Source organism: Hymenobacter crusticola, from assembly GCF_002154225.1.
GTDB classification, from domain to species: Bacteria; Bacteroidota; Bacteroidia; order Cytophagales; family Hymenobacteraceae; genus Hymenobacter; species Hymenobacter crusticola.
The window spans coordinates 57,672-115,342 of the sequence record NZ_MTSE01000015.1 but is presented as its reverse complement, the minus strand read 5'-3'; the positions used below and the strand labels follow the sequence as shown (position 1 = coordinate 115,342).

Here is a 57,671-nt window from a genome sequence, read left to right as displayed (position 1 = left end):
ATAATCCAAATGGTGGCATAGAGGCGTTGAGCCCTAGTAAGGGGCCACCCTTAGTAGACACGAACGCCGGAACACTATCCCAGCCCTCGCGGAGTGGTACCGCTCACTCAAGGGTGGGTGTTGCCTCGCTGGTCTATGACTAAGGTGGGGCTACTCAGCTTTCTCGCAATGCCCAAAAAGAACAGCGCAAAACGGCTTGCGCGAATACTATCATACCTAGGTCAGTAAAAGCAGTATTCCGAATCGGAGAAAAAGCTGTATTCTCCTTCTAATCAGCTTTTCAGGCGCGCGGAAAGAAATTTTTTGGCCGGTTTGTGGTGTTATGTAGGCAGCTTAATACTCAAAAACCACCCGCTTTTGTTCTTCACTAAGTCCAACTTCCCGCTGCGGCATCTAACCTGGTTGCTGTGGCTTACCCTGCTAGTAGCACCCGCGCTTAGTTGCACGAAAGATGCTGCCCAGCCTACGGAGGAACCTACCGTAACTACGCCAACGCCGGCCGCTCCGCAAACTGGCCAATTGCTCAGCAGCACCCTCATCGGCGAGTACACGCCCGCCGACCTCGCGGGGCGCGTATCGGACGTGCCGTTGGTAGGAACTCTGACGAAATATTCCATCAAAGCGTACCGGCTCACCTACACCACCCTCAATACGGATGGCAAAACCATCACGGCCTCGGGGGCGTTGCTGGTGCCCGTCACGCCGCAGCCTTTGGCCGTACTGAGCTACCAGCACGGTACCATCCGTCCCGCCGATGAAGATCGGGCCCCTTCGCACTATAACTCCAACAGCGAGGTGTGGTCGGCCGTGTCGGTGCTGGCTTCCACGGGCTACATCGTGTCGGCGCCCGACTACATTGGCTATGGGGCTTCCAAAGCGTATCCGCACCCGTATGAGCACGCCGCCTCGCTAGCTTCGGCGTCCGCAGACATGTTGCGGGCTGCTTATGCGTTTTGTGGCAAGGAAAACGTGCAAGTGAGCAAAAAGAACTTCCTGCTAGGCTACTCGGAAGGAGGCTTCGCCACGCTCGCGCTGCACAAATTGCTGGAAGAAAAATACGCAAATGAGTTTGCCGTAACAGCCTGCGCGCCGGGCGCAGGTGCGTACCACAAGTCGGCCTTCGCCGACTATATCCTCGGGTCCGATAAGCCTTTGAGCTTTCTGAGCACGTACGTGTGGGTGCTCGATACCTACAATCGTGTGTATGGTATCAATCGGCCGTTGTCTTATTACTTCAAAGCACCATATGCGGAGCAGTTGAAAGCCAACGTGTTTGGCGACGTGCCCGACTATCCTAGCCAACTCTTCACTGATGCCTTCCGAACGAGCATCCTGCAAAAAACGGATGCCCAGATGCTTGCTGCCTTCCGCGACAACGACATCTACGATTGGAAGCCCACGGCGCCCCTCGCTCTCTTCCACGGCACCGCCGACGATTACGTGCCCTACTTTAACTCGCAGGATGCCTACAACGCTATGCAGGCGCGCGGCGCAAAGCAGGTGCAGCTCCGTCCTATCCAAGGCGGCAACCATTTCACCTCGGTCGCTACCTACACGCTGGCTGCTTACGCTTTCATCTCGCAGTATAATACGGAGTTGAAGTAATCTGTTGTCGAGTAAGGAATCACTAAAAAAGCCCACTCCATATGGAGCGGGCTTTTTTAGTGATTCGAAAGACGTTGGCGCGTCGAGATGCTGTTGAGGCTAAGGAATGCTTCGCTACTACGTAGGTTAACTAGCTGTTGTGGAAAGCAATGAGCTAGCCATGCCGGCTGCCGCTTTGGGGGGCTTGGCCCTCGTCGGTGGGGGTAGTCATGCCCGTGCCGCTTTCCAGGTTGCCGGCTACTTGATCCTTTAGGTTTTCGTCGGTGGCGATGTGCGGCTGGCTGGCCTGACCCGACAAGCCACTCCGCACGGAACGGTCGTGGTCCGTAGAGCCGGCGTGTTGTGCCTTCTCCGATGACTGATTGCTGATTTTCTCGCTATTGGCATTTGGCCCAGCGTTGGGGTCGTGTTGGCTGCGTTTTCCAGATTGCTTCGACATAATCGCAAAAGTTAGGATGGTGGGAAGGAAGCTAGGTCGTGCAGGCGTTGCCGCCACAACCTGTGTTAGCGTACGCCAGCCAGCAGCGGCTGTTTCGCCAGACACGGAAAGGATTGTGGCATTTCGCTGAGCAGCAGCAGTACCCTAGGTAACCTGTGGCCTACTTGCTTCAGAAAAATGGTTAGTTGCTATGCCTGCCTAGGGAGCAAGGTTAGCTGAGGGTACCTCTTCCGGTCTGGCTAGCAGTGTTTTGAAACGCCTGCCGAAACCAGCAGCCCGCCAGCGCCGCCATGCCCCCAAGCAATCCGCCCACGACGGCCGTGAGTAGTACCAAGGCCCAGCTACTGCCACCAAGCGGGAGCAATTGAGCTACGCGGTGGGCCAGCAAACCGTTGTTGCCACTAGTCAGCCATGCCGCCGCCACGGCCCAACCTAGGCCCACACCCGCAAACCCAGCCCAAAAGCTGCGCCCGCCCGTGCGCCCTAGCCCGGCAGCTAGGAGAAACGAGATAGGGGCCACAATCCACCAAGGGAGGAATAACTGCGCTATTGCGGCAAGTACTAAGATCAGAAGAAAGAGAAGCATAGGTAGATAAAAGTTATTCCTCACTGTTCGGGAATGCCAGACAAATCTTCCACATTCTTCGGAAGCTTGTAAGGCTCTCGGCTAAAGGTGACTGGCAGTGTCATGGACACTGCCACCGGCACCTCCTTTTCACGACCGGGTAGCCAGTTGGGCAAGCTTTGGATGACGCGTAAAGCTTCGGCGTTAGTGGCGGGGGAAAGTCCTTTTTGAACCCTAGGCGCCTGAACCTGGCCCTTTTCACTCACCACAAATTCTACGAAAACCAAGCCGTCAACTCGGCCTGTTTTCACTTCTTCCGGCAGCCGTACGTGCTGAGCTAGGTAGAGAAGCGCGCCGCGTTTGCCGCCCTTTGGGTAAGTAGGCATATGCTGTACCCAGGCATACACCACGGGCTTCTGACCAGTCGCTTTGGCCGACGTACCACGCTGGGCTACAACAGTAAAGGGCAGCAACGAAAGGCAACAAGCTAGGTAGTACGGCATGGGAGCGAAGTAGAAGCCTAGGGTGCTTTAGCGCGTTAACTCCCACGCGGCTTTCACCCGCGGGTTCTTTTCGTCGGGGCTGCGCAAGAACACTAAGGGGTGCAGTTGGCCTTTGCTCCAGGGCTCGATCATGTCGTCGTAGAAGGGCGAGCCGGGGTTGCCGGACTCGCCGCCGGGAAACAGGCCATACGCCTGCACCTGCGGACCTAGGGCCACCACCATGCGCCACGACGGGCCGTTGCGCTCGGAAGTAGCATTCACGATGCCGGTGCCGCCGCCCACGTCGAGGTCCATGTGGCCGAAGCCGGGGAGTTGGGCTAGGTGCAGAATGTCGGTGCTTTTCTGGTTGGCCCAGGCCCACTTCGGACCGAGCGGCCCAAACTTGCGCGTGAGTGAATCGGTGGCAAACTGAAACGACTTGCGGGCTAGCTCAGTCAACGTTTCCTTGGCCGGCGTGCGGGTATCGTCGATCCAGCGGGAGTTAGGCTCTTGCAGGATGAGGGTGTTGGTCCGGTCGCGGGTCGGAAAGCGCATTTCCAAACCAGTAGCCTTGCCGAAGTCATCATCCCAAATGCGCTTCACTAAATTGGTGTACCACAGCTCGAACATCGTGGGGCCGGTGGCATGCGCGTCGTAGAAGTAGTTCCAGCGACCTAGCTCTTGGTAAGCTTGCTGCTGGGCCGCCGACAGCTGCGTAGGCTGCACTAGCGCCAGCAACCTAGGCAGCATAAGTTGGGCATTCAACCCTAGGTTATCGTTCTGTAGCACGCGTAGGCTGTCGGGCGTGACGTGGTTCATGTGGGCCAGGCGCTCGTTGATGCGGTGCCCCCGCTCGTAGTCGCCATAGTTCCAGTTGAGATAATACGGGTAGTCCTTGGGGTTAGCCGAGAACTGGTTGGCCGACGACACAAAGCCCCGCGGCGGATTTTTCACGTGCGGGTTTTGCGCCGACGGAATCCAGCCCTGCCAGTCGTAGGCGGGGTTGGTGCCATCCAGCACAAACTTGCCCTGCTCTTTCCACTTCAGCGGCAGCAAGCCGTTGGGCCAAATGGCAATATCCTGTTGGCTATCCGCGAAGATGAAGTTCTGGGCTGGGGCGCCGTACGTGGCAAGAGCCGCGGTGTAATCTTGGTAATTGCGGGTGCGGTTGAGGCGGTAAAAGGTCAGAAATTCGTTAGCGGCATCGTGCGCCACCCAGCGCATGGCGTGCAGAATGGGCGTCTGCGGCAGAAAGGGCTTTTCCTGCCGGTCGTACACAATGGGGCCGTGGTGGGTATACAGCACCGTGTCGAGGCGGTCGGGCTGGCCGCGCACCTTGATGCGCTCCACCACGCGGCGCACTGGCTTCCAGCGGCCATCGTGCCAGTACTCGCGGCGCGTGTTGTCCTTGAACTTCAGTTGGTACCAATCGAGCACGTCGGCGTAAGTGTTGGTCACGCCCCAGGCTACTTGCTCATTAAACCCAATAATGATGAACGGCACCCCCGGAATAGAAACGCCGCACACGTTCACGCCCGGCGCGGCCAGCTGCGCTTGGTACCAGATGCTCGGCAAGTTGAGCTGCAAGTGCGGGTCGTTGGCGAGGATGGGAAACCCAGTGGCCGACTTACTCCCGCTCACAGCAAAGTTGTTGGAACCTAGCTCCGGGTCGGGCTGGTTCTGCGGCACCAAGGGCGAGTAGTCGGCCTCGAATCCAGCAGGCGCGGCGGGTACCGGCACGGGCTTAAAATCGAGCGGCGTGCCTTCTGGAATCACGGGGTCTTCGCGTAGCGGGTAGTCGGGGAACAAGTCGCGCACCACCTCGCGGCCATACTTACCTAGGGCGTTGCTTAGGCGCAAATCGTCGGAGCGGCCCGTGAGGTCGAAGGCCATGTACTTCAGAATGAGCGCGCACTTCAGCGGCTCCCACGGCTCCGGCGCATAATCGAGCAGCTTGTACTCGAAAGGGTAAGTACTCGGCGTGAGAGAGTTGATGTAGGCATTAATACCATCGGAGTACGACGTCAGCACGGTGCGGACGGTGGGGTCGGCCATGGCCGCGTCCAGCGACTTGCGGGCGCCGTACACCATGCCCATGCGCCGGAAGAAACGGTCCGTCTCCAGCCGGTCTTTGCCCACAATTTCGGACAAGCGCCCCGCCGCTACATGCGTAACGAAGTCCATTTCCCAGAGTCGGTCGCGGGCCGTGAGGTAGCCTTGAGCGTAGTACAGGTCGTGGTCGTTTTGGGCAAAGATGTGCGGCACGCGTTGGTCGTCGAAGCGCACTTGCACAGGCTGCTGCAAGCCGGGTAGCGTGAGGGTTTGCTGCTTCGGAAAGTCGGCCGCCGTCTCACCGTTGCGCCAAAAGCCTCGGAACGGGCTCAGGAACTTGCCGAACGGCGGCACGGAACCAAAGCGGGTGTTCAGCGCCCACGTCAGCGCCACCGTTACAAGTAAAGCCAGGATTGCCTTGAGCCAACGTATCATAGGTGGCAAGTAACAACCTAGCTTTTAATAAACATAGGCTGCTCCAACAAGGACGTCATCTCGCGTGCGGAAGGTGCAATGGTAAGCCTGTCGGTTGCAGTTACCACTACCCGCTATATGGCATCCATTGGCCAATAAGAGGAGCTGGCTGAACAGGCCAGTAGTATAACGTAATAATAGGTTCTCTTACGGCACAACCGATGGTCTGCCACTCGCTTAAAAAGCACCAGGCCCCGGTTTCATAACCGGAGCCTGGCAAGGAGAGAGGAGAAGTAACGGTGCTTACTTAACGGCTACTTGCTCAGAAGCTGCCGTAGTAGCTACAGGTACGCGGCGCACGAGGCCGTTGATACCGTGTTGCTTGAGCTGGCGACGCGCTTTCTCGGCATCGCTCCAGGTGGCAAATTGACCTACCAATACGCGATTCAGGGCTTTAGCGGCTGTCGTTTCAGCTTCCACTGAAGTGGGCAGCTGCGCGTTGATCTTCTGAATTTTGGCTAGCTGGCTCTGAGCGTTGTTCGCGTCAGAGAAAGTACCGGCTTGCACCACAAAAGCTAGCTTAGTAGCTACGGCTGGGGCAACTTCGGGCACTGCTACTTCCACGGGGGTTACCGCTAGCGTTTGGGTGGTATCCGTAGCATCGAGCAAAGCCTCCAGATCGGCGGGAGCATCGGTGGGACCTAGAGGGGTAGTTTCGGCTACCACTTCGGCCACGACGTCAGCCGTACCATTTTGCACGATAGACAAAGGGCGGGCGGCTACTTCAGAGAGGTCGAGCACGCGTTGGTGGCGAAAGGGGCCGCGGTCGGTGACGCGCACCACCACGGATTTGCCGTTATCGGGATTTGTAACTCGTAAGCGGGTGCCGAAAGGTAGGCTACGGTGAGCGCAAGTGTACTTAAAACGGTTGAACCGTTCGCCACTGCTGGTAGCCTGACCTTGGTGTTCGCGGCCGTACCAAGAGGCGCGGCCACGGATTACGGCTGCCTTGGCAGCGCTAGTATTTTCATCCTCTCCTGAGGCAGCGCAAGCCACCTGCAAACCGAAAACAAACAGGAAAAAAGAGAAAGCTAGCAGCAAGCCGAAAGAGTGCAGTCGAATACGCAACGTCATTCTGTCAATAATTGGTGAACGGGACAAAACTAGAAGGGCTTTCTAGAACCGACCAGGTTTGGCCGTGCGCAAGCCCTGCCCCGAAACCATGCCAATTATCCTTTTCAAAGAAAATTTGCATTTAAGTTATTTGCTCGATTCCCTCAAAATCTGCGATTGTGTTTAGTTAAGCTGGGTTTTGCACTATAGAGGGAGTTCGCAAACAGTCGTGTTAAATAAGACTATCAGCTGCCGAAAAAAATTTGGGGCTGGCCTCTGTGTAGGGCCTAAAGCTAGGTTGCAAAAGTCTTGGAAATTTGCTATGAAGTAAGGGTCGCGTACCGAAGCGTTTTGCCGTACTTTGCTCCATGGATTTTGGCCGCCTTTCCGACCTCCGCTACGTCGACTTTCGTTTGCCCCCCGACCACCCCGAAACGGCCGCCGTGCTGGCCCGCGCCCAAGCCGTGGAGCAGACGCCCCGCGTATTTGTGGGCTGTCCCATCTGGACGAACAAAGCGTGGCTAGGTTCTTACTTTCCGGCCGGTATCAAGGACACGGATTACCTACATCACTACGCCCGGCAATTCAACAGCATCGAGCTAAATACCACGCACTACCGCATCCCCGACGCGCCCACCGTGCGCAAGTGGCGCGATGCTACGCCTGCGGGGTTCCAGTTCTGCCCCAAGCTCCCGCAAAGCATCAGCCACGACCGGGAGCTGTACAACGCCGACGACCTCACGACTACCTTCTGTCGCGCCATCAGCGGCCTAGACGACCGGCTTGGGTGGACGTTCCTGCAATTACCGCCCACTTTCGGTCCTGAGCACCTGCCCCGTTTGGAGCGCTACCTGCTCGACTTTCCCGACTACGTACCGCTGGCCGTCGAGCTACGCCACCCCGCTTGGTTCTCTGACCCTGGTTTGCGCGAGTCGGTGTTTGCCATGCTCGAAGCCTTGGGCAAAACGCTCGTTATTAGCGACGTGGCGGGGCGCCGCGACGTGATGCACATGCGCCTGACCACGCCCGTCGCCTTCATCCGCTTCAACGGGCACGGCCTAATCCCCAGCGACTATGCCCGCGCCGACGCGTGGGCCGAGCGCCTAGCTGCCTGGCTAGGGGCGGGCTTACAAACCGCGTACTTCTTTGTGCACCAAAAAGATATTATGCACTCGCCCCTCTGGACACAATACTTCCTGGAAAAACTTAATGCGCGGACGGGGCTGAACGTAGCTCCGCCGCGCATCATTCCGCAGCCGGTACAAGGAAGCCTATTTTAACAATTGCTAGTGCACCAAGCTGAAGCGTACATTTAGCTCCGGGCGAAGCTTAGGTTTGCGCTTGTATGAAGGCCCCCCGTTCACAGAATCGAAGCCATTGAAGGAGGAAGGATTGGAGACTCCCAAGCCAGCATTCACATCGTAGAGTAAAAAACGGCCTAGTCGACGTTGCATACCCCACAGAGCAGAAAGAGTGGAGTAACTATAACGGAGATTAGACTTTTGGTAGGAATAGGGTAAAGAATAGGGTACGAAGTCGGAGCTAGCTTGTAAGGCCAAATAGTTGCCAACAAAAGGTCCTGCCGCTTTGCCTTCTTGTACTCGTCTCTGCTGATTGTAGTAGTAACGGCCACCGAGCAGCCCAACTACCCGGTTGACAAATGGGGTATAATAGTCCTGGTTACTTGTCACTCGAAAGCTGCCATTCACACCACCATACACTGAAAACCTCTCGTTCAGCTGGTGCTCTAACTCGAGACTAAGTGGCACATAAAAACGATCATTGAAGCCGTTGAAAGCGTAGCCTCTACCTACAACACCTAGCCCTAGCTTGATGAGCGTTTTACGAGTCGAAGCCAAGGGTACTGTGGTTTGGCTCTCAGGAGCAGCTGTTTGTGCTAGAGCAGATAGGCTCAACGTTGTAGCAAACAACGTTGTAACAAGCGATAAGGAAGTATTCATAGAATAACAGCTTTGATGAGAAGGGTAAACGATTACTTACTCAAGAGTTTTCGCCCTATGCTAAGGTTGCATCGGAGAAAAATAAGGGTACAAGAAGCGATAGTTTTCTGCCGATGTGTAACAAGTAAAGCGATAGCCGCTAACGAGCGAAGCTCAGTTGCAGATTAACGGCTGGGCCAACCGCTAAGCGTCGATTGCTATAAGAGTAACCTGTGTAAACACCGCTGCTATTATAGTGGTAGTGGATGTCTCGTCGGCTGTTGAACGCACCTAGGCCTGCACTCAAGTCGTACACCAACAGACTGCCTAGCCGGCGCTGCATGCCCCACAGCGCCGTAAGACCTGAGAACTGGTAGACGATATGGGTATTGTCGAACGCATTTTGCACCCGCATGGGCGAGTACTCTGTGCTGGCTTGCAGGGCTAGGTAGTTGCCGACGAAAGGCCCGGCCGCTCGGCCGCGTGCTAGGCGCTTTGCTTGGTTGTAGTAATAGCGCCCGCCAAGTTCCGCCCCCACGCGGTGAATAAAAGTACGCCTCGGATAGTAGCGCTGAAAGGCCAACGGGCGGAGGTTGAACAACACATTGCCATACACCGAAAACTTGTTACCTAGCCTGCGCTCCAGGCCAAGGGTAACGGGCGCAAATAGCCCATCCAAATCTCGTGTTTCAAAGCCGCGATTTACCCGCAAGCCTAATCGCAGCATGGTTTTGCGGGAGGCAGGAGGCACCACCGGAGTAGCAGTGGCAGTGGGCGCCGTTTGCGCGTGGCTAGGTGTAGTTAAGACTAGAACCGCAAACGAAGCTGCGTATAATAGAGGCAGTTGCATATAAAGCGAGGCGATAACGGTTGATAATTACCTAGCGTGCTAAGCTTACGTGCAAGTTGAGCTCAGGCAGTAGTTGGAGCGGGCGATAAGACGAAAATGTGTAATCTATCTGGTTGAACCTGCGCCTTAACTGGTTCATGAGGCCAATGCCTGCACTAAAATCACAAAGCAGTGCGTTCCCCAAACGCCGTTGCATACCCCATAAAGCAGAGACGGCAGAGTAGTCATATAGAAGGTAGGTTCGAGCATCGTAAATGCCTCGGTAGGGGACAAGATCAGTGCTAGCTTGCAGCGCTAAGTAGTTGCCAATAAAAGGTCCGACCGGCCTGTTATGCTGCATTCGCCCCGCTTGGTTATAGTAATATCGACCCCCGAGTTTCACGACACCACGTCTGATAAACGTTTCGTAGCGAGAAGCACGACCATGTACTAGTTGTAGCGCAGAAGTAACGTTCGCGTACGCAGTAAATTTGTCCGTTAGTCTATGCTCTGCGCCCAAGACAATCGGTAAGCCGAAACCGTCATATCTGTCTAAGGCAAAACCGCGGCCTATACCTAGCCCTGCCTTGAGCATCGTTTTGCGGGACGAAACCGAACCTGTAGTCGACGTACTTGATGGTGGCGTACGGAGTTGCGCGTGGCTACATACTGGGAAAGCTAGGTTCGCGAACAGGGCCGCGAGTGGTACATACAATTTCATAGGGAAGAGGATAATTAAAGTGTAATTGAGGCAAATAATGTAAGCAGGCGGGCTTCTAATAATAAAGAAAACGTAAGCCGAAAAGCAGCACTGCTCGCCTCCAAACGTTGTATCTTGTTTGCCTATTTTCCGCCCGCCCGTTTTATATATGAAGATTTTAACAATTGGTCAGTTGAGTCTGGGGTTTGTCTTGATTTTCAATGCGCTATCGAAGGCACAAACACCTGCTCCACCGACGGAGATCCACTGCTCGATGGTGCCGATGGACCCAGCCGAGCGGGCGCAGAAAGCTAGCTTGGTGGTGGAGGGCGAGGTACTCGACGCGCGCAGCTTTTGGGACAGCGCGCACCGCCGCATCTACACGGCCCACCGGGTACGTGTCTACAAGTCTTTCAAAGGCAATGCACCCGTCGAACTTACCGTGCTGACCGAGGGCGGGCAAGTAGACCTCGACCTGGAGCAAAGCACCAACACGCTCCGGTTAGCACCCACCGAGCAAGGCATATTGTTTCTGTTCCCAGCCTCGTTTGCCGGTGTGGAGTCGGCTGGTGCAGTCTGGACGGCGTACGGGAGCGAGCAAGGCTTCATTCGCTACGACCTAGCCTCCGCTACGGCCACCGAGCCATTTCGCGAGTATCCGCTCGTCGATGCTAACTTTTATAATACTTTGAGCAACGCAACTGGGCAAGCCGTGCGGGAAATAGCGCCTAATGCCAGGCTAAGCACGGCCGTGGCCCAACGGGCAGCGCCGCCTGTTGCTCACCGCGGTACGACGGCCCTCATCAGCAGCCTAAGCCCGACCAGCCTTTCTGCCGGCACGGGGGCTGTGCTGACCATCACGGGCTCCGGGTTTGGGGCGGCGCGAGGAACGGGGTTTGTCGAGTTTCGGAACGCTGACGATGGCGGCCGGACCTACATCAAGCCCTTGGATGCGGACTATGTGAGCTGGACGGATACGCAGATCCGGGTACGGGTGCCCTCCTACAGCAGCACGGGTAAGCCGGCCGGCACCGGTGTGGTACGCGTAACAGCTAGCGACGCGACGCAGGCTGTGAGTACCACGGCCGTTACTATTCTGTATGCCCTCACCAACGTGCAAGCCGACCAAGATAACCAGCTGTATCGGCCGGGGCACATCAATGCCAACAACGCGGGCGGCTACACCTTTCAGTTTGACCCAGGCTTTTCGGCCAACACGGCCGCCAACACAGCGTGGCAGCGTGCCCTGGCAACGTGGCGTTGTCAAACGGGTGTGAACTGGGTAGTAGGTGCCGCCCGCACAAAAACGGACGTGGCCAACGACGGCGAAAACACAGTGGGTTTCGACAGTGGGGCCGAGTTGCCCGCTGACGTGCTAGGGCGCACCACCAGCTACTACAGCGGCTGCCGCACCGCTGATGGTTCGGTGGTCTTCTGGGTGAAGGAAATCGACACGCAGTTTGATGATGGCCGCACTTGGCAGTTTGGGCCCACTCGCGCGAACGTGCTGCAATTCGACTTTGAGTCGGTGGCCGTGCACGAGCTAGGGCACGCGCAGCAGCTGAGTCACCTGATTTTGCCTACCGCCGTGATGCACTACGCCATTGCCTCGGGCACCAACAGCCGCGCGATCAGTACCAATAGCGACATTGCGGGCGGCCGGTTGATGCTGCGTACGCGCAGCTTTGTGAGGCCCGTTTGTAACCCCGTGCCCATGCTGCCTGCGCCCTTGACTACCGCCACAGCCACCGGGCTAGGTGGGGCAGGCGTGCAGCTTACCTGGAACACCCGCGATGAATGCTTCTTGCAAACTGCGCAAGCTTTCGTGGTGCAGCGCTCCGCCGATACTACTTCCTGGCAAACGCTCACGACGCTGCCGGCCGGCGCTACCACCAGTGCCTATACCTACCGCGATGCGCAACCCCTGCCCGGCCTAAGCTACTACCGCCTAGCCCTGCGCCGCCCCGATGGCAGCCTCGACTACGTAGCTCCCCTAGCTGTCAGCGATGATGCTAGCCTAGCTACCGACTTGCAGCTGTATCCGAACCCGCTCACTGAAGAAACCTTACGCTTGTGGTACACGGGCACCGGCACGGGTAATCTTACCTTGTATTTCTACGACACTATTGGGCGCTACCACAACGGGTATGCGTTGCCTTATGGCGCCGGGCTCAACCAGCTTTCTGTAGCCCTCAATAACTTACGGGCCGGGCTGTACCTCGTGCGTTGGCGCGACAGCAATGGCCGCGCAGGTACCACGCGCTTCGTGAAGCTGAACGAATAGCCTTCATACTGCACCCAGCACTTTGCAATTAACATTGAATCGGGTAATGGAAAAGCTAGGCTGTAGACCATTGTAAGCACAACGCTTCGGTCGGCTAATACGATAATACTGCCACCATGAGGTTGCTTCGGATGGAGTCGTGGTGCTCGTGAAAACTATTTGGCCCCATCCATACAGAGGGTGACTACGCTGATTACCTACCAGCTATTCAGGTGGAGCATATGAGGGATGTAGCACCGACGAATACCCTTCTTTTGAAGTAGGCGTAGAAGTAGCAGATCCCGGTTTAATAAAATCCGTAAAGGCTGGTTCTAAAAAGTACCACCTCGCTCGTACAAAGGACCAAAATTCTTTGACGCGGTTTTGTTTCCACGTTGTTACTTGCGTAGCATTGTCTGTCTACTCAAGATTTTAGCCGCTTAGCTATTTTTCTTTCTTTTTTCACTAGTTCTGCGCTTGCCATGCTCACCTACCAACAGATTTTCGAGAATAACCGACGTTGGGTGGCCGAAAAGGCTGCCATTGGACCTGAGTTCTTGAACCAACTCGCTGCCGACCAAGCTCCCGATTACCTCTACATCGGCTGTAGCGACAGCCGCGTGACGGCCGAGGAGTTGATGGGGGTGGCTCCGGGCCAGGTGTTTGTGCACCGCAACATCGCCAACTTAGTGGTCAACAACGATCTGAATGCCCTCTCCGTGCTCGAGTATGCTGTGGGCCACTTGCAGGTCAAGCACATCGTCGTGTGTGGGCACTATGGTTGTGGCGGCGTCAAGGCTGCTATGCAGGCCAAGGATCTAGGTTTGCTGAATCCCTGGCTACGCAACATTCGTGATGTGTACCGCTTGCACCACCTAGAACTGGATGCCATTGCCGACTCGAGCGCCCGCTACGACCGCCTGGTGGAGCTCAACGTGCAGGAGCAGTGTGTCAACGTGATCAAGTCTGCGGTGGTGCAACAGCAATACCTGCGCCGTCAACTACCCGTTGTGCACGGCTGGGTATTCGACCTGAAAACCGGCTTGCTCAAGGACTTAGAACTTGATTTTGAGCACATTCTGCGTGACATTCAGCAGATTTATGACCTCAGCGACGAGGTATCTGCACCGGGGAAAGAGACGCCTGCTGAGGCCATTAGCCAAGCGCCGAAAGGCCCTGCGTTGTAATAGTAGCCTGCTGAAGAAAGAGGAAGACGGTTCGGCTTCCTCTCTAGTATGTACTTCCATTTCCTCAACGCCGGTCTGATATAGAGCTAGGTATCCTAGCTGATTTCCGGCGCTGGCTTTGCTGCTGGATGGGGCAGCAGACTCGCTACACCATCGTCTTACCCTGTATAGAACGTCAGAAGGCCAGCCTAACCGAAGTTAGGCTGGCCTTCTGACTTAAGCATTAGTCGAGTTGAGACAGCCTGGTAAAGGCTGTCTCATCAGTAGTTTATCGGAAGTAAGGCTCAGCTAATTCGGGTACTTCACGCAGGAGGGTAGGTCGCAACAGAAGTCAGTGAGTGACTTTGGTTTCTTACCGCTCCAGCAGCATGGCCCCATAGGAGTAGCCGCCCCCGAAAACGGTAATAACTACGTGGTTGCCAGGCTGAAGCTGGTGCCACGTGTCGGCTAGGCCAATGGCAGCCCCAGCGCAGCCGGTGTTACCTAGGTAGTCGATGTTAGAGACGGCCCGTTCTTCGGGTAAACCTAGCTGCTGCACCACGTTTTTCGTGATTCGTAGGTTAGCCTGGTGAGGAATTAGGTAAGTCACGTCATCTACGCCGAGCTGATTGCGCTCTAGGATTTCCTTCGTAACGCGGGCCATATACTGGCAGGCGTGAATGAAAACGTCCTTGCCGAAGGGCATCACAATGCCGCGCTCGACGGGCTTCAGCGTAACAGCCGTATTTGCCTTGCCCACTGGTGCCGCGCCGCCCGTTAGGAGGTCAACCATACGCAAATCGGTGGGCGCGAGTCGCTCTTTCGTGATCAGCAGCGCTGCGGCGCCATCACCCCACAAGTGGCCCGCTACCGTATCGCCTTCGTTGTTGTAAGCAGTATTGTGCTCTGATACAACAACCAACGCGTTGCGCGCCTTGCCTAGGGCAAAGTAGCCTTCCACAATCTCGATGGCATTTAGCAGCGATGAGCAAGCCGACGACACGCTCACCACCGGAATATCCGTCACGCCCACTGCGTGCTGCACGGCATGCGCCATCGTGAAGATGGTGTCGTGCGGAGTGTAGGTACCGCCCACAATGAGGTCGATATCGGTGGCGGCTAGGTCGGTCGCGGCTGCTAGCACCCGCGTGGTGGCCTCCACTGCCATCGTGTTGGTATTTTCGCCAGGGGCGGCTTTACGCCGTTCCCGAATGCCGGTACGCTCGATGATCCACTCGTGGGACAAGCCATTGAGGCGGGTGAAGTGTTCGTTAGTAACGACGGCGGCGGGCAAGTAGGCCGCCACTTGGTGGATATACACAGAGCAGAAAAGTGAATCAGCGAAAAAAAGCGGCTGCAAGGTACGCTGTTGTTACCGCAAAAGCCGCAATATCGGGGCTATGCTCGTACTTTGCGCAACTATTTTACGTTGAAACGTGGCCCGTATGGTGGAGTTCGTTTCGTTGGTTACAAGATTATGATGTTTCGATTACCGTCTGCTCGGTTGGTTGTGGTAAGTGCCCTAATGGGTGTGCTGAGCCTAGGTGCTCAACATGCTGAGGCTCAAAAATACATCACGGCCGCCGGGGTGCGCCTTGGCAAAGACAACTTTGGCGTCACGGTGCAGCAGCGGATTTATTCCAAAGGGACGCTCGAAGGCATTGGCATTATCCGCAACCGCGAGGCTAGCATCACGGTGCTCGCCGAACACCATTTCGGGCTGCTCGGGCGTAGCCTCAACTACTACGCTGGCGCCGGCGGCCACCTAGGCACGGAGAAAAACCACGGCGGCTTTGGCGGCCTCGACGGCATCCTCGGTTTGGAATACAAAGTAGCGTTCCTGCCTATCGACCTATCCCTCGATGTGAAGCCCAGCGTTGAAATTGGGCACAGCGAAGACTGGTTCCGGGTGCCCACGGCTTTCTCAATCCGTTACGTGCTTATCAAAGAAAAAAATACCGGCCTGTTCGACCGGGTTTTCGGCGACGACAAGAAGAGCAAGCGGAAAAAGAAAGACAAGAATTCTTCCCGCAAAGGCTTGTTTGACTTTTAAATAGAACGCCCTACGCAGTCATCTGCGTAGGGCATTTATTACATTAAAGAGCTTGAGTACCAGTGCCTAGCTACGGTGCACTCGGCCGCTGCCGGCGATGGAGCTGTTGATCTGGGGGTTACCGGTCACGTAGATGCTGCCTGAACCGGCAATGCGCGCGTCGAGGGTTTTGGTGGCATTCACCTGGCAGTTGCCGGAGCCGCTAATGGATACTTTGCTAGCCTCTGCGCGCAAATCGGCCGACTGCACGTTGCCCGAGCCGCTGATCCGTACGTCGTGGCGCGGAGCCGCACCTACCACCGTGATAGAGCCCGAACCCGATACTGCCGACGAAACAGCAGTGCTTTGCAATTGTGCTAGGCTTAGGTTGCCCGAGCCGCTCACCGCGAGGTCCAGCGTAGTTGCCTTAATGGCTTCCGCCGCCTTGATGCTGCCCGAGCCGCTCACGCTCAGGGCCTTGATTTCGGGCATGGTTACGTAGACGGTAATGGGGCCTATGTTCACGTTATTGGAGCTGTTCAGTACCCGGCTGAGCAAACCGCCATCGGAATCGCTGCTGCCGTGGCCGTCGTTGTTTTTGATGCCAATGCGCAGTTGACCGTTGCTGACGTTGGTTTCCACGCGAGCTAGGTCGGCGGGGTCGCCCTCTAGTTCCACTTTCTGCGGACTTCCTTGGCGCAGTATCACTTTGGGCGAACCCGCGAGTTTGAGCTCCGTGAAAGCACTGACCTGTCGGACCTCGCGCGATGCAAGTCGGCCAGAACGGAAGGAGGGAAGCAGCAGCAGCGCTGGCAAGAGAGCGAGAAGCAGGAGGCGTAGTGTTTTCATAATCAGGTTAAAACGAGTTAAAGTGCGATGTTGAGCCTAAGATGCAGCAGAAGGTACAACCGTTGCCTGGGTTTTTTATTTAGCAGCTACTAATTAACATAGACGGCAAAGCGGCCGGACCTAGCCCCACGGGTCGGTACCGCTCGTCCAATAAGGAGTGCCGCCCTGCGGGAGCTAGGCCGCGTTACACCACCACTTACATTAGTTATCATTTGGCGGCTTTGCCCGTAGGCAAAAAAGACACTACCACTGCTTACATATGCCGCTTCCGCTGTTACTCTTGCTCAACTTCGCTTTGGCCGCGTACCTCACGGGCGTTATCTGGACGGTGCAATTGGTGCACTACCCGGGCTTTGGGCTAGTCGCGCCACAAGCATTCGACGCGTATCACAAAGCACACCTAGCGCGCATGGGTTGGGTGGTGATGGCGCCCATGATCGCCGAAGCCTTGCTGGCTTGCCTGCTGGTATGGGCGGGGCGGGCACTTGGCAGCAGCGCGTGGTGGAGCCTGGGGCTGGTGGTATTTATCTGGAGCGTCACCTTTCTGGTTTCGGTGCCTTTTCACAACCGCTTGGTGGCTAGTGGCTTCAACTACATTGCCATCGATGGCCTCACGCGCACGAATTGGCTGCGGACCCTCGCCTGGACGGCACGTATGGTGTTGCTCGGCTGGTTACTATTCATTTCTATGCGCTAACGCGCGTCCGGGTAGGCCTGCTGCTGCGTATCTTCAACCATTATTTGCTTGTTAGTTTCCCTCCTGCATGCTGCCATCTGCGTCTACTTTCCTGCCCGAACTGCAATTCCAAACGGCCCGCAGCAGTGGCCCTGGCGGACAGAACGTCAATAAAGTGGAGTCGAAAGTAGAGCTGCGCTTCCACGTAGCTAGCTCACAGCTACTCACGGAGGAGCAAAAGGAAATTTTGCTGACCAAGCTAGCCAAACAGCTTACGGGTGAAGGCTATTTGCTCGTGACTGCCCAAGAAGACCGCAGCCAGTTGCGCAACAAGGAAGCCGCCGTAGAGAAATTTCATCTGCTGCTGAAGCGCACTCTGCATAAGCCGAAGGCCCGCAAAGCCACCAAACCTAGCCCAGGAGCCGTGCGCGAGCGGCTACAATCCAAGAAAAAGCACAGCGAGAAGAAAGCGAATCGTCGTTTGGATTTCTAGGCGGTAGCGCAACTCGAAGACGCTTCTTCTCAGTTCAAATCCAGACTGAAGAGTAAACCTAGCCAAGGTCGGTGCTGGTAAATCCAGTAGCGCCGATCGGGACCAATGAGGTGGTCGAAGCCTGCGGCCAGCCCGACGTTGAAAATGTGCGCATCGTAGAGCGTAGCTAGGCCTGCGTGCAAGACGAGACCTTCGTACTCAGGGCCAGCTTGTTGGCGAGTTACGTCGCCGGTGATGAGCGTAGAGCCTAGCCCCAAGAAGCCACCGTAGCCGATGCCCGTTGCCCGGATGCGAGGCGCCTGCTGCCACGGCGTAATATTCTGCCGGCTGAGATAGTAGAAGTTGAGGCGCCGACCTAGGTATAGCGCCGCGTTGAAGTTGCTGTTCAGCTGAACGGGTACGCCGGCGCGGGGTGGCCGTACTTTCACCGGAATCGTGAATACGTCGAGGTCAAGCCGACGGTCGAGGAGCAGGACGTGATGGTCGGGCTGCAGCTGATAGCGAATAGAAGTAGGCGCTGGCTGCGTGGAGTACGGCGTAAAGACCAGCGAATCAGATGGCTGCCGCACGTACACGCGCTGATTGCGCAGGCGCGCTTCCAGCGTGTCGTTGCCACCTAGGTGCATCACGTCGTACCAGCCGTCGTTGAGTTGGGTAACGTTGCCCACCACGGCGCAGCTAACCAGTGCCCATCCACCCCCAAGTAATAGCCCTATGCGGCTTATCCAAGTCTTGCTGCTCATACTACACGAGGAAAGTCACAAAGTACATCCATGCCTTGATTTGCGTGGATCAGCAAGGGAAAAATAGATGATTGCAAAAGGGTAATAAGTGTTGAGCTTACGGCAGTAGAAGTAAGCTCGGCTATTAACCTTCTCATTATGACGTCGTTATAACCAGGGCGCTTGCACGTTTATTTCCTGCGTTTGGTAGAAAGACGCGCGCAAAGATGTCTTACCTAACTACAAACACCTACTTATGGATCAACTACACGAAGCTACGCCACGGCGGGCATTTCTGACAAATTCGGTGAAGGGGAGCCTGGCGCTCGGCGTAGGTCTATCGACCTTAGCTTCGCTTCTACAATCATTCACCTTCAAGGAAGACGAAAACGGCCTGCTTGTGCAGGGTGCCGCCAGCATTACTACCGAAGCCCAATTCCGGGCTGCCGTTGCCCCGCTCGCGCAAATGTCGCTGATGAGCAGCCAGGTCGCGACTACACAAGCCACCAATAAGTACGCGAAGCAATTCGCCGGCTTCGAGCTAGCTGAGATGACGGGCATGATGAGCATCCTGAAAGACATGGGCACCACGCCACCTGCTATGGATGCCAAATCGCAGGCTATGCTCGACCAGCTCAAAGCCGCCAAAGGCACCGCCTTCGACAAAGCGTACATTGCCGCCCAAATCCAAACGCACCAACAGCTGAATACGCTCACTAGTGGCTACCTAGCTAGCGCCGCGCCCAGCGCCAGCAATATGATGGAGAAACATGGCCGCCACATTGCCACGTTGGCTTCGGTCGCCATCAAAGAACACATTGCCATCACCCAGCAAATAGCAAGCGTGCTAGGTGCTTAGCCACGAAAGCTAGCCGAAGAGCAGCAGTTCTCTGAAGAGCTGCTGCTCTTCGGTAAAGCCTTATAACAAAGTGCCTTTCAAGAAGATAGTTGCTACTGAAAAGTAAATGATCAGCCCCGTGACATCAACTAGCGTAGCTACAAAGGGCGCGGAGGAAGTAGCTGGGTCGAAGCCTAGCTTTTTGAGGAACAGGGGCAACATAGAACCTGACAGAGAACCCCATAACACAATCCCTACCAGCGACAAGCCGACGGTGAAGCCTACCAGCAGCCAGTGCGGGCCATAATCGTAGAAGCCAGCTTGTTGCCACGCCAAGATACGCAGGAAGCCAACCAAGCCTAGGATGCCGCCCAGCGACAAACCCGATAGCAGCTCGCGGCGCATAACCTTCCACCACTCGCCCACGGTCAGCTCCCCCAGCGACATGGCCCGAATGATCAGGGAAGTAGCCTGGGAGCCCGCATTGCCGCCGCTGGAAATGATGAGGGGCACAAACAAGGCTAGCACTACGGCCTTCTCAATCTCGCCCTCAAAGAACCCCATTGCTGTAGCCGTCAGCATCTCCCCCAAAAACAGGATAACCAACCAGCCCGCCCGCTTCTGAATCATTCTGAGCAGCGAAATGGTAAGGTACGGCTCATCTAAGGCTTCCGAACCTCCTAGCTTCTGGATGTCTTCGGTGTCTTCTTCCTCCCGAATATCCAAGATGTCGTCGATGGTGACGATGCCAAACAGTACACCTTCGCTACCGACCACGGGCAACGCCACACGGTTGTTGCGGCGAAACACTTCAATAGCTTCTTCTTGGTCTTGCATGGTTTGCAGGTACACGTAGCGGCGGTCCATTAGCTCACTTACGTAGCTCTGAGGGTCGGCCAGCAAGATCTCCCGGATACCTAGGTCGTCGACGAGGGCGCCGCGCTCATCCGTAACGTAAAGCACGTTGAGCGTTTCGGACTGCCCGCCGTGGCGCCGAATGTAATCGAGCACCTGCTGCACGGTCCAGTTTTCACGAATGGCAATGTAGTCGGGCGTCATCAGGCGGCCCACGCTCGACTCGGGGTAGCCCAGCAGCTCTAGCGTTACCTTGCGCTCCGGCTCGGAAAGCGTTTGAATTAGCTCTTTGACGAAATCCTCGGGTAGAAATTCGAGTAGTGCCGTCCGGTCGTCGGGCGACATCTCGTTGAGGATGTCTGTTATCTTGTCCTGCGACAAGTTGTTGATAAACAACCGCTGTGTGTCCAGGCTCAGGTACTCGAACACCTCGGTCGCAAAGTGCAGGGGCAGCAGCCGGAAAATAATGAGCTGTTCGCGCTCATCTTCCTCCTCAATCAGCGCAACTAGCTCAGCCGGTTCAAATTCTTTGAGAATGTCTTTGAGCTTAAAAAACTCGCCCTCCTGAATCAGGGACGTGATGTGTTCGGTAGTCGGTTGCTGATTCATGAAAGAGCCGAAGATTTTTTCTCGCTAGGCAGGAAGATTGGTGAATAAAAGGCCCGCAAAAGTAGGGCTTACTAGCGGGGAAACAGGAATTCTGAAGTATTAATTCTGAATTACGCTTGTGCTTGGAAAGGCAAGGCAAAGCTGAACGATGCTTATAACTAAAAATCAGCCAGAACGATGAAGGATCAGTTTTTTAACAACGGCCGTGTAGCTGAGGTAAGTGCCTGTTGGGCTACACGATACAGAAAGTAGGCTAGCCTGATTGGTTACTTGTGAGTCGTCAAGGCAGCGTAATTCGGCCAGCATAACGTACAACTCAAAAAACGGCATGTACTTTTGCCCCCCTTCTATTTAGTTGCGTATGGCTCACTCGTCTACTCTTGCGCGCGGAACGCTTGTTGCCCTCGGGGGCGGCGACGATGATGAAATGCTGGCGATGCTAGCCGATATGGTGCCCAACCCCGCCACAACTCGCGTTGAGATTGTGACAACGGCGGCCCCCGAACCAGGCCGCTCGGGCAAAGCTTACGTCAATGCTTTTCGCGAGCTAGGCTGCGAGCAAGTGCACCACTTGCGCATTGATGAGCGCCACCCCGCCGATACACCCGCGCACCTAGAGCGGCTCCAGCAGGCTGGCCTCGTCTTCTTCACCGGCGGCGACCAAGAGCGCATCACCGAGTTTTGGGACAAAACCCAAGTCCAAGCCATTCTGCTTGAACGCTACCGCCAAGACGAAAACTTTGTTGTGGCGGGTACCAGCGCCGGGGCGGCCGTGATACCGAGCTGCATGATAGTGGAAGGCCACGGGGCCCGTTCTCTGACTAAAGGAGGACTGCGCACTACCAACGGCCTCGGGCTACTACCGGAAATGTACATTGATCAGCACTTTGCGGAGCGCGGCCGCTTTAATCGGTTGGCGCACGCCGTGTTGCAGCACCCCATCCGCCTGGGGCTAGGCCTAGGTCAGGAAACCGGCGTGATCATTCGGCAGGGGCATGAAGTGGAGGTGTTCGGCGACGGCGTGGTGATAGTGGTTGATGGGAGCCACCTGCGGGAAAGTAACCTTGGACGCATTGGGCGCGGCGAGCCGGTTTCGGGCCAAGATTTGCGCGTGCACCTGCTGGTGAGCGGCCAGCGGTTCGATTTGCGCAGTCGGCAGGTGCACAACCCTGCGCAGTAGCCCGGCGCGAACCAAGCAAAAACAGGTTGTTAGAACCGGATGGTGTGCCAGTGCTTTGCTGCGTAGGAAAGTGTTAGGCACGCCTACTACTTTCGCCGTTTTTTTCTTACATTTCGCTCATATCCCTCTCTACAAATTCCCACTTTTTTACCCTTCTATGAATCTCAAATCTTTACTCCTAGCAGGTAGCACGCTGCTCGTAAGTACAGCGGCTTCTGCGGGCGGCTTTCAGGTAACGCTGGCTGGCCAAAAGAACAACGGTATGGGCGGCGTGGGTGTTGGCCTGTCGCTCGATCAGGCAGCCATGTTCTACAACCCCGGCGCGCTGGCCATGGTCCGCGAGCGGGGCGTACAAGTAGGCATAAATGCCACGATGGCGCGGTCGGCGTTTCGGGCCGAGTACGGCGGATCGCAGCGCGAACTACGCAACAGCACCGTCACACCCTTCAATCTATACGCGGGCCTAGGTCCGTCGGAGGGTAAGTTTCGGGCGGGTATTGCCGTGTACACGCCTTTCGGCAGCAAACTCCAATACGCGGATGGCTGGGAAGGCCGCTACTCGCTCACGGACATCACCCTGGAGTCAGTGTTTGTGCAGCCTACCGTGAGCTACGCTATTACCGACAAGCTCAGCATTGGGGCGGGGCTGGTGATTTTGGCGTACGGCTCAGTGAACTTGCAGCGCGATGTGCCGGTGCAGGATCAGCAGGGCAACACCGGGCACGTGGAGCTGGATGGTACTGCCGACCACAAGATTGGCTACAACGCCGGTATCTACTACAAGCCTTCCGACAAGCTCAGCATTGGGGCTAGCTACCGCTCGCAGATCGACGCGCACGTGAAGAGTAGCAACGGCGATGTATCGTTCTCCAATATTCCGGCTTCGCTTAGCTCCCGCTTCACGGCCAAGCATTTCGACGTTACGCTGCCGCTCCCAGCCACCGCGAGCTTAGGTATTGGTGTGACGCCTACGGAGAAGTTGACCATCGGCTTAGATGCCAACTACGTATTCTGGAGCAAGTACAAGTCGTTGAACTTCACCTTCGACGGTCCGGTAGGGGGCGCCACGACGAGCAACTCCCGCCGCGAGTACAAAGATGCCGTGACGCTGCGCCTTGGTGGGCAGTACCAACTCACCAGCGGCCTAACGGTGCGCGCCGGTGGTTCCTTCGACTTCTCGCCGGTGAAAGATGGCTTTGTGACGCCCGAAACGCCAGATGCTGACCGCCTTGGACTTAACCTAGGAGCGTCCTACAAGTTTGGGGAGCATTTCGGCATCGACATCTCCGGCCAGTTTATCAATCTGAAAAAGCGCACGCAGACCCAGGCCGAACTTGCCTCCAACGGCACAACCGACCGCGTAGCCGGCACCTACAAAACCAGGATTGTTATTCCTGGTGTCGGCCTGAACTACACTTTCTAACCACCCGCCTTCTTCCCACTCATGAATACGTTACTCAAAAGAAGCTCGGCGGCGCTTGGACTGCTCGGGCTTGCGCTAACTGGCTGTCAACCCGATCTTGATGCCCCGCAGGCCGACAAAGGCACGGCGGATTTTTCTAATTACGTAGCTGTCGGTAACTCGCTCACGGCTGGTTATCAGAGCGGCGGCCTTTTCAACGAAGGAATTCAGAACTCGTATCCGAACATTCTGTCCAAGCAATTTGCCAAGGCTGGCGGCGGCGCTTTCGTGCAGCCATTGTTTGCCGATAATCAGAAAGACGGTTCGGGCTACCTGAATTTTCAGGGTTTCACAGCCACTGGCTCACCTATCTTGTTGTCGCCGGGGCAGAATGGAAACACCCGTACGTATCAGCTAGCTTATACTGGGCAAACACTGATCAGTGGCGAAAGGCAGCTGGCGGCCTACGCCGGCGCGCAACCCAATAACCTAGGTATTCCGGGCATTTCGGTGCTGTCGAGCGTGGCCGCTCTGACGGGCGGCTTGGCGCCTTACGGTTTGCTGAACCCTTACTTGAACCGCTTGCTCCCAGCTGCCGAGCGGCCCACTGTCGATTATCTGACCTATATCGGGCGGGCTACGCCTAGCTTCTTCACGTGTTGGCTGGGTAGCAACGACGTGCTGACGTACGCCACTGCTGGCGGTGTGGCGTCGCCCAGCAATCCGTTCAGCGGCCTCACCGATACCACGCGCTTTGGGCAGGGCTACCGTACCATCGTGCGTACCATCACCAAAAACGGCACCGTTAAAGGTGTTATCGCCAATATTCCGAGCGTGACGGATGTACCGTATTTCACGGCCGTACCCGTCGCAACAGCTATTGCTAGCATCAAAGGCAATACGGCGTTGCCTAACGCAGCGCAGGCTAGCCTGTACATCCGTACGGGCGCCGGCGCAGTACGCGAGGCCACGGCCAACGACTTGCTGACGCTAACTGCCTCTTCCGTCATTGGCACTGCTACGCCGGGTGTACCGCTGCCGGTGGGCGTGGGGTATTCCGCTACTCAGGCGAACCCGCTGCCGAGCCAGTACGTGCTCGACGCCGACGAGCTAGCTGCCGTACGGACCCGCACCACGGAGCTAAACAAGATTATCGACAAAACGGCTCGCCAGTATAACGTGCCGCTGTTTGACGTAAACGCGTTCTTCTCCACTGTTGCTAAAGATGGGTTTGCCATCAATGGCACCGCAAACAGCACGAGCTTTATTTCCGGCAATCTGTTCTCGCTAGACGGGATACACCTTTCCTCGCGCGGTTACGCCGTCATTGCCAATGAGTACATCCGGGTGATCAACGAGAAGTATAAGTCGTCGATTCCCTTCGCGAATCCGGACGAGTACCAAGCGGTGCTGTTCCCGTAACAAACCTAGCTTACTAAAACAAGAAGCCCCTGCTGAGCGTCAGCAGGGGCTTCTTGTTTTAGTAAGCTAGGATGGCACGGCTGGTGTTGCTACACTTAGCTGCACCGGTTGCAGTACTTCCGGTAGCGCTGGGGCCGGCTGGCCAGCGAGATGAGCCGCAATAACCTGCGCGTGGTAGCGGCCATTCTCGATAAACCAGCGGCTCGTATTCAGGCCACCGCACACGGTGCCCGCCAAATACACGCCAGCGCGGTTAGTTTCCAGCGTTTCGGCGTCGTGGGTGGGCGTTTGGGCTAGGTCGGTTTGGCAGGTGATACCGAGGGCCGCCAAAAAAGAGAAGTCGGGGTGGTAGCCGGTAAGCGCATACACGTGCGTAGCCGGAATGGAAAGCGGGCCCTCTGGCGTGCTTACCTCCACCGCCTCAGGCGTGATGCGCTCAATGGTCGTATTGAAGTAGGCCTTAATGCGACCCTCTTTGATACGGTTGAGCAAGTCGGGCCGAATCCAGTACTTCACAGAGTTACTGATTTCCTCTCCGCGCACAATCATCGTGACCCTAGCACCCGTGCGTAGGAGCTGCAAAGCGGCCTTCGCCGACGAATTTTTGGCTCCTACTACCACCACGTCTTGGTGGGCGTGGGCGTAGGGTTCTTTGTAGTAGTGCGTTACGTGCGGCAGCTCTTCACCGGGCACGTGCAAATAATTAGGTATGTCGTAGAAACCCGTGGCCACTACCACGTAGCGGCAACTGATCTGGCCCTTCTCCGTGATGACTTCGTAATGACCTAGGTCGCCTTCTAGCCCCGTCACCCGCTCATAAAGGCGCAGATTGAGCTTTTCGGCGCGAGCTACGCGATGGTAATAATCGATACCGTCTTCGCGTAGGGGTTTATAGTGAGCCGTTGGGAACGGATGGTCCCCAATTTCGAGTAGCTCCGGCGTCGAGAAAAACTCCATGTTGGTGGGATAACCAATGATGGAGTTTACCAGTGCGCCTTTGTCGACCACTACGGCGGTAAGGCCTTGCCGCTGCACCTCCAAGGCGCAAGCTAGCCCCACCGGTCCCGCACCGATTACCACTACATCGAAGGAAGAATCTGTCGTCATATACTGTAATACCAATTTGGAAGCTAGGAGTTTGCCGCCGGCACAATTGCTGTGCTCGGCGGGCTAAGCTAGCTTCTCTTAGAAACAGCTACAAGATGTGATTCGTGCCTTCGGGGCGCTTGGTACGCAAGCTTTTCAGGGCTCCCGTAGACCACAAGGCCCAGCCCATCAACACTGGCTGAAAGAAGAGTCTGCCCAGCCGTTTGGCGTCGGTGTCGAGGTTGAATGCGGAAATATGGTGCGTGTATTGGTGCAAGTTGCCGGGGAATACCAAGGCGTAGAACGCCGCCAATCCTAGGCCCATCTCAACGCGGCGCGATTTCCAGAAGAGCAAAGCTAGCCCCAAACCCACCTCAACCACCCCCGATTGCAGCACAACGGTATCCTTATCCAGTGGAATCCAATCAGGAACCTGAGCCTGAAACTCCTGCCGGACAAACGTCAGGTGGCCCGTACCGGCTACGACCATAAAGGTGCCCATTATCCCGCGGGCCACATTCTGCAAAGTCGTGGTATGTGTGTGGTGTTGCATGGCATTCTGTTGTAGGGTGAAGCCGTGCTATACGGTCTGTTCGCAGTGAAGATGCCTAAAAAAGTAGCGCGGAAGTTTGTTCTGCGACGAGCAACGCGAGTTCCGACGTACGAATACTCGCGTTGCTCGTCGCGGAACGAACTTCCGCGCTACCTAGCCTGACGGCATACGCTGTTAGTGTGCCTGTAGCCAGTTGCTGCCGGTACCGGCCTCTACTTCCATGGGTACACTGAGTGGTAAGGCGTTGATCATCAGCTCCCGAATGCGCGGAATAACTAAGTCAACTTCTTCTTTCGGCACATCGAACACCAGTTCGTCGTGCACTTGCAGGATCATCTTGGTGCCTAGCTTTTCCTTTTCCAGCCAATCGTGGATGCGGATCATGGCAATCTTGATGATGTCGGCGGCGGTGCCTTGAATGGGCGCGTTGATGGCGTTGCGCTCGGTGAAGCCGCGCAGCGTAGCATTGCGTGAGTTGATGTCGCGCAGGTAGCGGCGCCGACCTAGCAGTGTTTCGGCGTATTCTAGCTCGCGGGCTCGGTTGATGCTCTCATCCATGAACTTCTTCACGGCCGAAAACTCCTGGAAGTAGGCGTCGATAATTTCGGTAGCTTCCTTGCGGGAGATACCTAGGCGCTGGGCCAAACCAAAGCTGCTGATGCCGTAAATGATACCGAAATTCACCGTTTTGGCTTTGCGGCGCATCTCGCCGTCCACTTTGTCGAGCGGCACATGAAAGACCTTGCTGGCGGTGCTGCTGTGAATGTCGATGCCCTGGCGGAAGGACTCAATCATGGTCGCATCCTTGGAGAAGTCGGCCATGATGCGCAATTCGATTTGGGAGTAGTCGGCGGCGATGAGCACGTGGTCAGCGTCGCGCGGCACGAAGGCTTTGCGAATTTCCCGGCCTTTCTCCGTCCGAATGGGAATGTTCTGGAGGTTGGGGTTGGTGCTGCTCAGGCGGCCCGTGGCCGTTACGGCCTGGTTGAACGACGTGTGTACCCGTCCGTCTAGGGCGCATACCAGCTGGGGCAATGCTTCCACGTAGGTGCTGCGCAGCTTGGTGAGCTGGCGGTGCTCCAAAATGAGACCCGCAATGGGGTTGTCGGCGGCTAGCACACTCAGTACTTCCTCGCCGGTAGCGTACTGGCCGGTTTTGGTTTTCTTGATCTTGCCACCACCTAGGCCTAGCTTATCAAACAGCACTTCGCCGAGTTGTTTGGGCGAACCAATGTTGAACTCCTGGCCCGCCGCCGTGAAGATTTGCTGCTCCAGTTCCGTAATGTAGCCTTGTAGCTCCGCCGAGTATTCGCCCATAGCGCCTGAGTCGATGCGCACGCCTTCGTACTCTACATCAGCCAGCACGGGCACCAAAGGGTTTTCGACTTCGTTCAGCAGCTTCAGCAAACCTAGCTCTTGCAACCGAGGCTCGAATACATGTTTAAGCTGTAAGGTCACGTCGGCATCTTCGCAAGCGTAATCAGAAACCTCAGCCGGCGGAATGTCGGCCATGGTCTTTTGGTTTTTGCCTTTCGGCCCAATTAGCTCCGTAATGGAAACTGGGGTGTAATGCAAGTAGGTTTCGGCCAGCACATCCATGTTATGGCGCATGTCGGGCTCCAGCAGGTAGTGGGCTAGCATGGTGTCAAATAGCGGCCCGGCCACCCGCACGTTGTAGTGCTTCAGGATAGTGAGGTCGTATTTGATGTTCTGGCCCACTTTCACAACGCCTTCCTTTTCGAGGAAAGGCCGGAACTCATCTACCAACGCCTGGGCGGCTTCTTGGTCGTCGTGCGGTACGGGTACGTAGTAGCCCTCGCCGGGAAGCCAGCAGAAGCTTAGTCCAACGAGCCGCGAGGTCATGGTATCTAGCCCCGTGGTTTCGGTATCGAAGCTAACTTCCTTCTGTTGTAGTAAGTAGTCAAGCAATGACTTGCGCAGGGCGGGTGTGTCTACCAAGTGGTACTGGTGCGGCACATCAGCCAGTGTGCGGCGTGGGCCAGCCGGAGCGCCCTCGTGGCCCGTCTCGCCGTTCTCGGAGGCAATAGCCACGGCATCCGGCGCGTCGAACAAAGAGCCTTGCGAAGGCACGTTCGGCCGACGAGCCCCCCGGCCCACTGGCGCAGCAGAGGAAGCCGCTGGCGCGCCGCCGCTGAGGACACGCGCTGCTAACTGGCGGAATTCTAGCTCGTCGAACAACGACCGCAGCAGCTCCTCGTCGGGTTTGCTCAGGGTGAGGTTCTCCTCGTGAAACTCGATCGGGACGTTGACGTGGATAGTAGCTAGCTCCTTGCTCAGCAAACCCTGCTCGGCAAAGTTGCGCACGTTTTCCTGCTGCTTGCCCTTGAGCTCGTCTACATTGGCAATGAGGTTTTCTACCGACCCATACTTCTGGATCAACGTCTTAGCGGTTTTCTCGCCAATACCCGGAATGCCTGGGATGTTATCGACGGCGTCGCCTTGCAGACCTAGGATGTCAATCACCTGCTCCACGCGCTCCACCTCGAAGCGTTGCAGCACGTGCTCTTTGTCCAGTACCTCGGCCGCATTACCCATAAACGCCGGCCGGTAGATTTTGATCTTGTCCGTTACGAGCTGGCAATAGTCTTTGTCCGGCGTCATCATAAACACGTCGAATCCTTCGGCTTCGGCACGCTGAGCTAGGGTGCCAATGACGTCGTCGGCCTCGAAGCCATCCACCATCAGAATCGGGATGTGAAACGCTTCGATGATGCGCTTGATATACGGAATAGCCGTGCCGATATCCTCAGGCATGGCTTGGCGCTGGGCCTTATACTCAGCAAAACTGTCGTGGCGGAAGGTTTTCTTTTGAGCGTCAAAAGCTACCCCAATGTGGGTCGGCTTTTCCTTTTGCAGCACCTCCACGAGCGTGTTGGTGAAGCCAAGCACGGCGCCCGTGTTCATGCCCTTAGAGTTGACGCGCGGGTTCTTGCTAAAGGCAAAGTGGGCACGGTAAATCAGGGCAAAGGCGTCGAGGAGAAAGAGCTTTTTAGCGGGTTGGGCGGTATCGGTCATAGGAAGGCGAAAGTACGGATTGAGCTACTGCTGCACGGCAGGAAAATTGCGTTGGGTATTATGAATCAGCTAAAAAAATCAACGAGTATGAAAAAACTAATACCCTTGAGTTTCTTATTAGTAGTGAGCTTATCAGGAATAAAACAAGTATACGCGCAAACAGTTGACCCGACGTTTGCACCTATCGAGTTGATGCAATCAGGTCTGATCTATAATGCTATACAGCAGCCTGATGGAAAGTACTTAGTGGCAGGAGGTTTTACCCAAGTAAACGGCAGTCCAGCTACAGGATTAGCACGCTTAAACGCCGATGGTACCCTAGACGAAGCATTTACTACTACAGTAGCCTGTAAAGGGAGTGTTGTTAGGATGCGGGTGCTAACCGATGGACAGATATTACTACAAAATCAGTGGGGAATTTCGGTAGGTGGCCGCACCTTTAGCTCACTTGCTAAGCTAAATGCTGATGGTACGTTGGCAGCAGATTTCACTCCAGGTAGTGGACCAATGCAAGCAGGCTACGCAGGTCCGGTAGCCGCTATGACAGTACAACCTGACGGCAAGATTCTGTTGGGTGGACTTTTTTCAAGCTACGATGGAGTTGCGGCGAATAGCTTGGTACGCCTTAATGCAAATGGCAGCGTCGACCAGACTTTTACCACAGCATTAAATAAAGGATTTGTAGATTCATACGGAAGAGCTGCTGACGTGCAAGGAGTTGTCATACAGCCAGATGGGAAAGTTCTGGTTTGTGGCACTTTTGAGAATTATAATAATACAGGCCGTAGCGGACTAGTGCGATTAAACTCGGATGGATCCTTAGATGTCAGTTTTAACCCTGCATCAATTGGTAAGAGAGTCCAAGCTGTGGCTCTTGATTCACGCACAAATGCTGTAGTCATTCATACAAGTGATGGTACCCAACAGATTGTACGCCTGACTAGTACAGGCCAAGTAGATAATTCATTTAATCCTTTTGGCGGCTCCAACTGCTTTTATCTGGATTACCAGAATGATGAAGAGCTTGCAGTGGACGCGAGCGGTAGAGTAATTTTGAGTGGTTGCTTTGCGGATTTTGGTGGAACAAGCGGCAACAGCTACGTTACGCGTTTGCTGCCGGATGGGCAGCTTGATGCTCAGTTTGCTATTGGTAAGCAGCTAAATGGCAGGGTGCACTCTGTAAAGATTTTAGCTAATGGCGAAATTCTGCTTGGTGGTCACTTTAGCCGTTATGGTAGTCTTCGCAATGTGAACTTGGTGCGGGTAAACGACAAGGCTGAATTGATTAGCACATTTCATCCGGCTATCATGCAGCCAGGGCAGCTGGATGAGGTAGTTCAGCAGGCAGATGGAAAAATAATAGTTGGTGGTCAATTCTGGAAAATCAACGGACAAGATGCTGGCAACCTAGCTCGCCTTAATACAGATGGTACGCTAGACCAATCCTTTCAACTAGCAGGGGTTAATGGGGAGGTACGGCGAATTGCTCTTTCTTCAGATGGCCGCATCATGGTAGGAGGAGAATTCACGAGTGCCGGTACTCATGCATCACCTTTAGTTGCGCGCTTGCTAACGAACGGTAGCGCCGATGCCTCTTTTACTGTGCTAACAAGTGCTATTACTTCTACTGACAGGGAGAACGTGAGTGCGTTAGCTTTACAATCAGATGGTAGTATTCTGGTTGGTGGTTCTTCTAAGAACATAGGAGGCTATACCAGCGCCTTGCACCACTTGCTCGCTAATGGTAGCGTTGATGCTGCTTATGCCAATGAATTGGAGAATAAGGTGAGGCTTGATATTAAGCATATCGTAGCGTTACCTAATAATCAGTATATAATCAATAGAACCGATAATCCTACTGTAGACATAGGTTTGACACGCCTCAATGCAGATGGAAGTTTTGATAACAGCTATGTTGTAGACCCTACTGTTTATGGACCTCTTTATCTGGATAAGCTGCTACTGCTACCTGATGGTAAGTTGTTGGTTAGTGGTGATTTTAGGAAAGCGAATAGTGGTGAGAACTTCAGCCTAGTGCGGCTAAATTCGGATGGATCTGTAGATAACAGCTATGCACTACCCAAAATAGAAGGATTAATATCGCAGTTAGCACGTTATCCAAACGGTCAGGTGCTAGTTGCAGGCACTTTTGGTTATGTGATGGTAGATGGTAAGGACCGTGGCTCGTTGATACGTTTGAACGCGGATGGCTCTTATGATGCCTCTTTCGCTGATGTACTGGTTGGTTCTGCTACGGGCCTAGCTTTGCAGCCAGATGGCGCTATTCTATTAGGTGGTTATTCGTTCAAAATCAATGGACAGAATCGAGGCCCATTGGTTCGCTTGGTTTCTTCCAGCGTGCTAGCTGTTAGCAGCCATCGAGCCATAGATCATACGCAAGCTTGGCCCAATCCGGCTCACGAGAGTTTGCAAGTGAGCCTAGATGCCGCCGCAAAACCCACACACCTAGCACTATTAGACGGGCTAGGTAAGACTATTATCAGCCATGCCGTCACGAAAACCGACCTAGCTTTGCCTGTGCAAAATCTGCCTGCCGGCGTGTACCTGCTCCGCGTCGACTACGCCGATGGTCCCGTGACGCGCCGGGTCGTAGTGCAGTAACAACCCACGCTTTAAAACAGTAGCGCCAGCAAGTTGCATCAACCTGCTGGCGCTACTGTTTAGATATGGTAATAAGTTCTACACTACAACGCCGATTTCACCTCAAACGTGAAGCTAGCACTACCAGACAGTCCGTTAGAAGCTAGGCCTTGCAGTACTACTATGTAACGGCCAGCTTGGTCGCCGGTGTAGAAGTCTAGCTTAGTCGGCGCGGTGCTGGTTGTGATAGCCGGATTCCAGTACAGCAGATTGCGCAAGTCGGGCAGGCGACTTTGCTGGGCTTGGGGTGTATCGTAGCGCGGTGCGTAAAACTCGCGCTGGCCCTGCAACCCTTCGTATTGCTGCACCAGTACCCGCGGGTCAAGTTTGAAGCCTTCTAGGTCGCCTTTGTAGGTGGTGTAGCTCACCAGGCCACTGTACACGGCAGACCCGTGGAAATAGCGACTGGCCATCACTTCTAGCTTCTGGATCTTCAACGGATCCATGGCCATGATCTTGTTGATGTTAAAGACGGGAACCCCGTCGAGCAACACCATTGGATTGTCTTCGAAGATGGCCTTGTTGGGTCGGTCGATAACCAAGAAGTGGAAGCCGTCTTTGCGAATGCGAACCATCACGCCCGGTACGTATTCGCGCATGACTTCTTCCATCACCTTGAAGCGCGTGTACTTATCCAAAAAATAGGTTTCATCGGCCTTCCCATAAAACGATGTGCTATCGGCTGGCGGCTCGGTGTAGCGGTTTTTGGCTTTGTCAGCAAAGGCGTTTTGTACTTGATTTTGAAAGTGCCGCTTGGCGTAATCTGCCTTGAAGCGAAGCTGCGGCGCGAAAGGTTCACCTAGGGTAGTCGCAAACTGCGACGAGAATGGGTTAAAAACTTCAATGCGGCATGTGCTGTCCTGTTGCGGATTGGTTTGCACCATAATCTCTCGAGAGCCATACAGGTTGCCTAGCTCGAACTGCACGAGACCATCGGCATTGCTCACCGCATTTTGCAGCCGAATAATGCGGCTCGGCGACGACAAATACGTTAGAATGCCTTTCAGTGGCTTGTTAGTGCCGGCTTGCGTCAAGCGGGCTCGCACCAGCGGGCCATTGAACTCGGGTAGATTGGGGAAAGCAACGGGCGTAGTTGCTAGCACCTGTTCCCACCGAAACCGACTCCAGCCCTGCGTTAGCATCAGGTTGTCGGCAACCGTGGTTGCGTCCGGTTCGTTGGCCGTGAAGTAATATTCTGGATGTTCAATGATGCCCTTCAGGTCGGATGCTAGCCACAAGTAGCTGTTGATGTCGGCAGTGGAGGCTGTGCTGAGCGAATCGAGCCGGTACACTGCCATCGACAGGTTCGCTTCGAGATGTTGACTTGCCGAAGCGGTAGTAGCTAGGTCCACGCTTACTTTCTCCCGGTTGGCATATTGGCTTTTATCTGAGCGAGCCGTAATAGCTAGCTTGTCGTGCGGAGGCTGGAAATACAACCGTTCGCAGACCGGCTTTTGTTCGGCATTAAATAAGGTGAAATGCGAAACGCCATCGAGTAGCTGCTTTTTCTCAAGGGTGAAAGTTGCGCGACCATTCGCGAGCAAGGCCTTTGTAGCTACGGCTACTTGCTGCCGCGAGTGCCCGAGCAAGAATACCTCCTCTGGCTGCCCGGCCGTAGCACTGATACTTAGGGTAAGTGAAGTAGGGGTGCTGTTCTCGAGGTGCATCACGTAGCCTTGCTCGTACGCCCGGGGCAGTTTTCGTCTAATTACCTGACGGTTGCCTAGCGTGAGGATGGCTGTGTACGTAGCGCTTGGCGCAGGCGTAAATGTGAAGCTACCCATGCCGAAACGCAAGGTCTGGAAGCTAGCTACTGTGGTGCCATTCTGATCAAGTAGCTTGCCCGTAGCAGCTGCCCCAGTGCCCGACTTCGCTGTTATCTTAAACGCCACTTTGCTGCTGAGGCCTTGCACCAGATTGCCGCCCTCTGGGAAGAATTGTACGTCGTAGCCTGCTGTATCTCGGGTAGCTACGCTGCCCGAAGCAGCTGTAGTATTCACAACTGTGACGGAGCGGTGGTAATAGTACTCAGGTCCGAAGTTTTGCATCCAGCTAGTGTAGGCGCGCACCGTGTACACGCCTGAGGCAAGGGAGCTAGGTAGCAAGAAGGACCCATGCCCGGTGGCTTGCTTCAATGGAATTTTACCTTGTACTACGGGATGGTTCTGTTTATCAAGCACCTCTACATAGGCAACCGAGCTCAAGGGTAACGGCTTACCAGAAGTACCGTCTACTGCATACGCCTTCAACCACATGGTCTCGCCACTCAAATACAGGGGCCGGTCGAGGTGCAGGAATAGCTTCTCCGAAAGCGCCGCTTGTTGGTAGCGGTTGAGCTTGCGAGCCAGACTATCCGCAGATGCCCCTTGCCCATAAGCGGCTCTATCCGCTAATAGCCATAATGCTAGTAACAACAAAAGCTTATGGCTCATACCGGTGATGGGTAACTTGAGATAGGCAATCATATAATGCAACGGGTTGACTAGGTTCGGGAAGCTATTACCAATAAGCCGGCTTTACCGTGGTGCCACGCAGCCGACAATCTACACACTCGACTGATGTTCCAAGAGCCCCTACCGAGATTACGGCCACCGGTATGTTGCCAGCAAAGCCAAAGACACCGGGTATGTCTCTCGAAACAACCGTATCGGCGATGCAGTCGTCATAGCCTGTGGATACCGGTAGGCTAAGCGGGAGCTGAGCGCGGGTGATGAAAATGCGTGTCTCCTCTACCGAGTGCGCGCCGATGTACCCGAAAGCAAGCTCAGAATCATCGCTGAGGCAATGAACGTTGCCGGTAATTTGGGCGGGGAGTGGGTCAAATAACGTCCCGATGTTCTCGGTGTTTTTCTTCAGCAGATTCCAGTAGTTGTACTCCTCTTGGGTTTGGGCATGTTGCCTAACCAGAATGCTATACTTGTGCCGGAAGCGGGCGTTGGTAGAAGTATAGGAACGCAGCAGATAGTCAGAAACAACATCTTGGCTTAAGCTCGCTGTACTACCTAGCTTAATGTCCGTGGATATTTCATTGCCCCAACAGACAGTCGGATAAGGGATTAGCCTGTTCTGCAGTTTGTTGTTGACGTACTCTATGCCCGAAGTTATTACTGGTCGAGTTTCCCAAGTCTCTTCACATTCCCACCGGTAATAGCGTGTGGCGTTAGTAGGATCATGCGTATTGACAAAAATGTTGATGCCCTTCGTGTCTAATTGCCACTTTACATCATCAATTTTGGGCGTGAGCTGAGCCGTTACGAAATCAGAAGCATACTCCTTGCTAGGGGTAATAATCAGGTGGATACGATACCGCTTGGCCGAGTTTAGGCGTAAGTTATCGGAGGTGTACGTGCCGGTAGTTTTTTCTTGTAGCCGGTAGCGGCTCCCTGCTTCTTCCTCAAGGTACACCGTGGCTTTGGTTTCAGCCGGAGAAATGCCAGGCTCATTGATGGCAGAAGTGCGCGATAGTTTTAGCGTGGTAACCCCATTGCAGTTGATAAAGCCATCGACCACCAAATAGCTCTTGGGGGAGCTGATAACGTCGGGCATGTAGGGCTCAACGCAGCTAGGCAGGAGCAGCGTTAGGCACCAGAGTAGTGTAATCCGAACAAGCGGCAGAAGAATACGCATTTCACGGAAGGGGTTATTGCCAGAAGCTAGGTCGTACGGACGAGCCACGTTTACGACAGTCCACGCAGTCGATGGTCGCGATGGTGTAGCCTCTGAGGGGGCCTCCTAGTTTGAAAAAAACAGGCACTACCGGTACGATCACGGGGTTGGCGAATGTGCTGGGCACGTTTTTTAATTCTACCGTATCCGGCGGGAAGCAGCTTTCGTAGCCAGTGCTCAAGCGCCACGCCGGTGGTACCTGCGTGCGGCTGATAAAAATGCGCTTTTCCTGCACGCTGCCCGCGCCTACGTAGCCCAGAGCTAGCTCGGTGTCGTCGTTGAGGCAGCGCACATTGCCGGTGAACTGCGCGGGCAACGGGTCGAACAAGCTTCCAATACTTTCGGTGTTCTTCTTCAGTAAGCTCCAGTATTCGTATTCCTCTCGGCTCTGCGCATATTGCTTCACCAGCATGCTGTACTTAATGAAAAGCCGATCAGTACTGGTCGGTAAGGAGCGGAGTAGTTGATCTGACACCACATCTTGGGCTAGGCTGGTCGTGTTACCTAAAATGATGGTTGACGATTTTTCCGTTGCCCAGCACACGGGTGGGTAGGGGGGCTGTAATTCTTGCACACGCCGATTGACGTACTCAACGCTAGCAATGAGCGTCGGCCGGATTTCCCATGTCTCCTCGAAAGCCCAACGGTAATAGCGGGTAGCATTGGTCTCGTCGTGGCTGTTAACGTAGATAGTCAACCCCGAATCGGTGGTGCGCCAGCTAACGTTATCGATGGGCGGAGCGCTCCTCGGGGTCACGTAGTTGGAGGCGTATTCTTTGCCTCCCGTTGTGCGGATGTGTAATCGGTAGTTCTTCGTTGGGCTCAGCGTTAAGCTAGCTGAGGTGTAGGTGCCTTTGGTCGTACTTTCTGGCAAAGGGTAGCGTGCACCACCTTCTTCTTCTATGTACACGGTGGCGGCCACTTCTACCGGCGGCAGACCCTTGGCGCTGATATCATAGGTGCGCGACAGGTTAATGGTTGTGACGCCCTGGCTGTTAATAGAACCGTCGACCACCAGATAATGCTTCGTAGCACTAATGACGTCGGGCATGTATGCGTCGATGCAGCCAGGCAGTAACAGCGTGATGCACCAGAGCAAAGAGACCCGAACGAGCGAAAGAATAGTGCGCATCTCACCGAAAGATCTATTGCCAGAAGCTAGGACGCACAGCCGTGCCGCGCTTGCGGCAATCCACGCATTCGACGCTCGAACGCGTGTAGCCTTGTAGGGAGCCCATTGGGCTAAATGTCGGCGTCACGGGTATAACAACCGGGTTGGAAAAGGTGTTGTCTACATTCGATAGCTTCACCGTGTCGGGCGGAACGCAGCTTTCGTAGCCAGTTAGCAAACGCCAGGCGGGCGGTAGCTGCCCACGGCTGATGAAAATGCGCTTTTCCTGCACGCTACTTGCGCCTACATAGCCCAGAGCTAGCTCGGTATCGTCGTTGAGGCAGTGTATGTTGCCGGTAAGCTGCGCGGGCAACGGGTCAAAAAGCGTCCCGATGTTCTCGGTGTTTTTCTTCAATAAGCTCCAGTACTCGTATTCCTCCTTGGTTTGGGCATACTGCCGGACCAAGATGGTGTACTTAGTATAAAGCCGGTCTGAGGTAGTACTGAAAGAGCGTAGCAGTTGATCGGAAACTACATCACGACCTAGGCTAGTGGTATTACCTAGGATAATGTTCGCAGACTTCTCCGTAATCCAGCAGGATTGAGGATAAGGTACGCGTATGTCCTGCATTTTGCGGTTAAGGTACTCCACGCTAGGAACGAGCAGCGGACGGATTTCCCACGTTTCCTCGTACGACCAACGATAGTAATGCGTGTCGTTGGCGTCGTCGTGGCTATTCACGTAAATGTTTAAGCCAGAGGTGGCTGCCTGCCAGCCGATATTATCAATTGGCGGCGTGTTCTTGACGGCTACATAGTCGGAGGCGTATTCCTTGCCTCCGATAGTGCGAATGTGGAGTCGGTATTTCTTGGCTGGACTTAAGGTTAGGCTAGCCGATGTGTAAGTGCCTTTGGTAGTGCTTTCTCGCAGCGTATAGCGTGCCGCTGCTTCGTCCTCCACGTACAGGGTCGCGCCCGTTTCCACGGGCGGAGCCGTTTTGGCGGCAATATCGTAAGTGCGCGACAGCACTATGGTAGTGACACCCTGGCTGTTGATGATGCCGTCGACGACCAGATAACTCTTGGTAGAGTCAATAACATCGGGCATGTAAGGATCGATGCAACCGGGCAGCGCCACAGCCAAGCACCAAAGCAGCACAGCCCGCATAGGGTAGGAGAGAAGGCGCATCTAAAACTTGAAGTTGTAGGTGATGGTCGGGATTGGCTGACCAAAAATGGAGAGCTTGTAGCCTCTGATCTGCCCATTTTCGGCTTTGAAATAGACCGAGTAAGGATTTCTGCGCCCCGTCAGATTATACACACCTAGGGTCCAGGAGCTGTGAGCTAGCTTTTTCACCTTGTGGTTGCCTTCGATGTTCAACCCAAAATCGACGCGGTAGTAATCGGGTACGCGGTAGGCGTTGCGATCAGAGTAATACACGCGCAAGGAGTTGGCAACGTAGTACTTGGCTAGTGGCAGTGTGATGGGGCGACCGGTGCTGTACGTGAAGTTCAGCGAAGAGCTGAAGCGCCGACTGAAGCGGTAGTTTCCGATCATGGTCACGTCGTGGGGCTTGTCGAAGTTGCTCGGGTAGTACCGGCCCCCGTTGATCATGTCGGAGGTGGTGCCTGCGTTTACCCGGACCAGCGAGCGAGAGTAGGTGTAGCTAATCCAGCCATTGATCTTGCCCGTAAGCTTCTTCACCAGCACCTCCACGCCGTAGGCCTTGCCTTCGGCGTTCACGATATCCGTCTCAATGTGGTGGTTCAGGATGAGCGTGGCGCCGCTTTTATAGTCGACAAAGTCGTGGAGCTTTTTATAATAAGCCTCCACAGACGTTTCAATGGTATTCGCCCGGAAGTTGTGGTAGTAACCAATCGAATATTGGTCGCCGACCTGCGGGCGAATGTTGGCGTCGCTGAGCTTCCAGATGTCGGCCGGCGACACCGAAGCCGTGTTGGAAAGCTGGTGGATGTACTGGCGAGTGCGGTTGTAGCTCGCCTTCACCGACGAGTTATCCGTTAGCCCGTAGCGCAACGACGCGCGATACTCGGGACCATGGTAGGTAGCTAGCACCTTGCCCGAGTTGTAGCGCAACGTGTCCGTGATGGAGGTTTCGGTGCGCGATTCGCCCGGCGCGTATTGGTACACATCGCGCGGACCTAAGGCATTGAAGAGAGAGTAGCGCAGACCCAACGACAGCGAGAGGCGCTGCGAAAGGTCAATCCGGTCGGAAGCATAAATAGCGCTTTCCACCGCTTGCTCGCGGGCTAGCACGTTGGTGCTGATGAGCGACTCGCCGCCTAGGGGCGTCAGGCTGCCCGGTGTGATGTGGTACAGCAGCGAGCTAACCCCAAAATCAATCGTATGCTTAGAATTGGGAAAGTAACTAAAATCGGCTTGCAGGTTGGTCTGCTTGATGCCATACTTCAACCGCGAGGCATTCACCGGGTTCTTCTCGCTGGTGATGTCGTAGGCGTAGTGGCTGTAAGCGCCCGTAAGCACTCCGTAGAGCTTATTGTTGAAGTTGTGCTGCCACTTTAAGCTAGCATTTTGATTACGGTAGTGATAGGTAGTATCGCTGGCTAGCCGGAACCGGTCGGAGCTAATATACCCCGTGGCGTACAGCGAGTTCTTGTCGTTTAGCTGGTGGCTCACGTGCGCGCTGATGTCGTAGAAAGACGCCGAGCTTTGCCGGAATGAGCTGTTGGACAGGCGGCGCAAGATCCAGTCGGAGTAGCTGGTGCGGCCGCTGATGATGAAGGCGCTTTTATCCTTTACAATAGGACCTTCGAGCGTGAAGCGGCTGGTGAGGGGGCCAATACCACCCGAGCCGGAAAGCTTCTTCTTGTTGCCTTCTCGCGTTTTTATTTCCAGCACCGACGACAGGCGCCCGCCGTATTTGGCCGGAATGGCGCTCTTGTACAGTTCCACCGATTGCAAAATGTCGGGGTTGAAAGCCGAGAAGAAACCGAACAAGTGCGACGGGTTGTAGATGGTAGTGCCGTTGAACAAAATCAAATTTTGGTCGGTGGCGCCGCCGCGTACGTTGAGGCCCGTGCTGCCTTCGCCCACCGATTTCACGCCCGGCAGCGTGAGCACCACTCGCAAAATATCAGTTTCGCCAAACGCCGTGGGCACCTGGCGCAAGGTTTTGATATCTAGCTTTTCCAAGCCCATTTGCATGCCCGACACGTTCTTGTCTTTCTCGGCCTCAATCACGACTTCTTTCAGCGGCGTGATATCCTCTTCTACCTCAATTTCAAGCTTGCCATCACCACCTAGCACCACTTGACGACGGGTATTCTTGATGCCGATGCCCCTTACTTTCAAATCGTAGCGGCCAGCAGGCATGGTCAGGGAGTAGTAGCCAAATTGGTCAGTGCTAGTGCCGATAGCCGGCGCCTCGGAGTAAATAGTCGCGCCCACCACTGGCTCCCCCGATTTTAGGTCACGTACGTGGCCAGCCAGCGTCACCTTACCGCCGCGCGGCATGCCGTTGCCGAACTCATAAATCTTGGCTTCGGCTTCCCGAATGTAGCGCGACCGGCTTGGGGCATTGGCTGGCACGGCCGCATCACGGCGCGGTGTGTTCGCTAGGTCGTTGGGTTTCTCGGTACTAAAGAAGCTATCGGCAAGCGTCGGCTCCAGCGTTATACCCGAGGTGATGAAAACTCGGTTTTCATCGTCGATAGCGAAGTGAAAGCGCGTGTTCTGGAAGGCTCGCTCTAATGCAGTGCTGACGGGCACATCCTGCACTTGCAGCGTGATGAAAAGGCTATCAACTGCTGCCGGATTGAAGTAGAAGTGCAACTTGGTTTGTGCCTCCAGCTGTGTCGCAAATTGCTCGAACAGCACATGCTGAAAATTGCCCGTCACGGTTTTTTCAGCTTGCTGCTGCGCCTGGGCAGTGAAACGGAATAGCGTAAGAAATAAAACAACAAGCAGCAGATATCGGTGCTTCATAGAGGTAGCTAGCACATCCAAAAAAATAAACCTGGGGGTGAAGAGCAGCTAAAAAAAGCTAGGGTGCCAGCAAGCCAGCGTAATAGCGTGTAAGCAGCACAATGTCCGTTTCCCGTTGTGCTTTCTTAAACCGTAACTTATGGTCTTGGATATACTTCTGCACTTCCTTGCTGTGGTCGGCAAACAACTGGGTCACGGAGCGTTTTTTATTGACGAGGTAGTACACCCCAGCTTTGCGAACGAAAAGCTTGTCGATAGGCCGAAATTCCGCCTGGATTTCTCCCTGAGCGATTTTTTCTTCTAGCTGCTTGGCACGCTTGGCCAGCAGCTGCACCGTGCTGCTATCAACCAATACTTCGTAAAAACCAGTTGGAAGGCTAGCGGCCGAGCTATCGGCTACTAGGCGCGTGAAGCGGTGCCCATCAATAGTAAACTGCCAAAGATTTTCGTTAATAAGCTTTAGCGTGAAGGGGCTTGTAGCGTGTTGAATCAACAACTGGCTAAGTACCACGTCGTAGCGTAGCTGAAGCCCAGCGAAATAGTGATTATTGTAGTAAACGCTGCCGCTGTGTTTATCCGGGGACAGGAAAAACTGGTGCCCGACAGTTGTTGTGTAGCGCTTGGCGTAGTCAACATACTCAGGGCCGTTGTAAAGTTGGGGGTTAACGGCAAGGCTGCTGTTGTACTGCTGCTGAAGCGCATCGAGCGAAGCTGCTAACGGGATGTCAGTGGTCTGGCTCCATGCCGGATACCCTAGCCCTAGCACGCTGAATAGAACAAAAAGCTGGATAACGGTAATGCGAATTTTCATACCGACAAATAGGAGGGCCTAAAACCAACGAACTAAAGGATCTTATCAAATCAAAAGGTAATTGCCTGCTACCGAGAAATAGTAAGATGTAGGCAGGCGAATAGAAGTAGTGCACAATAAGAGGCAGTATCCACTGCTGCTAAATGTAAGCATGCTGGTAAAATATATAACGATGTGTTTACCAGAATCTGCTATTGCCGTCAACGCCACCTAGCTTGGCCGCGTACAGGAGCAGGGTATGCGCTACATCTCCCTCGACCTCGAAATGACCGGCGGCAACCCGGAGCGGCACCAGATTATTGAATTAGCGGCTGTGGTAGAAGACACCAAGCACCTGCAGCCGCTGCCAGAGCTACCTAGCTTTCGGCGCCTCGTGCGTCACCCCGAGTACATTGGGACGGCGGGTGCCCTAGCCCTAAATGCGCGCTTACTGGAGGAGCTAGCGCAAAAAGGACCAAACCCAGAATGCTGCACCGCCGAGGAGTTGTTGCCACAGCTACGCGAATTCCTGTTAGCTCAAGGCTTTAAACCCGACAAAAAGGACTGCGTGAGCGTGACCATGGCAGGCAAAAACATAGCTTCTTTCGACTTGCTGTTTTTGCGCCAACTGCCTGGCTGGGGCACACTTGTACGGGCCGAGCCCGCGATGCTCGATCCAGCGGCTTTTTACCTGAATTGGAAGAAAGACAACCGCTTGCCCACCATGACGATCTGTAAAGCACGCGCGCACTTTGCCGACCAAACGGTAGCTCACCAAGCCTTAGCTGATGCCTTGGATGTTATTCAGCTGCTGCGCCCCTTTTACGAATTGCCGCTCTACCAGCAAGTGCCTGCTGCTCCGGCAACCGAAGGGGAATAAGTAAGTCCTGGATTGGAGGGAGGTCATCGTCGCTTGGCACAAGATCGAGCGAAACCAAGTGAAGTATCGTTTGTGTGAATCAGGGCTGAGCTAGCCTTTTTTTACCAAGCGCAAAAAGTCTGCGCCCGGCGGATTATGTCGATTACGGCCGCAAAGAGGGGAAGAATGTATAAGCTACAGGTAGAATTTATCTAGCTGCTTAGCAATAAGTTGGTGGCGCGCATAGGGTGTTGGGCGGGTAGGAAAGGCAGGGTAGGAGGTGCTATGGGAAGTAAACTTTTGAAATTACTTTCAGAACTATAAAAAGTGCAAACGATTGCGGCATTCAGTAGGAATTTCTACTTTACCGGCTCAATCGTTACAACTAGTATTATCTTCATTCGAAGATTACTATGATTACGTGCGAAACCGCAAGCTACACGCTACACAAAACCTAGCTACTATCATTCGCTGCTCGGGCAACGGCTGACGCTACGCCGCTGCCTAGGTAAGTATAAACCTACCGAGTATCCACGTCAATCATTCCCTCTCTGCACCCAACCTAACTCCTTCATACTTCTTCTTTGTCCATGACTGTTTTCAACCGCTCCGGATTCGTGACCGGTAGCCTAGCTAGCCTCCTCTTGCTGGCCGCCTGCGACCAGAAAAAACCAGCCGACCAGGCCAGCAGCAGTAGCAGCGCGGCAGCCGATTCAACTCAAACTTCTACGACTTCCTCCTCTGACATGTCAGCCCCAGCCTCCTTCGGTAAAACCACCGACGGCCAAGAGGTGCAGCTCTACACGCTCACCAATGCCCACGGTCTGAAAGCCACTATTTCCACGTACGGCGGTACCGTCACAAGCTTGCAAGTGCCCGATAAGGCGGGAAAGCTAGGCAACATCGTGCTAGGCTTTGATAACGTGAGTGGCTACCAAAGCCCCGCTTTTCTAAAATCCGGACCTTACTTTGGTGCCCTAATTGGCCGCTACGGCAACCGCATCAAAGGCGGCAAATTCACGCTCGATGGTAAAGAATATACCCTCGCGAAGAACAACGGTCCAAACAGCCTGCACGGGGGCAAGAAGGGCTTCGATAAAGTGATTTGGGCCGCGGAGCCCGTTGCTTCAGCAACCGACGGCCAAGCCCTGAAGCTCACGTATTTGAGCAAGGATGGCGAAGAAGGTTATCCTGGCAACTTGAGCGTAACGGTCGTGTACACGCTCACCGACAGCGACGAGCTCAAAATTGACTACACAGCTAAGACCGACAAAGCCACGCCTGTCAACCTCACCAATCACAGCTACTTCAACCTAGGCTACGGCCAGGATAAGGATGTGCTCGGCCACGAGGTAACACTGCCCGCCGATCGCTACACGGTGGTGGACGAAACGCTCATTCCAACGGGTGAGCTGAAGCCGGTGAAAGGCACCCCGTTCGACTTCACCACCTCACACACCATCGGCGAGCGGATCGCGCAAGTGCCCGGTGGCTACGACCACAATTGGGTGCTGAACAATGCTAGTGGCAGCGGTATGCATCCCGCCGCCACCGTGTACGAGCCTACTTCGGGCCGTACTCTGGAAGTAACGACTACGGAGCCCGGCGTGCAGTTCTACACTGGCAACTTCCTCGATGGCACGCTGAAAGGCACCGGCGACGTGACCTATGGCAAGCACTATGGCTTCTGCCTCGAAACGCAGCACTTCCCCGACTCGCCCAACCAGCCGAAATTCCCGAGCACGGTGTTGAAGCCGGGCGATACGCTGCACTCTACTACCGTGTACCGCTTTGGGGTGCGCAAGTAGAACGCAATACTGGCTACGTTTGATTGCCACTGCTAGTCTTGCGGCTGGCTAGGCAAAGTTGTCCCACTACTTCACTCCTTGCCTCTTTAAGCCGTTGGCGAGCCGGCCCTAATAGCTCTCTTATTCAATGAATAAACTCGCGACTCTTGATTACATCGTATTCTTCATCTACTTCATTATAGTAGCGGGTTACGGTATCTGGATTTACCTGCGCAAAACCGGCCATGATGGCACGGCCGAAGGTGATTCCAAGGATTATTTCTTGGCGGAAGGGTCTCTGACCTGGTGGGCCATCGGCTCGTCGCTGATTGCCTCCAATATCTCGGCCGAGCAGTTTGTGGCCATGGCGGGTTCTGGCTTCAAGATGGGCCTTGCCATTGCAGCTTACGAATGGATGGCTGCCATCACACTGATCATTGTGGGCACGTTCTTCATCCCGGTGTACCTGAAGAACAAGATTTTTACAATGCCGCAGTTTCTGCACCAGCGCTACAATGGCACAGTGGCCATGATTATGGCCATCTTCTGGCTGGCGCTGTATGTAGTTGTTAACCTGACGTCTATCCTTTACCTAGGTGCCATTGCGGCCAGTAGCGTTTCGGGTCTGAACATTGACGTCTGCATCTATGGCCTTGCCATCTGCGCCGTGATCATCACGCTGGGTGGTATGAAGGTTATTGGCTTCACCGACGTTATTCAGGTGTTCTTTCTCATCTTGGGTGGCTTAGCTACCACGTACTTGGCCCTCAACCTGGTGGCTGAGCACTACGGCACCTCCGGTGCTATCAACGGGTTCAACCTGCTCACTTCGCAGGCCAATGACCACTTCCACATGATCCTGGACCGCAACAACCCGAACTTCGTTGAGTTGCCGGGGATGACGGTATTGCTCGGTGGCCTCTGGATTGTAAACCTTAACTATTGGGGTTGCAACCAGTACATTACGCAGCGCGCCCTAGGTGCCGACTTGCCTACAGCCCGTGGTGGTTTGCTCTTCGCCGCCTTCCTCAAAATTTTGATGCCGGTGATTGTGGTACTGCCCGGCATCGCCGCTTTCGTGCTCTTCAAGCAAAACGTGTTCGGTTCGGAGATGATGCTAGGTGGCCAAGTGGCTCCTGACCGCGCCTACCCCGTGCTGCTCAACATCCTACCAGTAGGCTTGAAAGGCTTGTCGTTTGCTGCACTAGTAGCTGCAGTAGTAGCCTCATTGGCCGGTAAGGCCAACTCGATTGCAACCATTTTCACCCTCGATATCTACAAGAAGGTGCTGAACAAGGACGCTTCGGAGAAGAAGATGGTGGCCGTGGGTAAAATCTCGGTGGTAGTAGCCATGCTGCTCGGCATTCTGCTCGCGCCGCACTTGGGCATTGAGAAAGGCGGTTTCACGTATATTCAGGAGTACACAGGCTTCGTATCGCCCGGTATTTTTGCCATGTTCATCCTGGGCTTTTTCTGGAAGAAAGCTACCTCAGCCGCTGCCCTGTTTGCCACGGTTGGCGGCTTCTTGCTCTCTGTACTGCTCAAGTTCTTGCCCCTCATGATGAATCTATCGTGGCTAGCGCCGCTGGGCTACTCGGTGAAGGTTGGTGATGTGTACGAAATCCCCTTCCTCGACCGGATGGGCTTTGTGTTCGTTTTCTGTATCCTAGGTATGGTAGTTATTAGCCTCATTCAGGCTAGCCAAGGCGTTAGAACGAACGGCCTCGAAATCGACAGCAGCATGTTCCGCACCAACCGCAGCTTCACCATCGGTTCGGTTGTCGTGCTAGCTATCGTTACGGCGCTTTACACGTACTACTGGTAAGCCAATACTACGCTTCACGCGCATAAAAAAGCCCCGCTTGCTTCTGCAGGCGGGGCTTTTTATTAGGTATAGTTTGTAGCAGGAAGCGGGAGCTTCGCGTTCCGTGCTACTCCTGCCACACCGTGACGCCAGCAGGCTCCATTTCCTTTTTGCCAACAATGATCTTGGCGCTGGCGGGTACCGGGGCCGTTTGTTTCTGCGAAGTGAAGTTGGTAGCCACCCAAAACCCATCGCGCCACTCCACAAAGAACTGATCGGCAAAATTCTCAACCGGCGTATTGGCGGCATTATACACGCTGCGCAACACGTCGCGCTCCAAATCGCCTTCCAGCGACTCCACACCCACGTACGTCACGGTACCCCGACCTAGCTTGCGCGACACGACGGCTGCCGCGCCTGCGTAGAACTGATCGGCGTAGGTAGCTAGGGTTTGGGTGCCCGGTGCTGGCAGCAGGCTTTCGCCCCAGGAGCCCCACGCATACGTTTTGCCCTGGGCCGTCACATTGCCCTTATGGTCACCGGGCAAGAGGTCGAAGGCTTGCGGGCTGAACTTGGCGCCAATTAGTTCGTTGATAGGAGCCGCCCAGGGGCCCTCCCACAAGTGCCCGCGGCGGTCCTTTTGGCCCGTACGGGTGGTAAGTATAAGGTGCCCGCCTTCTTGCACGTACTTCGTCCAGCGCGTTACCAGTTGCGCATCGAGCAGTTGGTAAGCAGGGGCAACGAGAAACTTGTAGCGCGAAAAGTCGCGGTCCTCGGTGATGACGTCTACGGGGCAACCTAGGGTCTTGAGGGCCCGGTAATAGCGCAGCAAGTGGCCCATCGTGTTCCAGCGGGTTGTGGAAGGATGGATGTCGAGGTCGAAGCGATTGTCGAAGTTATAGAGGAAAGCCGTGCGGCGGGCCGCATAAGCACTAGGCTCTTTGGCATTAGCCTTCCGCAGCTTGCGTAGCTGATTTACTTCCTGCATTGCCTGGCTATACTCCTGGCCACCGAGAAGCGGTGTTACGCCGTCGGTGCCCACGAAGCCATAGTGGTATAGCTCACTGCCGGCCAACGGCTGCCGGTACCGATACGAACAGATAAGCTTCGCACCTGCCCCAAAGGCATGCATAATCCACATGTGCACGGCGCCGGGCAAGGGCTGCGGGTTGATGCCGCCCCAATTCACCTGCCCCGGTTGCAGTTCCATCACGCCTTCGTTGCCGTTGAGGGTGCGGGCAAAATCGTGCATGAACCCAAGCGCGGCGCCATTACCCAGCCGAAAACCTAGGTTGCCATTTTCGTAGTCGCCGTGCACGGGGTACACGGTCCAGGTAATCAGATCGAGGCTGCGGCTGCTGAGGCTCGGGTTCACGTCGCGGTGCATGGCCATGAAGTTGGTGGTCACCCACTGGTTCTGGCTGTTCTGGCGGAGCGTGTTGGCTTGGAAACTCAGATAGTCAGCCGCTTCCTCTGTAAACCAACGCTGGAAGTCCAACAGCGCGTGCGGGTTGGCAGTAGCTACCAACTCCTGCTCGTTCGGAATCCGAACTTGCTCGAAGTTCTGGTAAAGCTGCGACCAGAAGACGTTGCCCCAGTCGCGGTTCAGGTTGTCAATGGTGCTGTACTTCTGCTTGAGCCACGCCTGAAACCTAGCCCGGCTGAAGTCGTCGTACGAAAACTGCTTGCCGTAGTGGCTCAGTTCGTTGTCGATCTGCCAGCCTATTACCGCAGGGTTCTTGCCGAAGCGCTTGGCTAGCTGTGTGTTAATTTTTTCTACGTATTGGCGGAAGAGGGGAGAGCTCCAGTTGCCTTGCTCGCGCGTGCCATGTTGCATGCGGCGCCCGTTGGCATCCACCATCAGGATTTCCGGATGATTTTCGGCGAGCCATACGGGTGGCGCACCGCTCGGCGTGCAAAGAATCACTTTCAGCCCGGCTTTGGCAGCTAGGTTCACGGCGCGTTCCAGCCAATCGAGGTTGTATTTGCCTTCCTCCGGCTCATACAGGCCCCAAGCAAATTCGCCCATGTGCACAAACTCCAAGTTGAGCTTACGCATATTGGCAAAGTCGCGGGCCCATTGGGTTTCCGGCCACGCCTCGGGGTAGTAGTATACGCCGATGGTCATCATGTCGGCATCTTTAAAAATAGGAGCGCCGGCCTTCCCCTTAGATGCAATCGGTTGCGCGTAAGCGCTCAGAAAAGTACTCAGCAGGAAGAACAAGCTGCTCAGCAGCCAAGAACGGAAAGAATGGAGCATACGCAAAAGAACAGGGGCGAAGGGTAGATGAGAAGGTTTGGACTGCTGGAAAAGTGGGGTTGTCAGCTAGCTTTGCCCAGACATACCCGTTGTGGGCACTAAGTTGGGGCGAATGGAGGGAAAGCAAGCCTATCCATTTGAAATCTACTGAAACCTTGATAGGTTTATGCAAACGTTTGTCCTTTTAGCGCGGTAATACGCAAACAGTTGGCAGCCAACCGAGCATCAATAGCAGACCTAGCCAAAAAGCTGAACATCTCAGTTTCGACGGTTTCACGCGCCCTGAATAACCACACGAGCATTAGCGAAAGCACTCGCAAAAAAGTATGGCAGCTAGCGAAAGAAGTTAACTACCAGCCCAATCACTTAGCGGCGGCACTCCGGAAGGGCCGAAGCAACTTGCTCGGCGTGATGGTGCCGCACATCGAGGGGCATTTCTTCTCATCGGTGATGCACGGCATCGAAACGGTGGCTAGCAAAGTAGGCTTTAACGTGATGATCTGCCAGTCGAATGAGAACGTGGCAAGCGAAAAGAAGAACATTGAGTCGCTGCTAAACGCCCAAGTAGAAGGAGTGTTGGTGTCCTTGGCGCGCAATACGCACGATTTTAAACACTTTGAAAAAGTCAGTAAGCGGGCTATTCCGCTGGTATTCTTCGATCGGGTGCTGGAAGGCCTCAATGTCAGCTCCGTTATTATCGATGACTACCTAGGGGCGTACCAAGCCGTGACGCACCTGATCGAGCAAGGCTGCCAGCGTATCGCCCATTTTGCTGGTCCTCAGCACTTAAACATCTACAAAAACCGGCAACGCGGTTACCAGGATGCCTTGCAGGCACATGGCTTGTCGGTTGAGGACGATCTGATTTTCACGTGCGATATGAAGACCGAAGATGGCGTAGAAGGCATGGAAAAGCTGCTGGCTTTGGCGGTGCCACCCGACGCAGTGTTTTCGGCCAGTGATTTCTCGGCGGTCGGGGCTATGCAAGTGCTCAAAGCCCGTCAGCTACGGGTACCGCACGACATGGCCCTGGTAGGTTTCAGCAACGAAACGTTTACCTCGCTCACCGAGCCGCGCATTACTTCCGTCGACCAACGGTGCGAACAGATGGGGCAGTCGGCGGTGAAGCTTTTTCTGGAAATGCTGGAAGAAAAATCGGGCGAGTTTTCACCGCGCCGCATTGTGTTGCAGCCTGAGTTGCTGATACGCGAGTCGTCGCTACGCTTGCAACCTCACCTCATCCCCCACGTCACGGCCAGATAGTACAGGCCGCCGATACTTGGGCCACCTAAAAACGAGTAGTAGTACTGATTGAGCAAGTTGGTAGCACCTAGTTTGAAGCGGAGGCTAGGCGTGGTTAGCGCATAGCTAAGCTGCGCATCGAGGTTGCTGTAGGCAGGCACGTAGCCATTCACCAAGAACGTTTGGGAGTAATAGCGAGCCTGCCAGCGGTAGTTCAGCCCGAAGCCGAAGTTCTTGTAGGCCTTTTCGTTACCTAGGCTCAGGTTGTACGCCCAGCGCGGGGTATTGAAGCCATCTTCTAGGCCGTCGCCGTTGGTGGTGCGGTCGAGGCGGGCGTACGTTGCGGTAGCGCCAGCTAGGTAACCGCCAGCTAGCTCGTAGTGCAGGCCTGCGCTGCCGCCGTAGTTGTGTACTTGGCTCTTGGAGTTCGTCCAGAGGCGGTAGCGGCTTTGGCTGCCACGGGCGCTCAGGGCCGTAGCAATAGCGTTGAGGTTTGTGTCGGTCGTGGTAAGAATATTGCCCGTGCTGCTTATGGGGACGTAAGCTTCCACTTGCGCAATAAAGTCGCGGTACGAGTTGTAGTAGAAGTCGATATCGAGCAGCAAACGAGCATCGGACAGCAATGCAGCTTTGTAGCCTAGCTCCACAGACTTGATGAACTCTGGCTTGAGGTACGTGTAGGCGTTCTTCACCAATCTGCCTTGGTTCTTCACAACAGCCTGCGTCCGTGTGAGCCCGCCCGTGTTCACGTCGCTGGTAACCGCTGCATTAAAGGCATCGATGCTGGTGCGCAAATAGCTGTTTTCAAACACCCCATCCGACATTACCCGTAGTCCACCTACGCGTTGTACTTGGCCGCTATTTACGTTGGAAAAGCCTTCAAACAAGCTAGGAAAGCGGTAGCCACTCTGGTAGCTAAGCCGGAAGTTGTGGCGCTGCGTAGGCGAGTATACGGCCGTCAGGCGCGGATTAAAACGGATACTGAAATAGTCGTTCTTGTCGGCCCGCGCCGTAGCCGTCAGGCGAATTTTATCGGCAAACAAATGCGCACCTGCCTGCACGAAGCCACCCGTCTTGCTATACGTTAGGTTATCGGTGAGCGGGTCTTTGCCAGGGTTCGGGTTGCGGAAGTAGTTGCCATCGGGCACGACCACGTAGGTGCGGTGGTCGGCACCGGCCAGCAAGTCAAGCCACTGCGGAAAGTTGGGGCTAGCTTGCCGCCGAAAGGCTTCCCCAATATTCACCTGACCTTCCGCATGAAGCAGGTCGGATTGCACCCGCAGCGCTGCGCCCCGGTCCCAGTCATTGATATCCTGTAGCTGCCGCAGTCGATCTTTAAACTCCGGCGTGCCGGGCTGCAAGCGGCCCGCGTCGGCCACAGCCCGCGCTGTGGCGTGCGCCTGCGCTACGGGTTGACCGGCTTGGGTGGCAGCATTCCAGGCGGCGGTATAGTCCTGGTTCCAGACTGCATCTGTTTTATAGCTGCGGTCGAGGTTCTCGCCCATCGAGCGCAGGTTGTAGCTTTTGCCGGTGTTCTCACGTGTGAGGTAGGCGCGCACCTGCACCACCGGACTTATCAGCGACAAGCCATGCTGCTGCAAGCGGTAATCCGCCAGACGGAAGCGGTTGGAGCGTTGATAAACATTGTCGATGCTGCTAAAGCGGTACGTGTAAGCTAGCTCTGTGTTGTTCGCGAGCCGATAGTGCAGCGCCCCATCCGTCTTGATGGTTTGCAAGTGGTAATCCGTCACGTCTTTCTCCCGGTAGCCCGTGCGCGCTACTTGGTACGTTTTACCACCTAGGATCAGGTTCGAGCGGTTCGAGGACTCATTACCGTAGCTGCTTACTGGGTCACCCGCGGGATTGTCATCACCAAATAAGCCGGTAGTCGCATTGCCGCTTGGGTTGATATCGGTGTAGTTATCCGCAATCCAGTCGTAGCCGCGCAGGTACGTTGTATTTACTTTAAAAGCTAGTTTGTTGGCCACTAGTACCTTGGCGTAGCGCAAGCTCGTCTCGGAGTATGGATGAACGCCGGTGCTCTGGTCGTTGAAATGGTTGAGACCGGTTTTCTGCTGCACGCTCAAGCCCTCAAATGAGAACGGATTCTTGGTGGTAAAATTCGCCAGTCCATTAATGGCATTCAGGCCATACAGCGCGGCAGCCGTTCCTGGCACAATCTCTACCGTATTAATGTCCAAATCACTCGGACCTAGAGCATTGCCAATGGGGGCGCCAATATGCGGTGCTTGATTGTCGAGCCCATCTACGAGCTGCACAAAGCGGACGTTGGTCGTATTCGAGAAGCCGCGGGCGTTGATCACTTTAAACCCTAGGCTAGGGGTGATTACCTGCACACCCTTCACATGCTCAATGGCGTCGAAGAAGGAAGGAGCCGGCGTCAGACGCAGGGCGCGGGCATTCAGCTTCTCCACCGTCACCGGCGATTGTAAAATGCTTTCCTGCACTTTCGACGCCGCCACCACTACTTCCTCAAGCGCCACATTTTTCGTCCGGGCAGAGTCAGTGGGTGTGCGCTGCGGAGCCGCTCGTTGGGCGTCTGCCCGATGGGTAGCGAGGACACTTATCAACGAAAAAGCCACGGGTACGCGGCCTAGCAAGCGTAAAACTGGGGGCATGCAAAGCAGGTTTAGAGCAGCGCTAGAGTTGAGTGCTTACTATCCTTGTTGTGGGCTCGTAGCTCGCGTCTAGGTGAGAGCCACAAAGCAATGGCCACAAGTGCGCTGGCGTAAGGACCTAGCCTCACATGCAAATTCTGCGTCGTGGCAGTTCGGGTCCACGCTAGGCTAAGGGCGCTGAGCAATCCCGGAGCAGCTTCAGTAAGTACGTCAGTCCGACGTGGCCAGCAGCAAGTAGCCTTAGGCATAGAGCAGAAACTATCGTTATGTATTTACAAACATAACGCAGAATGCGCTGGCTAGGTTACCGCTTACTCATAGAGCCGAGCAGTTTCTTGCTCCATAAACTGCCGAAAGCGGGCCTGCATCCCTTGAAATGTTTCTAGTATTTGTTTGCCTTCGGGTGTGAGTGCTGCTCCGCCTCCGCGCTTGCCGCCGGCTTGAGTGCTCACTAGTGGGGTACGTACCTGCCCATTCATGGAACTAACTAAGTCCCAAGCCTTTTTATATGACATTCCCATGGCTTGAGCCGCTTTGGAAATAGAACCAAAGGTTTCTATTTTCTCGAGAAGCTCGAGGCGGCCGATGCCTAGAAAACGGTCGTCGGTGCTTTCGATCCACAGCCGGCCATTTAGGGAAAAAGCTAGGTTTTCAAGTAAGATGTCTTTCATGCAAGTAGGCTAAAGGTGGGTAAAAAGCGGCAAGGTAAAGGCTGGCGGCGTACAGATTTGCTTTAAATATCGGCTAAAAACGATGTTTAAGCCATTATTTTACTTGTTGTGGCGCGGCAATACTGGCTTGGAAAATGCTAACAATTTCCGGTGGCAGGCGGGCACAATGTCAGTCTGCTTAGCACGTTTAGCTAAGGTAACACAAGGCGGTGATAAAATACTGGTTTTTGTACTTAGGCTAGGTTAGATAGTAGTTTGCAATCAGAAAAACCTCTATATCTAGCTAGGTTTATATAGATGAAAACGCCTTTGGCGGCGTTGAATCACGGTTTTAGGTCTTTCCCAAAAAAGTATGTCCCTTTTTTACGAAATTGTAGCCGTCTTATTAGGGTCTGAGAGAATTTCTATGAGGTATCCGGCTTTTCGATGGGTTTTTGTGCTGCTAGTAGGGCTAGGTTCGCCAGCGTGGGCGCAACAAACCAAGTCTCCAGCAGCCAAGCAAGCGCCCGCTTCGGCGCCAGTAGCAGCTCGCTTTACGGGCAAGCTATCGAGTGAACCCGAGCAATTTATAAATGAGGTCCAGACGATGATGGCCATTGGCAATAATGCCGGTGCCAAAGCGGCGGCGGCTAAGTTGCAACAGCTTTGGGCCAGTAATAAGCTTACTGCATCGCAGCAGGCCAAAATCGTCGGTATTTCGCAGCAAATGCTAACGAAGCGCTTCAAGCCTCGGCCACACTTCGAAGACTTCTTCAAAGCAATTACGGCGGGTGCTACCGTGCAGTCGTTCAGCGACCAGCAAATGGATCAGTTGCTGGATGTGGTAGCCAAAACAGTAGACAAAGACACCGGCCCGGAAACTGAGAAGTTTCTCATCAGCACGGCTCAGTTCTTAGATACTAGGTTCTTGTATAATTCGCGCTACAGTACGTTGCGCGCGGTGGGAGGAACCTTCTCTTTTGCGTACAACGAAACCGACAATCCACTGCCGGCGCCGGCCCCCATTGTACCACCTAAGCCTGTAGCTCCAGCTCCTGCCCCGGTGCCAGCGACTCCGAAAGCTACTCCTGCCAAAACTCCCACCAAGGCGGCCAAGCCAGTTGCCAAGGCAGCGCCGAAGAAAAAGAGCAGCGGCTGGGATACCGGCGACCTATGGGGTGACTCAGGCTCGGGCAGCAGCGGCTGGGGCAACGATAACGGGTGGGGATCCTCCAGCAACGATGGCTGGGGCGCCCCCAAAAAGAAGCCCGCCGCAAAAGCACCTGCTAAAACTACCGCCAAAGCAGCTACTCCTGCTAAAGAACCAGAACCAGAGCCTGCCCCTACATTCGAACCTGCTCCAGAACCGGTATACGACACGTATGTAGCGCCTCCCACGCGCGGTCCGGTTCTTATCGTCAAGGATGCTGACTTGTATATGGCTGGTGCCGGCGACTCTATTGTGCTGCGCAAAACCAGCGGCATTGTCGTGGCTACTAGCCACCGCTTTGTTGGACAAGGCGGACAATATGCATGGAGCGTGAATGGGAAGCCTGCCACGGCGGACCTGACCAGCTATGATTTTGACCTGAACAAGCCAGAGTTTACCGCTCAGCCGGTTACGCTCACGTATCCAGCCGTGCTGGAAGCGCCTATCCAAGGTGCGTTGTCTTACAAAGCAGTCCGGAAGAAAGCTGGCGCTACCGACACGGGATATCCACGCTTTATTTCTCTTACCAATGATGCGAGGGTAAAGAACATTGGCCAGAACATCCGCTACTTTGGTGGCTTCTCGATGGCGGGTGGGCGCACACTGAGTGCGGCGCTGGATCAGTCGCTTTCGCGCATTTTCGTGGATGTGGATGGCAAGACGAAATTCCGGGCGGCCTCACGCGCTTATACCCTAGGTGACTCCATCATCACCGCCGACCGGGCATCGGTCACTATTTTTCAAGATAAAGCCGACTCACTCACCCATCCTGGCGTGAAGCTGAAGTATGCCAAACGCGGTGAAGTATTGCAGCTTACCCGTGAAAGCGGGCTCTACAAAGCCACTCCGTACGTAGACTCTTACCACCAGATGGAAATCTCGACGGAGATGCTGACGTGGCCGCTCCGCACGCCTTACATCGACTTCGCTATCCTGACGGCAAAGAACCAAGTAACGGCCAACTTCGAATCCAAAGATTTTTACACCAACACGCGGTACCAGCAGATTAAGGCCATCAATAAGCTGCACCCGCTACAGATGGTGGTAGGATATAGTCTGAACCATGACAATGTGAAGCAGTTCACGGTGCAGGACCTCTGCCAGGAACTGAACCTCAAGGAATCGAACGTACGCTCCGCCGTGGCTGGGCTAGCGCAAGACAGCTACGTGCAGTGGAATCCTCAGACCGATCAGATCACGCTGCTGCCGAAAGCTAGGCACTACGTTATATCGTCGCGGGGCAAGAAGGACTACGACCATATCGCCATCAAATCGTTGTCGCCTTCGGGGAAGAATGCCACGCTTAACCTCAACAACAACGACCTGATTGTGCGCGGGGTAGACCGCTTCAACTTCTCCGACGACTCCATAACGGTGTACGTGCGACCTGATAGCAGCATTATCCGAATTCAGAAAAACCGGGGCGTGCTGTTCAACGGCACTGTAGTGGCCTCGGCCTTCGTGTTCAAGGGTAAGGAGTTCAAGTTCGATTACGATGGGTTCTTCATTGACCTAACTAAAATCGACTCCATCATTGTGAAGGGCAAGGGTTCGAAAGGCTCCGTGATGCGGGCTCGGAAGGAGAAAGACTTTACCCTCACCAACAAAGACAAGCAATCGGCTGGTAAGCTCTACATCAACCGGCCCGATAACAAGTCGGGGCGCAAGAAGCTAGGTGCTTATCCCTCGTTTGATGCTTCCACGGGGGCTTACGTGTTCTTTAACAACCCCGAGGTACTAGGCGGCGCTTACGACACTACCGTTTACTTCGATATTCCGCCGTTCAAGATTGACTCCCTTAATAATGTGAACCGCTCCGCTATCGGTTTCACGGGGACGTTTAATTCGGGCAAGATTATGCCGCCGTTTAAAACCAAGCTCTCGTTGCAAGATGACGGAGCCCTAGGTTTCAACTACGACGTTCCGAAAGAAGGCTTTCCGGTGTACGGAGGAAAAGGTCGATTTTTCAATAAAGTCCGGATGAGTAACCGCGGTCTGCAAGGCATCGGGGACATAAAGTACCTGACGGGTACTTTCGGTAGTGAGCAGTTCATCTTCTACAAAGACTCGGTGGTGACGGTGGGTAAGACGGGTGTTATTGCGCAAGGCCCGCTCAATGGCGTTGAGTTCTCAAACACTTCACTGCTGCCGGGCTACCAGATGAAGTGGGTAGTAAAAGCCGACTCGATGTACCTGAGTACGCAGCGCGATGGCCAACCGATGAAGATGTATGCCAACGCGTACAGCTTTAAAGGCACTACTATTCTGACGCCGGGCGGCCTCTATGGTGATGGTCGGATGGACGGTCCGCAGTCGTTTATTCGCTCCCCGCAGTTTGCTTTCAAACCGACCAGTTACTCTGGTAAGCGCGCTACATTCAGTATAAAATCAGCGGAGGCAAACAAGCCCGCCCTGACGGCCAACAATGTTACCTTCAACTACGACGTGAAAGGTGGCAGCACGGAGTTTGCGCGCGAAGAAGGCGACAAAAAGTCGAGTATCGACCTGCCCTATTCCGAATACAAAACAACGCTGAGTGGTGGTAAGTGGGACTTCAAAAAGAAGATCGTGCAGCTACGTGTAGCTACTGGTGCCGATTCTTCTCGCTCCTATTTCTACTCAACCAAGCCGGAGCAGCACGGTCTGAAGTTCCGCGCCGCCACGGGGCAGTACGATTTGAGCCGCTACCGCTTAGTAGCGGGCGGGGTGCCCTATATTGCGGCCGCCGACGCTTGGATCATGCCCGACAGCAGCAAAGTGTACGTGTTGGCTAATGCCCAGATGCGCAGCTTCAAGAACGCAGGTATCGTGATGGATACACTGGCGAAGTTCCACAACTTGTACAATGGAGAGATTACGGTACGCTCGCGCACCGCCTTCACCGGTACGGCACTTTATAAGTACAAGAACGCCACTGCTGATTCGTTTGCCATCAAGTTCTCAAGTTTCAACGTCGATTCAGCGGCTGCGACGCGGGGCGCTTTGGCGCAAGCCAGCAAGGGAGGGATGAAGAGCCTGTTGAGGTCGAAGAAAGCTGCTGACCCGAACGAGCCGTTTGCGCCACCCACAGTAGCCATTGCGAAGGTGGCTGACTCCGAGAAGTTTCACCTAGCTCCGCGCGTAGCGTACCGCGGCAACGTAACGCTCAACTCACAGCAGCGTGGTTTCACCTTCGATGGGCAGTCGCGCCTGGAATTCAGTAAGACGGCTAGCGCATCGCAGTGGTTTGCCGTGCAGGATAGCATCGACCCGAAGGCCATGAAGATCAAGATCATGGAGCCCAAGGCCGAAGATGGTACGCCTATGTACACGGGCCTGTTTGTGTCGAGCAGCACGTCTAAGCTGTATCCGCTCTACGTGGCTACCAAGCCCGACGTGACGGACATGAACGTGTTTACGGTAGACGGCACCCTGAGCTTCGATGCGAAAAAGCACTCGTTTACGATTGCCCGTTTCGATCCGAATGACCCGGACAATTACGAAGGCAGCCTGATGACCTTTGCTGACTCTACCGCGGCCACGACGTTCCGGGGCAAGCTGAATCTGATTAATTCCAACAAGGACTATACCCTGACGGCAGCTGGCCTAGGTACGGCCAAGCCAGACAGCAACAAATACGCCCTCGATACTTTCCTAGCCTTTGACATCAACATGCCGGAGAAGGCCGTGGAAGCCATGGCTGATGATATGGCGCGCAACACAAA

At 54.8% G+C, this 57,671-nt stretch carries 40 protein-coding genes (1 of these 40 only partly in view); 17 read left to right on the top strand and 23 right to left on the bottom strand.

Translation table 11 applies throughout. The features are described from left to right. Window positions 1–357 precede the first annotated feature (357 nt). A complete protein-coding gene (locus BXP70_RS21490; RefSeq protein ID WP_086596184.1) occupies window positions 358–1,605 on the top strand; it encodes an alpha/beta fold hydrolase in 1,248 nt (415 codons plus the stop codon). Between the two features lie 154 nt (window positions 1,606–1,759). Here BXP70_RS21490 and BXP70_RS21485 read toward each other — a convergent pair whose 3' ends face one another. From BXP70_RS21485 to BXP70_RS21465, 5 genes are all read right to left on the bottom strand, one after another. Next, window positions 1,760–2,044, bottom strand: a complete 285-nt coding sequence (locus BXP70_RS21485; RefSeq protein WP_086596183.1) for a hypothetical protein — start codon at window positions 2,042–2,044, stop codon at window positions 1,760–1,762. Between the two features lie 211 nt (window positions 2,045–2,255). Beyond that, window positions 2,256–2,630: a hypothetical protein gene (locus BXP70_RS21480; RefSeq protein ID WP_086596182.1), complete on the bottom strand. Its 375-nt coding sequence runs from the start codon at window positions 2,628–2,630 to the stop codon at window positions 2,256–2,258. Window positions 2,631–2,650: 20 nt separating this feature from the next. After that, complete coding sequence (locus BXP70_RS21475; RefSeq protein WP_086596181.1) at window positions 2,651–3,112, bottom strand: energy transducer TonB; 462 nt, start codon at window positions 3,110–3,112, stop codon at window positions 2,651–2,653. Between the two features lie 27 nt (window positions 3,113–3,139). Then, entirely contained in the window at window positions 3,140–5,578 is a 2,439-nt protein-coding gene (locus BXP70_RS21470) for a penicillin acylase family protein (RefSeq protein WP_086596180.1), read from the bottom strand. Window positions 5,579–5,860: 282 nt separating this feature from the next. Further along, a complete protein-coding gene (locus tag BXP70_RS21465; protein ID WP_086596179.1) occupies window positions 5,861–6,691 on the bottom strand; it encodes a septal ring lytic transglycosylase RlpA family protein in 831 nt (276 codons plus the stop codon). A 347-nt stretch (window positions 6,692–7,038) separates the two neighbouring features. Here BXP70_RS21465 and BXP70_RS21460 point away from each other — a divergent pair, with 347 nt between their 5' ends. Beyond that, a complete protein-coding gene (locus BXP70_RS21460; protein WP_086596178.1) occupies window positions 7,039–7,950 on the top strand; it encodes a DUF72 domain-containing protein in 912 nt (303 codons plus the stop codon). A gap of 6 nt (window positions 7,951–7,956) precedes the next feature. Here the strand turns inward: BXP70_RS21460 and BXP70_RS21455 are convergent, their stop codons facing one another. Both BXP70_RS21455 and BXP70_RS21450 read right to left on the bottom strand, forming a co-directional pair. Then, on the bottom strand, window positions 7,957–8,631 hold the full coding sequence (locus BXP70_RS21455) for a hypothetical protein (protein WP_143436615.1): 675 nt from the start codon (window positions 8,629–8,631) through the stop codon (window positions 7,957–7,959). Between the two features lie 139 nt (window positions 8,632–8,770). Continuing rightward, window positions 8,771–9,460 (bottom strand): hypothetical protein, encoded by a 690-nt coding sequence (locus BXP70_RS21450; RefSeq protein WP_086596176.1) that lies wholly within the window; start codon window positions 9,458–9,460, stop codon window positions 8,771–8,773. Window positions 9,461–10,308: 848 nt separating this feature from the next. On the opposite strand from BXP70_RS21450, the gene BXP70_RS21440 reads away from it, so the two are divergent. Together BXP70_RS21440 and BXP70_RS21435 are read left to right on the top strand one after the other, a co-directional pair. Continuing rightward, on the top strand, window positions 10,309–12,423 hold the full coding sequence (locus tag BXP70_RS21440; RefSeq protein ID WP_143436614.1) for an IPT/TIG domain-containing protein: 2,115 nt from the start codon (window positions 10,309–10,311) through the stop codon (window positions 12,421–12,423). A gap of 461 nt (window positions 12,424–12,884) precedes the next feature. Beyond that, window positions 12,885–13,589: a carbonic anhydrase gene (locus BXP70_RS21435; protein WP_086596173.1), complete on the top strand. Its 705-nt coding sequence runs from the start codon at window positions 12,885–12,887 to the stop codon at window positions 13,587–13,589. Window positions 13,590–13,941: 352 nt separating this feature from the next. Here BXP70_RS21435 and BXP70_RS21430 read toward each other — a convergent pair whose 3' ends face one another. After that, window positions 13,942–14,889: a 3-oxoacyl-ACP synthase III family protein gene (locus tag BXP70_RS21430; protein ID WP_086596198.1), complete on the bottom strand. Its 948-nt coding sequence runs from the start codon at window positions 14,887–14,889 to the stop codon at window positions 13,942–13,944. Between the two features lie 156 nt (window positions 14,890–15,045). On the opposite strand from BXP70_RS21430, the gene BXP70_RS21425 reads away from it, so the two are divergent. After that, a complete protein-coding gene (locus BXP70_RS21425; protein WP_143436613.1) occupies window positions 15,046–15,621 on the top strand; it encodes a hypothetical protein in 576 nt (191 codons plus the stop codon). Window positions 15,622–15,687: 66 nt separating this feature from the next. Here the strand turns inward: BXP70_RS21425 and BXP70_RS21420 are convergent, their stop codons facing one another. Next, window positions 15,688–16,449 carry a head GIN domain-containing protein gene (locus BXP70_RS21420; protein ID WP_086596171.1) on the bottom strand — a complete coding sequence of 254 codons (762 nt, stop codon included), beginning with the start codon at window positions 16,447–16,449 and terminating at the stop codon, window positions 15,688–15,690. 259 nt (window positions 16,450–16,708) lie between these two features. On the opposite strand from BXP70_RS21420, the gene BXP70_RS21415 reads away from it, so the two are divergent. Continuing rightward, window positions 16,709–17,146, top strand: a complete 438-nt coding sequence (locus tag BXP70_RS21415) for a hypothetical protein (protein ID WP_086596170.1) — start codon at window positions 16,709–16,711, stop codon at window positions 17,144–17,146. 67 nt (window positions 17,147–17,213) lie between these two features. After that, window positions 17,214–17,618, top strand: a complete 405-nt coding sequence (arfB, locus tag BXP70_RS21410; RefSeq protein ID WP_086596169.1) for an alternative ribosome rescue aminoacyl-tRNA hydrolase ArfB — start codon at window positions 17,214–17,216, stop codon at window positions 17,616–17,618. A 29-nt stretch (window positions 17,619–17,647) separates the two neighbouring features. Here arfB and BXP70_RS21405 read toward each other — a convergent pair whose 3' ends face one another. Continuing rightward, window positions 17,648–18,361, bottom strand: coding sequence for a hypothetical protein (locus tag BXP70_RS21405; protein WP_143436612.1), 714 nt, complete (start codon window positions 18,359–18,361; stop codon window positions 17,648–17,650). A gap of 235 nt (window positions 18,362–18,596) precedes the next feature. On the opposite strand from BXP70_RS21405, the gene BXP70_RS21400 reads away from it, so the two are divergent. Then, complete coding sequence (locus tag BXP70_RS21400) at window positions 18,597–19,199, top strand: DUF4142 domain-containing protein (RefSeq protein ID WP_086596167.1); 603 nt, start codon at window positions 18,597–18,599, stop codon at window positions 19,197–19,199. 60 nt (window positions 19,200–19,259) lie between these two features. Here the strand turns inward: BXP70_RS21400 and mgtE are convergent, their stop codons facing one another. Further along, window positions 19,260–20,642: a magnesium transporter gene (mgtE, locus tag BXP70_RS21395; RefSeq protein ID WP_086596166.1), complete on the bottom strand. Its 1,383-nt coding sequence runs from the start codon at window positions 20,640–20,642 to the stop codon at window positions 19,260–19,262. Between the two features lie 361 nt (window positions 20,643–21,003). Between mgtE and BXP70_RS21390 the strand changes: the two genes are divergently transcribed. From BXP70_RS21390 to BXP70_RS21380, 3 genes are all read left to right on the top strand, one after another. Beyond that, window positions 21,004–21,822 (top strand): cyanophycinase, encoded by an 819-nt coding sequence (locus BXP70_RS21390; protein ID WP_086596165.1) that lies wholly within the window; start codon window positions 21,004–21,006, stop codon window positions 21,820–21,822. A 157-nt stretch (window positions 21,823–21,979) separates the two neighbouring features. Further along, complete coding sequence (locus BXP70_RS21385) at window positions 21,980–23,245, top strand: OmpP1/FadL family transporter (protein ID WP_086596164.1); 1,266 nt, start codon at window positions 21,980–21,982, stop codon at window positions 23,243–23,245. A 21-nt stretch (window positions 23,246–23,266) separates the two neighbouring features. Beyond that, window positions 23,267–24,646 carry an SGNH/GDSL hydrolase family protein gene (locus tag BXP70_RS21380; RefSeq protein WP_086596163.1) on the top strand — a complete coding sequence of 460 codons (1,380 nt, stop codon included), beginning with the start codon at window positions 23,267–23,269 and terminating at the stop codon, window positions 24,644–24,646. A 66-nt stretch (window positions 24,647–24,712) separates the two neighbouring features. On the opposite strand, the gene BXP70_RS21375 is transcribed toward BXP70_RS21380, so the two are convergent. From BXP70_RS21375 to polA, 3 genes are all read right to left on the bottom strand, one after another. Further along, on the bottom strand, window positions 24,713–25,753 hold the full coding sequence (locus tag BXP70_RS21375) for a YpdA family putative bacillithiol disulfide reductase (RefSeq protein WP_086596162.1): 1,041 nt from the start codon (window positions 25,751–25,753) through the stop codon (window positions 24,713–24,715). 88 nt (window positions 25,754–25,841) lie between these two features. Further along, window positions 25,842–26,285: a DoxX family protein gene (locus BXP70_RS21370; protein ID WP_086596161.1), complete on the bottom strand. Its 444-nt coding sequence runs from the start codon at window positions 26,283–26,285 to the stop codon at window positions 25,842–25,844. A 174-nt stretch (window positions 26,286–26,459) separates the two neighbouring features. Then, a complete protein-coding gene (polA, locus tag BXP70_RS21365; protein ID WP_086596160.1) occupies window positions 26,460–29,321 on the bottom strand; it encodes a DNA polymerase I in 2,862 nt (953 codons plus the stop codon). Between polA and BXP70_RS21360 the strand changes: the two genes are divergently transcribed. After that, on the top strand, window positions 29,250–31,943 hold the full coding sequence (locus BXP70_RS21360) for a T9SS type A sorting domain-containing protein (RefSeq protein WP_143436611.1): 2,694 nt from the start codon (window positions 29,250–29,252) through the stop codon (window positions 31,941–31,943). The genes polA and BXP70_RS21360 overlap by 72 nt on opposite strands. 83 nt (window positions 31,944–32,026) lie before the next feature. Here BXP70_RS21360 and BXP70_RS21355 read toward each other — a convergent pair whose 3' ends face one another. The 6 genes from BXP70_RS21355 to BXP70_RS21330 form a co-directional block, all read right to left on the bottom strand. Further along, entirely contained in the window at window positions 32,027–34,414 is a 2,388-nt protein-coding gene (locus BXP70_RS21355) for a hypothetical protein (RefSeq protein ID WP_143436610.1), read from the bottom strand. 67 nt (window positions 34,415–34,481) lie between these two features. Then, a complete protein-coding gene (locus BXP70_RS21350) occupies window positions 34,482–35,609 on the bottom strand; it encodes a DUF4249 domain-containing protein (RefSeq protein ID WP_086596157.1) in 1,128 nt (375 codons plus the stop codon). Between the two features lie 13 nt (window positions 35,610–35,622). After that, window positions 35,623–36,780, bottom strand: a complete 1,158-nt coding sequence (locus BXP70_RS21345) for a DUF4249 domain-containing protein (RefSeq protein WP_086596156.1) — start codon at window positions 36,778–36,780, stop codon at window positions 35,623–35,625. Window positions 36,781–36,793: 13 nt separating this feature from the next. Next, on the bottom strand, window positions 36,794–37,948 hold the full coding sequence (locus BXP70_RS21340) for a DUF4249 domain-containing protein (RefSeq protein WP_086596155.1): 1,155 nt from the start codon (window positions 37,946–37,948) through the stop codon (window positions 36,794–36,796). Next, complete coding sequence (locus BXP70_RS21335; protein ID WP_086596154.1) at window positions 37,949–40,726, bottom strand: TonB-dependent receptor; 2,778 nt, start codon at window positions 40,724–40,726, stop codon at window positions 37,949–37,951. It abuts the gene before it with no gap. Between the two features lie 58 nt (window positions 40,727–40,784). After that, window positions 40,785–41,537, bottom strand: coding sequence for a hypothetical protein (locus BXP70_RS21330; RefSeq protein ID WP_086596153.1), 753 nt, complete (start codon window positions 41,535–41,537; stop codon window positions 40,785–40,787). 238 nt (window positions 41,538–41,775) lie between these two features. On the opposite strand from BXP70_RS21330, the gene BXP70_RS21325 reads away from it, so the two are divergent. The 3 genes from BXP70_RS21325 to BXP70_RS21315 all read left to right on the top strand — a co-directional run bounded on the left by BXP70_RS21325 (window position 41,776) and on the right by BXP70_RS21315 (window position 45,987). Further along, a complete protein-coding gene (locus BXP70_RS21325; protein ID WP_086596152.1) occupies window positions 41,776–42,396 on the top strand; it encodes a 3'-5' exonuclease in 621 nt (206 codons plus the stop codon). A gap of 569 nt (window positions 42,397–42,965) precedes the next feature. Further along, window positions 42,966–44,183, top strand: a complete 1,218-nt coding sequence (locus BXP70_RS21320) for an aldose epimerase family protein (RefSeq protein WP_086596151.1) — start codon at window positions 42,966–42,968, stop codon at window positions 44,181–44,183. A 127-nt stretch (window positions 44,184–44,310) separates the two neighbouring features. After that, the gene (locus BXP70_RS21315) at window positions 44,311–45,987 is read left to right on the top strand and encodes a sodium:solute symporter family transporter (protein WP_086596150.1); all 1,677 of its coding nucleotides are present in this window, start codon (window positions 44,311–44,313) and stop codon (window positions 45,985–45,987) included. Between the two features lie 106 nt (window positions 45,988–46,093). Here BXP70_RS21315 and BXP70_RS21310 read toward each other — a convergent pair whose 3' ends face one another. Continuing rightward, window positions 46,094–48,226, bottom strand: coding sequence for a beta-galactosidase (locus BXP70_RS21310; protein ID WP_086596149.1), 2,133 nt, complete (start codon window positions 48,224–48,226; stop codon window positions 46,094–46,096). 207 nt (window positions 48,227–48,433) lie between these two features. Here BXP70_RS21310 and BXP70_RS21305 point away from each other — a divergent pair, with 207 nt between their 5' ends. After that, complete coding sequence (locus BXP70_RS21305) at window positions 48,434–49,489, top strand: LacI family DNA-binding transcriptional regulator (RefSeq protein WP_086596148.1); 1,056 nt, start codon at window positions 48,434–48,436, stop codon at window positions 49,487–49,489. On the opposite strand, the gene BXP70_RS21300 is transcribed toward BXP70_RS21305, so the two are convergent. Then, a complete protein-coding gene (locus BXP70_RS21300) occupies window positions 49,459–52,107 on the bottom strand; it encodes a TonB-dependent receptor (RefSeq protein WP_086596147.1) in 2,649 nt (882 codons plus the stop codon). The genes BXP70_RS21305 and BXP70_RS21300 overlap by 31 nt on opposite strands. 311 nt (window positions 52,108–52,418) lie before the next feature. Then, complete coding sequence (locus tag BXP70_RS21295; protein ID WP_086596146.1) at window positions 52,419–52,778, bottom strand: winged helix-turn-helix domain-containing protein; 360 nt, start codon at window positions 52,776–52,778, stop codon at window positions 52,419–52,421. Between the two features lie 406 nt (window positions 52,779–53,184). On the opposite strand from BXP70_RS21295, the gene BXP70_RS21290 reads away from it, so the two are divergent. Beyond that, window positions 53,185–57,671 carry the 5' portion of a hypothetical protein gene (locus BXP70_RS21290; protein WP_086596145.1) on the top strand. Its footprint extends 883 nt past the window's final position, so only the first 4,487 of its 5,370 coding nucleotides appear in the window; its start codon is at window positions 53,185–53,187; the stop codon falls past the right edge of the window.

Excerpts from the sequence above, each read along its gene's own strand:
- BXP70_RS21485 (WP_086596183.1), bottom strand. The coding sequence starts at position 2,044 with ATGTCGAAGCAATCTGGAAAACGCAGCCAACACGACCCCAACGCTGGG.
- BXP70_RS21480 (WP_086596182.1), bottom strand. The coding sequence starts at position 2,630 with ATGCTTCTCTTTCTTCTGATCTTAGTACTTGCCGCAATAGCGCAGTTA.
- BXP70_RS21475 (WP_086596181.1), bottom strand. The coding sequence starts at position 3,112 with ATGCCGTACTACCTAGCTTGTTGCCTTTCGTTGCTGCCCTTTACTGTT.
- BXP70_RS21470 (WP_086596180.1), bottom strand. The coding sequence starts at position 5,578 with ATGATACGTTGGCTCAAGGCAATCCTGGCTTTACTTGTAACGGTGGCG.
- BXP70_RS21465 (WP_086596179.1), bottom strand. The coding sequence starts at position 6,691 with ATGACGTTGCGTATTCGACTGCACTCTTTCGGCTTGCTGCTAGCTTTC.
- BXP70_RS21460 (WP_086596178.1), top strand. The coding sequence starts at position 7,039 with ATGGATTTTGGCCGCCTTTCCGACCTCCGCTACGTCGACTTTCGTTTG.
- BXP70_RS21455 (WP_143436615.1), bottom strand. The coding sequence starts at position 8,631 with ATGAATACTTCCTTATCGCTTGTTACAACGTTGTTTGCTACAACGTTG.
- BXP70_RS21450 (WP_086596176.1), bottom strand. The coding sequence starts at position 9,460 with ATGCAACTGCCTCTATTATACGCAGCTTCGTTTGCGGTTCTAGTCTTA.
- BXP70_RS21440 (WP_143436614.1), top strand. The coding sequence starts at position 10,309 with ATGAAGATTTTAACAATTGGTCAGTTGAGTCTGGGGTTTGTCTTGATT.
- BXP70_RS21435 (WP_086596173.1), top strand. The coding sequence starts at position 12,885 with ATGCTCACCTACCAACAGATTTTCGAGAATAACCGACGTTGGGTGGCC.
- BXP70_RS21425 (WP_143436613.1), top strand. The coding sequence starts at position 15,046 with ATGATGTTTCGATTACCGTCTGCTCGGTTGGTTGTGGTAAGTGCCCTA.
- BXP70_RS21420 (WP_086596171.1), bottom strand. The coding sequence starts at position 16,449 with ATGAAAACACTACGCCTCCTGCTTCTCGCTCTCTTGCCAGCGCTGCTG.
- BXP70_RS21415 (WP_086596170.1), top strand. The coding sequence starts at position 16,709 with ATGCCGCTTCCGCTGTTACTCTTGCTCAACTTCGCTTTGGCCGCGTAC.
- arfB (WP_086596169.1), top strand. The coding sequence starts at position 17,214 with ATGCTGCCATCTGCGTCTACTTTCCTGCCCGAACTGCAATTCCAAACG.
- BXP70_RS21405 (WP_143436612.1), bottom strand. The coding sequence starts at position 18,361 with ATGAGCAGCAAGACTTGGATAAGCCGCATAGGGCTATTACTTGGGGGT.
- BXP70_RS21400 (WP_086596167.1), top strand. The coding sequence starts at position 18,597 with ATGGATCAACTACACGAAGCTACGCCACGGCGGGCATTTCTGACAAAT.
- mgtE (WP_086596166.1), bottom strand. The coding sequence starts at position 20,642 with ATGAATCAGCAACCGACTACCGAACACATCACGTCCCTGATTCAGGAG.
- BXP70_RS21390 (WP_086596165.1), top strand. The coding sequence starts at position 21,004 with ATGGCTCACTCGTCTACTCTTGCGCGCGGAACGCTTGTTGCCCTCGGG.
- BXP70_RS21385 (WP_086596164.1), top strand. The coding sequence starts at position 21,980 with ATGAATCTCAAATCTTTACTCCTAGCAGGTAGCACGCTGCTCGTAAGT.
- BXP70_RS21380 (WP_086596163.1), top strand. The coding sequence starts at position 23,267 with ATGAATACGTTACTCAAAAGAAGCTCGGCGGCGCTTGGACTGCTCGGG.
- BXP70_RS21375 (WP_086596162.1), bottom strand. The coding sequence starts at position 25,753 with ATGACGACAGATTCTTCCTTCGATGTAGTGGTAATCGGTGCGGGACCG.
- BXP70_RS21370 (WP_086596161.1), bottom strand. The coding sequence starts at position 26,285 with ATGCAACACCACACACATACCACGACTTTGCAGAATGTGGCCCGCGGG.
- polA (WP_086596160.1), bottom strand. The coding sequence starts at position 29,321 with ATGACCGATACCGCCCAACCCGCTAAAAAGCTCTTTCTCCTCGACGCC.
- BXP70_RS21355 (WP_143436610.1), bottom strand. The coding sequence starts at position 34,414 with ATGAGCCATAAGCTTTTGTTGTTACTAGCATTATGGCTATTAGCGGAT.
- BXP70_RS21350 (WP_086596157.1), bottom strand. The coding sequence starts at position 35,609 with ATGCGTATTCTTCTGCCGCTTGTTCGGATTACACTACTCTGGTGCCTA.
- BXP70_RS21345 (WP_086596156.1), bottom strand. The coding sequence starts at position 36,780 with ATGCGCACTATTCTTTCGCTCGTTCGGGTCTCTTTGCTCTGGTGCATC.
- BXP70_RS21340 (WP_086596155.1), bottom strand. The coding sequence starts at position 37,948 with ATGCGCCTTCTCTCCTACCCTATGCGGGCTGTGCTGCTTTGGTGCTTG.
- BXP70_RS21335 (WP_086596154.1), bottom strand. The coding sequence starts at position 40,726 with ATGAAGCACCGATATCTGCTGCTTGTTGTTTTATTTCTTACGCTATTC.
- BXP70_RS21330 (WP_086596153.1), bottom strand. The coding sequence starts at position 41,537 with ATGAAAATTCGCATTACCGTTATCCAGCTTTTTGTTCTATTCAGCGTG.
- BXP70_RS21325 (WP_086596152.1), top strand. The coding sequence starts at position 41,776 with ATGCGCTACATCTCCCTCGACCTCGAAATGACCGGCGGCAACCCGGAG.
- BXP70_RS21320 (WP_086596151.1), top strand. The coding sequence starts at position 42,966 with ATGACTGTTTTCAACCGCTCCGGATTCGTGACCGGTAGCCTAGCTAGC.
- BXP70_RS21315 (WP_086596150.1), top strand. The coding sequence starts at position 44,311 with ATGAATAAACTCGCGACTCTTGATTACATCGTATTCTTCATCTACTTC.
- BXP70_RS21310 (WP_086596149.1), bottom strand. The coding sequence starts at position 48,226 with ATGCTCCATTCTTTCCGTTCTTGGCTGCTGAGCAGCTTGTTCTTCCTG.
- BXP70_RS21300 (WP_086596147.1), bottom strand. The coding sequence starts at position 52,107 with ATGCCCCCAGTTTTACGCTTGCTAGGCCGCGTACCCGTGGCTTTTTCG.
- BXP70_RS21295 (WP_086596146.1), bottom strand. The coding sequence starts at position 52,778 with ATGAAAGACATCTTACTTGAAAACCTAGCTTTTTCCCTAAATGGCCGG.